This window comes from Arcobacter sp. CECT 8989 (assembly GCF_004116715.1).
Classification (GTDB): domain Bacteria; phylum Campylobacterota; class Campylobacteria; order Campylobacterales; family Arcobacteraceae; genus Halarcobacter.
In genome coordinates, this window is sequence record NZ_PDKE01000010.1 from 1 (window position 1) to 57,671 (window position 57,671).

Annotated in this window: 59 protein-coding genes and 1 pseudogene (1 of these 60 running past the window's edge); 37 read left to right on the plus strand and 23 right to left on the minus strand. The window is 29.5% G+C overall.

Translation table 11 applies throughout. From position 1 onward, the window contains the following. The 12 genes and pseudogenes from glyA to CRV02_RS10030 form a co-directional block, all read left to right on the plus strand. Positions 1–143 (plus strand): annotated as a pseudogene (gene glyA, locus CRV02_RS09975) (serine hydroxymethyltransferase); the annotation flags it as partial. A gap of 36 nt (positions 144–179) precedes the next feature. Further along, positions 180–1,142, plus strand: coding sequence for an SPOR domain-containing protein (locus CRV02_RS09980; RefSeq protein WP_129090212.1), 963 nt, complete (start codon positions 180–182; stop codon positions 1,140–1,142). Between the two features lie 15 nt (positions 1,143–1,157). Beyond that, positions 1,158–2,570, plus strand: coding sequence for an anthranilate synthase component I family protein (locus tag CRV02_RS09985; protein WP_129085610.1), 1,413 nt, complete (start codon positions 1,158–1,160; stop codon positions 2,568–2,570). An 11-nt stretch (positions 2,571–2,581) separates the two neighbouring features. Next, positions 2,582–3,358, plus strand: a complete 777-nt coding sequence (locus CRV02_RS09990; RefSeq protein ID WP_129090213.1) for a pyridoxine 5'-phosphate synthase — start codon at positions 2,582–2,584, stop codon at positions 3,356–3,358. Continuing rightward, complete coding sequence (pdxA, locus tag CRV02_RS09995) at positions 3,355–4,290, plus strand: 4-hydroxythreonine-4-phosphate dehydrogenase (protein ID WP_129090214.1); 936 nt, start codon at positions 3,355–3,357, stop codon at positions 4,288–4,290. Before CRV02_RS09990 ends, pdxA begins: the two co-directional genes overlap by 4 nt. Then, positions 4,287–5,354, plus strand: a complete 1,068-nt coding sequence (locus CRV02_RS10000; protein ID WP_129090215.1) for an ATP-binding protein — start codon at positions 4,287–4,289, stop codon at positions 5,352–5,354. The genes pdxA and CRV02_RS10000 overlap by 4 nt, the downstream gene beginning before the upstream one ends. A 60-nt stretch (positions 5,355–5,414) precedes the next feature. Next, positions 5,415–6,122, plus strand: coding sequence for a UMP kinase (pyrH, locus tag CRV02_RS10005; protein ID WP_129090216.1), 708 nt, complete (start codon positions 5,415–5,417; stop codon positions 6,120–6,122). Positions 6,123–6,131: 9 nt separating this feature from the next. Beyond that, positions 6,132–6,347, plus strand: a complete 216-nt coding sequence (locus CRV02_RS10010; protein ID WP_129007978.1) for a DNA-directed RNA polymerase subunit omega — start codon at positions 6,132–6,134, stop codon at positions 6,345–6,347. 41 nt (positions 6,348–6,388) lie between these two features. Continuing rightward, positions 6,389–8,527, plus strand: a complete 2,139-nt coding sequence (locus CRV02_RS10015) for a bifunctional (p)ppGpp synthetase/guanosine-3',5'-bis(diphosphate) 3'-pyrophosphohydrolase (RefSeq protein WP_129085615.1) — start codon at positions 6,389–6,391, stop codon at positions 8,525–8,527. A 20-nt stretch (positions 8,528–8,547) separates the two neighbouring features. Beyond that, complete coding sequence (gene tyrS / locus CRV02_RS10020) at positions 8,548–9,756, plus strand: tyrosine--tRNA ligase (protein ID WP_129090217.1); 1,209 nt, start codon at positions 8,548–8,550, stop codon at positions 9,754–9,756. A 12-nt stretch (positions 9,757–9,768) separates the two neighbouring features. Continuing rightward, entirely contained in the window at positions 9,769–10,851 is a 1,083-nt protein-coding gene (locus CRV02_RS10025) for a nitronate monooxygenase (protein ID WP_129090218.1), read from the plus strand. A gap of 97 nt (positions 10,852–10,948) precedes the next feature. After that, positions 10,949–12,268 carry an N-acetylmuramoyl-L-alanine amidase gene (locus tag CRV02_RS10030; protein WP_129090219.1) on the plus strand — a complete coding sequence of 440 codons (1,320 nt, stop codon included), beginning with the start codon at positions 10,949–10,951 and terminating at the stop codon, positions 12,266–12,268. Here CRV02_RS10030 and CRV02_RS10035 read toward each other — a convergent pair. The 5 genes from CRV02_RS10035 to CRV02_RS10055 all read right to left on the minus strand — a co-directional run bounded on the left by CRV02_RS10035 (position 12,231) and on the right by CRV02_RS10055 (position 15,279). Then, positions 12,231–12,674 (minus strand): NUDIX domain-containing protein, encoded by a 444-nt coding sequence (locus CRV02_RS10035; RefSeq protein WP_129090220.1) that lies wholly within the window; start codon positions 12,672–12,674, stop codon positions 12,231–12,233. The two genes, CRV02_RS10030 and CRV02_RS10035, sit on opposite strands and share 38 nt — an antisense overlap. Then, positions 12,667–13,737, minus strand: coding sequence for an LptF/LptG family permease (locus tag CRV02_RS10040; RefSeq protein WP_129090221.1), 1,071 nt, complete (start codon positions 13,735–13,737; stop codon positions 12,667–12,669). Before CRV02_RS10040 ends, CRV02_RS10035 begins: the two co-directional genes overlap by 8 nt. Positions 13,738–13,741: 4 nt before the next feature. Beyond that, positions 13,742–14,293, minus strand: coding sequence for an aminoacyl-tRNA hydrolase (gene pth, locus CRV02_RS10045; protein WP_129090222.1), 552 nt, complete (start codon positions 14,291–14,293; stop codon positions 13,742–13,744). A gap of 13 nt (positions 14,294–14,306) precedes the next feature. Beyond that, positions 14,307–14,843 carry a 50S ribosomal protein L25/general stress protein Ctc gene (locus CRV02_RS10050; RefSeq protein ID WP_129090223.1) on the minus strand — a complete coding sequence of 179 codons (537 nt, stop codon included), beginning with the start codon at positions 14,841–14,843 and terminating at the stop codon, positions 14,307–14,309. Positions 14,844–14,913: 70 nt separating this feature from the next. After that, positions 14,914–15,279 (minus strand): c-type cytochrome, encoded by a 366-nt coding sequence (locus CRV02_RS10055; protein ID WP_258239099.1) that lies wholly within the window; start codon positions 15,277–15,279, stop codon positions 14,914–14,916. Between the two features lie 87 nt (positions 15,280–15,366). Between CRV02_RS10055 and folD the strand changes: the two genes are divergently transcribed. From folD to doeB2, 8 genes are all read left to right on the plus strand, one after another. Continuing rightward, on the plus strand, positions 15,367–16,227 hold the full coding sequence (folD, locus tag CRV02_RS10060) for a bifunctional methylenetetrahydrofolate dehydrogenase/methenyltetrahydrofolate cyclohydrolase FolD (RefSeq protein WP_129090224.1): 861 nt from the start codon (positions 15,367–15,369) through the stop codon (positions 16,225–16,227). Beyond that, complete coding sequence (lepB, locus tag CRV02_RS10065) at positions 16,227–17,012, plus strand: signal peptidase I (RefSeq protein WP_129090225.1); 786 nt, start codon at positions 16,227–16,229, stop codon at positions 17,010–17,012. The genes folD and lepB overlap by 1 nt, the downstream gene beginning before the upstream one ends. Then, positions 17,013–17,462, plus strand: a complete 450-nt coding sequence (gene rpiB / locus CRV02_RS10070) for a ribose 5-phosphate isomerase B (RefSeq protein ID WP_129085625.1) — start codon at positions 17,013–17,015, stop codon at positions 17,460–17,462. A 116-nt stretch (positions 17,463–17,578) separates the two neighbouring features. Further along, positions 17,579–18,808, plus strand: a complete 1,230-nt coding sequence (locus CRV02_RS10075; protein ID WP_129090226.1) for an HD domain-containing protein — start codon at positions 17,579–17,581, stop codon at positions 18,806–18,808. A 375-nt stretch (positions 18,809–19,183) separates the two neighbouring features. After that, on the plus strand, positions 19,184–20,428 hold the full coding sequence (locus CRV02_RS10080; RefSeq protein WP_129090227.1) for a diaminobutyrate--2-oxoglutarate transaminase: 1,245 nt from the start codon (positions 19,184–19,186) through the stop codon (positions 20,426–20,428). A 121-nt stretch (positions 20,429–20,549) separates the two neighbouring features. Then, positions 20,550–21,944: an NAD-dependent succinate-semialdehyde dehydrogenase gene (locus CRV02_RS10085; protein WP_129090228.1), complete on the plus strand. Its 1,395-nt coding sequence runs from the start codon at positions 20,550–20,552 to the stop codon at positions 21,942–21,944. A gap of 22 nt (positions 21,945–21,966) precedes the next feature. After that, positions 21,967–23,151, plus strand: a complete 1,185-nt coding sequence (locus CRV02_RS10090) for a M24 family metallopeptidase (protein ID WP_129085629.1) — start codon at positions 21,967–21,969, stop codon at positions 23,149–23,151. Between the two features lie 30 nt (positions 23,152–23,181). After that, the gene (gene doeB2 / locus CRV02_RS10095; RefSeq protein ID WP_129090229.1) at positions 23,182–24,339 is read left to right on the plus strand and encodes a N(2)-acetyl-L-2,4-diaminobutanoate deacetylase DoeB2; all 1,158 of its coding nucleotides are present in this window, start codon (positions 23,182–23,184) and stop codon (positions 24,337–24,339) included. Between the two features lie 23 nt (positions 24,340–24,362). Here doeB2 and CRV02_RS10100 read toward each other — a convergent pair whose 3' ends face one another. Next, positions 24,363–26,315 carry a TonB-dependent receptor gene (locus CRV02_RS10100; protein WP_129090230.1) on the minus strand — a complete coding sequence of 651 codons (1,953 nt, stop codon included), beginning with the start codon at positions 26,313–26,315 and terminating at the stop codon, positions 24,363–24,365. A gap of 132 nt (positions 26,316–26,447) precedes the next feature. On the opposite strand from CRV02_RS10100, the gene CRV02_RS10105 reads away from it, so the two are divergent. Genes CRV02_RS10105 through CRV02_RS10115 form a run of 3 tightly spaced genes read left to right on the plus strand, consistent with a single transcriptional unit; the run spans position 26,448 to position 28,057 of the window. Further along, positions 26,448–26,669: a hypothetical protein gene (locus CRV02_RS10105; protein WP_129090231.1), complete on the plus strand. Its 222-nt coding sequence runs from the start codon at positions 26,448–26,450 to the stop codon at positions 26,667–26,669. A 2-nt stretch (positions 26,670–26,671) separates the two neighbouring features. Next, positions 26,672–27,082 carry a hypothetical protein gene (locus CRV02_RS10110; RefSeq protein ID WP_129090232.1) on the plus strand — a complete coding sequence of 137 codons (411 nt, stop codon included), beginning with the start codon at positions 26,672–26,674 and terminating at the stop codon, positions 27,080–27,082. A gap of 3 nt (positions 27,083–27,085) precedes the next feature. Further along, positions 27,086–28,057: a hypothetical protein gene (locus CRV02_RS10115; protein ID WP_129090233.1), complete on the plus strand. Its 972-nt coding sequence runs from the start codon at positions 27,086–27,088 to the stop codon at positions 28,055–28,057. A gap of 7 nt (positions 28,058–28,064) precedes the next feature. Here the strand turns inward: CRV02_RS10115 and CRV02_RS10120 are convergent, their stop codons facing one another. From CRV02_RS10120 to greA, 8 genes are all read right to left on the minus strand, one after another. After that, entirely contained in the window at positions 28,065–28,349 is a 285-nt protein-coding gene (locus CRV02_RS10120) for a hypothetical protein (RefSeq protein WP_129090234.1), read from the minus strand. Positions 28,350–28,434: 85 nt separating this feature from the next. Then, positions 28,435–29,088, minus strand: coding sequence for an endonuclease III (gene nth / locus CRV02_RS10125; RefSeq protein WP_129090235.1), 654 nt, complete (start codon positions 29,086–29,088; stop codon positions 28,435–28,437). A 12-nt stretch (positions 29,089–29,100) separates the two neighbouring features. Continuing rightward, the gene (locus CRV02_RS10130; RefSeq protein ID WP_129090236.1) at positions 29,101–29,676 is read right to left on the minus strand and encodes a DJ-1/PfpI family protein; all 576 of its coding nucleotides are present in this window, start codon (positions 29,674–29,676) and stop codon (positions 29,101–29,103) included. Position 29,677: 1 nt separating this feature from the next. Further along, positions 29,678–31,651 (minus strand): excinuclease ABC subunit UvrB, encoded by a 1,974-nt coding sequence (uvrB, locus tag CRV02_RS10135; RefSeq protein WP_129090237.1) that lies wholly within the window; start codon positions 31,649–31,651, stop codon positions 29,678–29,680. 11 nt (positions 31,652–31,662) lie between these two features. Beyond that, positions 31,663–32,232: a hypothetical protein gene (locus CRV02_RS10140; RefSeq protein ID WP_129090238.1), complete on the minus strand. Its 570-nt coding sequence runs from the start codon at positions 32,230–32,232 to the stop codon at positions 31,663–31,665. Then, positions 32,229–32,924, minus strand: coding sequence for a UDP-2,3-diacylglucosamine diphosphatase (locus CRV02_RS10145; protein ID WP_129090239.1), 696 nt, complete (start codon positions 32,922–32,924; stop codon positions 32,229–32,231). The genes CRV02_RS10140 and CRV02_RS10145 overlap by 4 nt, the downstream gene beginning before the upstream one ends. Further along, on the minus strand, positions 32,914–33,918 hold the full coding sequence (argC, locus tag CRV02_RS10150; protein ID WP_129090240.1) for an N-acetyl-gamma-glutamyl-phosphate reductase: 1,005 nt from the start codon (positions 33,916–33,918) through the stop codon (positions 32,914–32,916). The genes CRV02_RS10145 and argC overlap by 11 nt, the downstream gene beginning before the upstream one ends. Then, the gene (greA, locus tag CRV02_RS10155) at positions 33,918–34,403 is read right to left on the minus strand and encodes a transcription elongation factor GreA (RefSeq protein WP_129090241.1); all 486 of its coding nucleotides are present in this window, start codon (positions 34,401–34,403) and stop codon (positions 33,918–33,920) included. The genes argC and greA overlap by 1 nt, the downstream gene beginning before the upstream one ends. Before the next feature lie 78 nt (positions 34,404–34,481). Between greA and CRV02_RS10160 the strand changes: the two genes are divergently transcribed. Both CRV02_RS10160 and CRV02_RS10165 read left to right on the plus strand, forming a co-directional pair. Beyond that, positions 34,482–35,132 carry a ThiF family adenylyltransferase gene (locus tag CRV02_RS10160; protein WP_129085643.1) on the plus strand — a complete coding sequence of 217 codons (651 nt, stop codon included), beginning with the start codon at positions 34,482–34,484 and terminating at the stop codon, positions 35,130–35,132. 81 nt (positions 35,133–35,213) lie between these two features. Continuing rightward, the gene (locus CRV02_RS10165; RefSeq protein WP_129090242.1) at positions 35,214–36,119 is read left to right on the plus strand and encodes a chemotaxis protein CheV; all 906 of its coding nucleotides are present in this window, start codon (positions 35,214–35,216) and stop codon (positions 36,117–36,119) included. 45 nt (positions 36,120–36,164) lie between these two features. On the opposite strand, the gene argH is transcribed toward CRV02_RS10165, so the two are convergent. Then, entirely contained in the window at positions 36,165–37,562 is a 1,398-nt protein-coding gene (gene argH, locus CRV02_RS10170) for an argininosuccinate lyase (RefSeq protein ID WP_129090243.1), read from the minus strand. A gap of 74 nt (positions 37,563–37,636) precedes the next feature. Here argH and CRV02_RS10175 point away from each other — a divergent pair, with 74 nt between their 5' ends. Then, the gene (locus CRV02_RS10175; protein ID WP_129090244.1) at positions 37,637–37,921 is read left to right on the plus strand and encodes a hypothetical protein; all 285 of its coding nucleotides are present in this window, start codon (positions 37,637–37,639) and stop codon (positions 37,919–37,921) included. Positions 37,922–37,936: 15 nt separating this feature from the next. Here CRV02_RS10175 and CRV02_RS10180 read toward each other — a convergent pair whose 3' ends face one another. From CRV02_RS10180 to CRV02_RS10190, 3 genes are all read right to left on the minus strand, one after another. Continuing rightward, positions 37,937–38,797, minus strand: coding sequence for a DMT family transporter (locus CRV02_RS10180; RefSeq protein ID WP_129090245.1), 861 nt, complete (start codon positions 38,795–38,797; stop codon positions 37,937–37,939). Between the two features lie 142 nt (positions 38,798–38,939). After that, positions 38,940–39,920 carry an iron-sulfur cluster assembly scaffold protein gene (locus CRV02_RS10185; protein WP_129085648.1) on the minus strand — a complete coding sequence of 327 codons (981 nt, stop codon included), beginning with the start codon at positions 39,918–39,920 and terminating at the stop codon, positions 38,940–38,942. A 136-nt stretch (positions 39,921–40,056) separates the two neighbouring features. Beyond that, a complete protein-coding gene (locus CRV02_RS10190; RefSeq protein ID WP_129085649.1) occupies positions 40,057–41,253 on the minus strand; it encodes a NifS family cysteine desulfurase in 1,197 nt (398 codons plus the stop codon). 238 nt (positions 41,254–41,491) lie between these two features. On the opposite strand from CRV02_RS10190, the gene CRV02_RS10195 reads away from it, so the two are divergent. Together CRV02_RS10195 and CRV02_RS10200 are read left to right on the plus strand one after the other, a co-directional pair. Beyond that, positions 41,492–42,259: a transporter substrate-binding domain-containing protein gene (locus CRV02_RS10195; RefSeq protein ID WP_164968994.1), complete on the plus strand. Its 768-nt coding sequence runs from the start codon at positions 41,492–41,494 to the stop codon at positions 42,257–42,259. 132 nt (positions 42,260–42,391) lie between these two features. Beyond that, positions 42,392–43,060: an amino acid ABC transporter permease gene (locus tag CRV02_RS10200; protein ID WP_164968990.1), complete on the plus strand. Its 669-nt coding sequence runs from the start codon at positions 42,392–42,394 to the stop codon at positions 43,058–43,060. A 14-nt stretch (positions 43,061–43,074) separates the two neighbouring features. On the opposite strand, the gene CRV02_RS10205 is transcribed toward CRV02_RS10200, so the two are convergent. Next, positions 43,075–43,608, minus strand: a complete 534-nt coding sequence (locus CRV02_RS10205; protein WP_129090248.1) for a GNAT family N-acetyltransferase — start codon at positions 43,606–43,608, stop codon at positions 43,075–43,077. Positions 43,609–43,793: 185 nt separating this feature from the next. Here CRV02_RS10205 and sufB point away from each other — a divergent pair, with 185 nt between their 5' ends. The 7 genes from sufB to CRV02_RS10240 are packed head-to-tail and all read left to right on the plus strand — an operon-like array spanning position 43,794 to position 50,145. Continuing rightward, positions 43,794–45,230, plus strand: a complete 1,437-nt coding sequence (sufB, locus tag CRV02_RS10210) for a Fe-S cluster assembly protein SufB (RefSeq protein ID WP_129090249.1) — start codon at positions 43,794–43,796, stop codon at positions 45,228–45,230. A 33-nt stretch (positions 45,231–45,263) separates the two neighbouring features. After that, positions 45,264–46,004 (plus strand): Fe-S cluster assembly ATPase SufC, encoded by a 741-nt coding sequence (gene sufC, locus CRV02_RS10215; protein ID WP_129085654.1) that lies wholly within the window; start codon positions 45,264–45,266, stop codon positions 46,002–46,004. 2 nt (positions 46,005–46,006) lie between these two features. Next, complete coding sequence (locus CRV02_RS10220) at positions 46,007–47,038, plus strand: SufD family Fe-S cluster assembly protein (RefSeq protein ID WP_129090250.1); 1,032 nt, start codon at positions 46,007–46,009, stop codon at positions 47,036–47,038. Then, positions 47,031–48,212 (plus strand): aminotransferase class V-fold PLP-dependent enzyme, encoded by a 1,182-nt coding sequence (locus CRV02_RS10225; protein ID WP_129090251.1) that lies wholly within the window; start codon positions 47,031–47,033, stop codon positions 48,210–48,212. The genes CRV02_RS10220 and CRV02_RS10225 overlap by 8 nt, the downstream gene beginning before the upstream one ends. 8 nt (positions 48,213–48,220) lie before the next feature. Continuing rightward, positions 48,221–48,634: a SufE family protein gene (locus CRV02_RS10230; RefSeq protein WP_129090252.1), complete on the plus strand. Its 414-nt coding sequence runs from the start codon at positions 48,221–48,223 to the stop codon at positions 48,632–48,634. 18 nt (positions 48,635–48,652) lie between these two features. Continuing rightward, positions 48,653–48,997, plus strand: coding sequence for a metal-sulfur cluster assembly factor (locus CRV02_RS10235; protein ID WP_129090253.1), 345 nt, complete (start codon positions 48,653–48,655; stop codon positions 48,995–48,997). A 2-nt stretch (positions 48,998–48,999) separates the two neighbouring features. Next, entirely contained in the window at positions 49,000–50,145 is a 1,146-nt protein-coding gene (locus CRV02_RS10240) for an MFS transporter (protein WP_129085659.1), read from the plus strand. Here the strand turns inward: CRV02_RS10240 and CRV02_RS10245 are convergent. Next, positions 50,138–52,408, minus strand: a complete 2,271-nt coding sequence (locus CRV02_RS10245; RefSeq protein WP_129090254.1) for an EAL domain-containing protein — start codon at positions 52,406–52,408, stop codon at positions 50,138–50,140. The genes CRV02_RS10240 and CRV02_RS10245 overlap by 8 nt on opposite strands. Positions 52,409–52,543: 135 nt before the next feature. On the opposite strand from CRV02_RS10245, the gene CRV02_RS10250 reads away from it, so the two are divergent. After that, entirely contained in the window at positions 52,544–52,846 is a 303-nt protein-coding gene (locus tag CRV02_RS10250; RefSeq protein ID WP_129090255.1) for a hypothetical protein, read from the plus strand. Positions 52,847–52,858: 12 nt separating this feature from the next. Further along, entirely contained in the window at positions 52,859–53,023 is a 165-nt protein-coding gene (locus CRV02_RS14835; RefSeq protein WP_164968991.1) for a hypothetical protein, read from the plus strand. A 6-nt stretch (positions 53,024–53,029) separates the two neighbouring features. Here the strand turns inward: CRV02_RS14835 and CRV02_RS10255 are convergent, their stop codons facing one another. The 3 genes in view from CRV02_RS10255 to CRV02_RS10265 are tightly spaced (at most 11 nt apart) and all read right to left on the minus strand, a layout consistent with a single transcriptional unit that may run on beyond the window. Further along, complete coding sequence (locus tag CRV02_RS10255; RefSeq protein WP_129090256.1) at positions 53,030–54,274, minus strand: TolC family protein; 1,245 nt, start codon at positions 54,272–54,274, stop codon at positions 53,030–53,032. A gap of 10 nt (positions 54,275–54,284) precedes the next feature. Further along, entirely contained in the window at positions 54,285–57,416 is a 3,132-nt protein-coding gene (locus CRV02_RS10260) for an efflux RND transporter permease subunit (RefSeq protein WP_129090257.1), read from the minus strand. Positions 57,417–57,427: 11 nt separating this feature from the next. Continuing rightward, positions 57,428–57,671, minus strand: the 3' end of a protein-coding gene (locus tag CRV02_RS10265; protein ID WP_129085597.1) for an efflux RND transporter periplasmic adaptor subunit. 752 nt of this gene lie beyond the right edge of the window; the window shows 244 of its 996 coding nt (coding positions 753–996); the start codon falls outside the window, past its right edge; its stop codon occupies positions 57,428–57,430.

Below are 57,671 nucleotides of genomic sequence, written 5' to 3' on the forward strand. Positions count from 1 at the left end.
AAGAGAAAGAGTTTGAATTCATTGCTAATAAGATTGCTGATATTTTAGATGATATTAATAATACTGATTTACAAGAACAAATCAAGGGTGAGCTTAAAGATTTAGCTAACAACTTTGTTATCTACAATCAATCGACGTACTAATAACTGGAGTCAAACCGAAAGTAATAAGGATCAATTATGGAAATTAAAGGCGAAGATTTTATTAAGAAAGTTCAATTAAAGCAAGAAGAGACTGAAATTGAACAAAGACTAAGTGAAATTAAAAATGCTCAGTCTGCTTATGAAGAACAACAAAATCATCAGGAACAACCACAACCAAGGTTAAACCCTGATTTAGATAGAGAAGTTAGAATGCAAGAAGAACAAGAGTATAGCGACATTATGCTAGGAAAAACTCCCTCTTCTGCAGGAAAAAATAGTGATAACAAAAAGAAATATCTAGTTTTAGGTTTAATTCTTGTTATTCTATTTTTATTAACAATTATTATTATTCGCCTTTTAACTAATGATTCAACTGAGGATGAATCTTTTTCTAAAACAACAGCTGATAAAGAAAATACTCAAACTATCTTAGCAGATGAAAACATTGAAGAACAATATCAAAAGATAATCAATGAAAAACTAAAAAACATTAAAGAAGAGAACAACAAAGAAGCAACTACTTTAAAAGAAGCGACTACAAATCTTGACCTTGAAAAAATAGAAGAGAAAGAAAAAGTTGTAAAAGAAGAGCCTGTTGTTAAAACAAAACCAAATGTTTTTGATGTAAAAGAAACAGTAAAACCTGAGCCTAAACCTGTTGTTAAAAAACCTGAACCAAAACCAGTTGTGAAAAAAGTAGAGCCTAAACCTGTTGTTAAAAAGACACCAGTAAAAACAGCAGCTAGTTCAACTATTACAACAAAACCTTCTGGTACATTTGTTCAAGTTGGTGCATTTTCAAAAATGCCAAATGACAAATATCTTGATACTATTACTAAAAAAGGTTTTAAATACAAAATTTATAAAGTTTCTATAAACAATAAAATGTTCCATAAAGTTTTAATTGGACCATATAACTCAAGAGGACAAGCAAAACTTGCTATAGACAATATTAAAAAACAACTTAATATTTCTGGAGCATTTATTTTAACATTCTAAAAGGCTATTTATATAATGCAATTTTACTCTAAAGTGCTTTTTCTAGATCAGTTCACTCCGGTGTCGATCTACGAAAAAGTTAAAGAACTATACTCAAACGAACTAACATTTCTTTTCGAAAGTACTATCAACTCAAGTGATGGGAACTACTCATTTATTTTTATTGGACAAAGAGAAAGAGTTTGGCATGAAAACAATCAAACTTTTTTTAGAAATGAAGCGGGAGAAACTAAAGAGGTTGATTCAAACCCATTAAAATTTTTACAAAAATACTATAAACAGTTTGATAAAGCTATTTACAAAGAAAAAGCAAGAGAGTTAGGAATTGGTCTTGTTGATGGATTTATTGGAAATGTTGGTTATGATATTGGAAAAGAGTTTGAACCAAAACTAAAAAAATCAATGGATAATTTAGTTGACCAACTTAATATCCCTGATTTAGACCTAGTTAGACCAAAAATTATTTTAGGTTTCTCTCACAAAACATCTAAACTTGTAATGGTTACTTCATTAGAAGAAAAAAAAGATGATTTAGAAAAGATTGAGGAGAAACTTTATACTCCATACTCTTATCAACCACTAAAAAAAGCTGAGCTTTTAGATGAAGGTAAATTCAACTACTCAAAAGAAGAGTTCTTTGAAATGGTTGCAAAATCTAAAGAAATGATTAAAAGTGGTGATGTATTCCAAATTCTTATGTCAAACAGATTTATTCAAAAAGCAAAAGTAGACCACTTAAGTTTCTATAGAGCATTAAGAAGTAAGAACCCTAGCCCCTATCTATTTTTCTTAGAGTATGAAAACTTTTGTATTGCAGGAAGTTCTCCTGAAGTAATGATTAGACTTGTTGATGGACATATTCTTTTAAGACCAATTGCAGGAACTAGAAAAAGAGGGAAAAACCTAGATAGAGATTTAGAGTTAGAACAAGAACTATTAGGTGATGAAAAAGAGAGAGCTGAACATATCATGCTTATTGACTTAGGAAGAAATGATGTGGGAAGAGTTGCAAAAAAAGGAACAGTAAAAGTAACTGACCTTATGAGAGTTGAAAGATATTCTCATGTTATGCATATTGTTTCAGATGTTGAAGCTTTAATTGATGATGAAAAATATGATATGTTTGACTTATTTGCTGCGACATTTACAGCAGGAACTATGACTGGAGCACCAAAAATTAGAGCAATGGAATTAATTGCTCAATTTGAAGGTATAAAAAGAAACTTCTACTCTGGAAGTATTGCTTACTTTGGTTTTGATGGAAATATGGACTCAGCAATTACTATTAGAACAACTATGCTTACAGAAGATAAAGTTATCTTCCAAGCAGGAGCTGGTGTAGTAGCTGACTCTAAACCAGAGTTAGAATACTTAGAAGTTCACAATAAACTTGCAGCTAATATTGCAACACTAAAAGATTTATCATAAAAAGGAAAACTATGTTACTTGGAGTAAATATTGATCATATTGCTGTGTTAAGAGAAGCAAGACAAATAAATGACCCTAATCCGCTAGATGCTTTAGGAATTTGTAAACTTGCTGGTGCTGACCAAATCACAATTCACTTAAGAGAAGATAGAAGGCACATCCATGATAATGATGCAAAAGCTATCATTCAACAATCTTCACTTCCAGTTAACTTAGAGTGTGCTATTGATGAAGAAATCATTGATATAGTTTGTAAACTAAAACCTTCTAGAGCAACACTAGTTCCTGAAAAAAGAGAAGAAGTTACAACAGAAGGTGGATTGAATTTAGATACATACTATACTAAAATCAAAAAAGCCGTTAAAAAACTACATGATAATGAAATTGAAGTTTCACTATTTATTGACCCAACAAAAGAGATGATTGAATTAAGTTCAAAACTAAAAGTTGAGTGGGTAGAGCTTCATACGGGAACATTTGCAAATATCTATGCGATGTTATATAGTAACTTAAGTCAAACTCACCACTCTATTGAAGAGTTTGAACTACCTAAAAAAGTTTTAAAAGATTTACTTCATAAAAGTAGAAAAGATATTAAAAAATCTGCTGCTTTAGCTCAACAATTGAACCTAAAAGTTGCTGCAGGGCATGGATTAAACTACCAAAATGTAGGATTAATCTCATCTATTAAAACAATAGAAGAGTTAAATATTGGACAAAGTATTATTGCTAGGTCTGTATTTACAGGACTTGAAAAAGCTATAAAAGATATGAAAGACTTAGTATGAGTAAAAAACCTAAAATTGCTATTTCTATAGGTGATTTAAATGGTATTGGTATAGAAATAGCTCTTAGTGCTCATGAAAAGATATCTGCTTATTGTGAACCTATTTACTGCATAAATAAACCTATGCTAAAAAGTGCTTCAAAACTTTTAGGAATAGATATTCCAAAAGGTTTTAAGACACATAATGTAAAAGCAGACTTTGAGATAAAACCTGGACAAGTTACAAAAAAAAGTGGTAAATTTTCATATGATTCATTTTGTGAAGCAATTAATCTAGCAAAAGACAAAAAAGTTACTTCTATTGTAACTCTTCCAGTAAATAAAGAGTCTTGGAATAAAGCTGGTATAAAATATAAAGGTCATACAGAAGTACTAAGGGACTTTTTTGGTAAAAATGCAATTATGATGCTTGGATGTAAAAAGATGTTTGTAGGTCTTTTTACTGAGCACTGTGCCCTAAAAAAAGTTCCTAAAAAAATAAATGAAAAAGATTTAACAACTTTTCTTTTAGATTTCCAAGAAAGTGTAAATGCTAAAAAAATAGGTGTTTTAGGGCTTAATCCCCATGCAAGTGATAACGGGGTTTTAGGTGATGAAGAAGTAGAAATATTTAAAGCTATTAAAAAAGCAAATAAAGAGTTAGGTAAAGAACTTTTTAAAGGACCATTAGTTCCAGATACTGCTTTTTCTCCTATGTCTAGAAAAAACTACAAATACTTTGTAGCAATGTACCATGACCAAGGTTTAGCACCATTAAAAGCTTTATATTTTGACCAAAGTATAAATGTAAGTTTGAATCTTCCTATTATTAGAACTTCAGTTGACCATGGAACAGCTTTTGATATAGCCTATAAAAAGAATAGACAACTAAATACAAAAAGCTACATAAATGCAGTAAAAGAAGCTGTACTACTTCACGAAAAAAGAAAATGAATACTTTAGAGTATTGTCATGAGTTTGAACTTTCTAAAATAAACTTTATTGAAAGAAAGACACGAATAACTCATCCTAAGACAATACTCTCTGGACCAATAGGCTCAGGAAAGACCTTTTTAATTTTTGACTATCTATCAAATTTTGAAACAAAAGACTATTTATATATCGATTTTAATGATATTAGAAACTCAAAAGAAGTAATAAAAGAAAACCTTGAAGAGTATGTTTTTAGAAACAATATTAAAGTGATTGTATTAGAGAACTTTGATTTTTCTTTTAAGATTCCATATTGCGATAGTGTAATAATTTCTACTTATGAAAAAAAAGAGTTAAAAGGGTATAAAAACCTATTTTTAAGCCCTTTGGATTTTGAAGAGTATTTACTTCATGAAAGTAAACATCAAAATATTACCCAAAGCTTTAATACCTTTTTAAAACATGGAAACCTTCCTCAGTCAGTAAACTTAGCTGAATACAAAGTTTATTCACAGTTACAAGAGATGCTTAAACTTTTTACAAAAGATGAAACTAGTGAAAAGATATTAAAAGTACTTTTTGAAAATATTGATGAAAAGAAGTCTTTAAATCAACTTTTTTTAACCCTTAAACAAGATATTAAAATTTCAAAAGATAAATTCTATGCAAAATGTAAAGAGTACGAAGACAAGAAAATTATATATTTTATAAAAAAGTATAATCAAGATAAAGCTACAAAAAAAATATACTCTTATAACTCTGCTTTTTTAAATGCGATTAGTCATAAAAAGAAGTTTAAAAATGAACTTACAAACATCATTTTTCAGGAGCTAATAAATAAAAAACAAGAAATTTTTTATTTAGATTATATTGATTTTTTCTTACCAAAAGAGAATATTGCTATTTGCTCTATTCCTTTTTTCAACTCGATGCTTATGGCTGCACAACTTAAAAAAATCATCAAATCAGCCAATGAATATAATATTAAAGAAATTTACATAATTACTGTATCAAACAATGAAACTATAAGAAAAGAAAATAATATTGTAAATGTTTTACCATTTTATGAGTGGGCATTAAGTTAATCTTATTAACTTTTTTTTTAGAATTTTTAGGTATAATCCCGTAATTATTAAAGGAACAGAATGAACAAAAGAGTACTTGTAAAGTTTTCAGGTGAAGCACTTGCTGGTGCTGACGGGTATGGTATCGACACTCAGATTTTAGACTATATTGCTAATGAAATCAAAGAGTTAGTTGATAATAATATCGCAGTTGGGATAGTTATTGGTGGTGGAAACATCATTAGAGGTGTTACTGCTGCTGCTGATGGTGTTATAAAAAGAACAAGTGCTGACTATATGGGTATGTTAGCAACTGTTATCAATGGTGTTGCAATGCAAGAAGCATTAGAACACAAAGGTTTAAGTGCAAGACTTTCAACTGCAATCAAAATGGAACAAATTGCTGAGCCATTTATTGTTAGAAAAGCACAAAGACACTTAGAAAAAGGTAGAGTTGTAATTTTCTCTGCTGGAACTGGAAACCCATACTTCACAACAGATACTGCTGCTACATTAAGAGCAACAGAAATTGATGCTTCAATGTTAATTAAAGCAACAAAAGTTGATGGTGTATATGATAAAGACCCAATGAAGTATGATGATGCAGTAAAACTTGATACAATCTCTTATGATAGAGCTTTAGAAGACCATATCAAAGTTATGGATGATACAGCTATTGCATTAGCTAAAGATAATAAACTTCCAATTGTAGTTGCAAATATGAACGAAAAAGGTAATCTTTTAAAAATTGTTCAAGGTGACTATACGAAATGTTCAATTGTTAAATAAAGGAAAAAAATGAGACTAGAAGAAAGAATGGCAAAAGCCTTAGAAAGAGTAAACAACGATAGATATATTTTATCAATTGCAGTTGGTCAAAGAGCAGATGAGCTAAGTAAAGGTGCTAAGCCATTATTAGAAAAAAACACTCAAAATATGAAATATACTGATATTGCAATTGATGAGATTGCAGATGGCCTACTTGTGATAGAAGGTTTAGTAGATAAAAATTAATTATAAAAGCTTAGGCTTTTATAGTTAATTAAAAGATCATTATGGATCCATTTATTGAAAAAATAGAGAGTATAAATACTCTTGACGACGCTATCCACCTACTTCACTCTGAAGCAAAAATCACTCCGAAACTTCAAGAAATTATTGACTTTGTTATTGAGGCTCACAAAGGACAATATAGAAAAAGTGGTGAACCATATTCTGTGCACCCTCTTTTGGTTGCATCAATTGCTTCACACTTTTCAAAAGAAGAAGATGTAATTGCTACAGCTTTGCTTCATGATGTAGTAGAAGATACAAAATATGACATCAATTTCATTAGAAGTAACTGGGGTGATGAAGTTGCTCATATGGTTGATGGACTTACAAAAATTGATGAAATAAGAGAGCATGAATTAGCACCATCTGATTCTGATAAAAAGCTTATTGCTTCTGCTCTTACATTTAGAAAAATGTTAATTGCATCAATTGATGATGTTAGAGTTTTAGTTGTTAAACTTTGTGACAGGCTACACAATATGTTAACACTAGATGCACTACCTCACAAAAAACAGCTAAGAATTGCAGAAGAGACTCTTGTTGTATATGTTCCTATTGCTCATAGACTTGGTATTTCAACTATTAAAAATACTTTAGAAGATTTAGCATTTTTTTATATCTACCCACAAGAGTACAAAAAAATTGATGACTTTATAAAAGAGCATCAACATGCAATCCAATTAACTTTTAATAAGTTTATCTCTTCAACAAAAAAATTGTTAGAAAAGAATGGATATGATTTAAGTAAAATTCATATTTATAGTAGAATTAAACACCACTACTCTATTTATCTAAAAATGCAAAGAAAAGGTGTAAGTATAGATGAAGTACTTGACCTACTTGCTATTAGAATTTTAGTTGAAGATGATATTGACTGTTATAAAATCCTTGGATTCTTACATTTAGAGTATAAACCTTTAATCTCAAGATTTAAAGACTATATCTCTACACCTAAAGAGAATGGTTATAGAACTATTCATACAACTGTATTTTACAACTCTAAAATATATGAAGTTCAAATTAGAACTTTTGAAATGAATAAAATTGCAGAGTATGGTATTGCTGCACACTGGAAATATAAAAGTGGTGCAAAACAAGGACCAAATTTAAATTGGCTAAAATCATTAGAATACTCAACTGAAAATATTGAAGAGTTCTATCAAGATACAAAAGATGATTTATTTTCAGAAGATATTGTTGTTTATTCACCACAAGGTGATACATTCAACTTACCTCGTGGTTCAACTGCACTTGATTATGCTTATGCTGTACATACAGATGTAGGAAGAAATGCTGTTGAGTGTTTTATAAATAAAGTTAAAAAACCACTTTTAACAGAGCTGAAAAGTTCAGACATCGTTTCAATTAAAACAGTTGATTATGCAATTCCAAGATGTTCATGGACTGATTTAGTTAAAACTACAAGGGCTAAAAAACAAATCAAGTTTTTATGCTCTCAAAGATTAAAAGAGATAGATGAGTTAACAGGAAGAAATATATTAAACTCTTTCTTCTCTAAGTATTTTGACAGTATTACATCTTTTGTAAAAAAAGAGCCTTTACAAAAAGTACCACATAATCTTGATTACTTTAAACACTTAAAACATGAAATTGAGAAAAAAGTAATAGAAAAACAAGGTTTTGTAGCTAGATTTAAAATGTATACTAGTAAAATCAAAAAATTTAAATTTGATAATATACTTATATATTCAAATTTTAGTATTAATTCTGTATCATTTGACCACTGTTGTCACCCTAAATTTGCCGATGAAATCGTTGCATTTAAAGAAGGGAACAAAGCACTTATTCATCATAAAATGTGTGATAAAGCATATAAGAAAATCATGAGTAATGATGAGATGTTATTTTGCAAATGGACAAAAGATACACTTTACCAATACAGAATGGTAGTTAGTTTACCAAATACAAAAGGTGAATTAGCAAGACTTCTTATGTATATGACTCAATTTGAAGGTTATATATTATCTGTTGAGTATGGAAGAGAAAAACACTCATATAGACAATATTGCGATATTGAGTTTGAAGTAAACAAATCAAATATTGAAGAAGTTAGAAAATTAATTGAAAAAAAAGCAAAAGTTATAGAGTTTTTCTCAAAAAAAGACGCATATAACAAATAAGTTTTAAAAAAAGAGGATTTATGGAAGAACAAATTAAAGAAGCTTTAGCAGAAATTCAAAGAGGAACTGCAGAAATAATAGATATTGAAAGAATTGAAAAACTTATTAGAAACTATTATGAAAACGGTGAGAATTTTAATGTAAAAGCTGGATTTGATCCAACTGCTCCTGATTTACACTTAGGACATACAGTACTTATTCAAAAAATGGCAACATTTCAGAAACATGGTGGAATTATTCAGTTTTTAATTGGAGACTTCACTGCTACAATTGGTGACCCAACGGGGAAAAGTGAAACAAGAAAAGTTTTAAGTGCACAACAAGTTTTAGACAATGCAGAAACATATAAAGAACAAGTATTTAAAATTTTAGACCCAGAAAAAACAAAAGTTATGTTTAACTCACAATGGTTAAATGAACTAGGAACTGCAGGACTTATTAACTTAGCATCAAACTTAACAGTAGCAAGAATGTTAGAAAGAGATGACTTCTCAAAAAGATATGCATCAAATACTCCTATTGCAGTAAGTGAGTTTACTTACCCTCTACTTCAAGGATATGATTCAGTTGCAATGGATACTGATATCGAAATGGGAGGAACTGACCAAAAGTTTAACTTACTTATGGGAAGAACTTTACAAAAAGCATATGAGTGTAAAAAACAACAAGCTGTTTTAATGATGCCTATTTTAGAAGGTTTAGATGGTGTTCAAAAGATGTCTAAATCTTTAGGTAACTATATTGGTGTTACTGATGAAGCAAACGATATGTTCGGTAAAGTATTATCAATTTCTGATGAATTAATGTGGAGATATTTTGAATTATTATCTTCAAAATCATTAAAAGAGATTGAACAAATGGAAAAAGATGTAAAAGATGGTTCTTTACATCCTAAAAAAGTGAAAGAAAACTTAGCTATGGAAATTGTTGAAAGATACCATGGTGCAGGTTCTGGTGAGAAAGCAAAAGAAGAATTTGAAAAAGTTTTCGCTAAAAAAGATATTCCAACTGATATGCCAGAGTTTGAATTAGAAGCTGGTACTTGGATTTGTCAAGCTTTAGTTGATGCACAATTAGTTAAATCTACTTCTCAAGCAAGAAGAGATATTAAAGCAAATGCTGTTTCATTAAATCAAGAAAAAGTTAGTGATGAAAAACTAAATTTAGAAGCGGGAGAATATATTTTACAAAAAGGTAAAAAAAGTTTCGCTAAGATAATAATAAAATAAAGAAGGTCAGATTTGAAAATAGGGAAATATGAGATAAAGCACCCGATTATCCAAGGGGGAATGGGTGTCGGAATTAGCTGGGATCAATTAGCAGGAAATGTAAGTAAAGAAGGTGGCCTTGGAGTTATTTCATCTGTAGGTACTGGTTATTACAAAGATGCAAGTGAAAATGTAAATATTGTATATAGAAAAGATAAACCAAAAGATGTGATGAACTTCTACTCAAGAGATGCTTTTTTTGAAATTGTAGAAAATGCAAGAAAAATTTGTGGAGATGCTCCATTAGCTTGTAATATTTTATATGCATGTAATGACTATGGTAGAATGGTAAAAGATGCTTGTGAAGCAGGTATTAATATCATCATCACTGGTGCTGGTCTTCCTACAAATATGCCTGAATTCACACAAGACTATCCAGATGTAGCACTAGTTCCTATTGTAAGTTCTGCAAGAGCCTTAAAACTTATTTGTAAAAAATGGAAAAAATACAACAAAGTTCCAGATGCAATTATCGTTGAAGGTCCTTTAAGTGGAGGACACCAAGGATTTAAATATGAAGATTGCTTTAAAGAAGAGTTCCAATTAGAAAATATTGTTGGCCCAGTTATTGAAGAAGCAAAAAATTGGGGAGAAGATATTCCAATTATTGCTGCTGGTGGAATTTGGGATAAAAATGATATTGATAAATTTATTGCTATGGGATGTACTGGTGTACAAATGGCAACAAGATTTATTGGTACTTACGAATGTGATGCCTCACCTATTCTTAAAGATGTATTATTAAATGCAAAAGAAGAAGATATTAAATTAGGAAAGTCTCCTGTTGGATTACCAGCTAGAAGAGTTGTTACTAAATTACAAGAGACAATTGAAGATGGTACTGCTCCAAAAGTAGTATGTATTTCTAACTGTGTTGCTCCTTGTCACAGAGGTGTAGAAGCAAGAGCAGTAGGATATTGTATTGCTGATAGACTTGGTGCTGCATATCAAGGTGATTTAGATACAGGACTATTCTTTACAGGTTCTAATGGATATAAACTTAATAAAATTATATCTGTACATGAATTAATGGAAAAGCTAACTAAAGGGGAATAAAATTTTAAAGAAATTTATTCTTCTAACTTTTTTCATATTAACACTAACTACAAGTTCCATTTTTGCTAGTACTTTAGAAGAGTACAACGATGCAAGAATGGATTATCTAAAAGCTGTACTTAACAGTGATAAAGATAAAGAAATAAAAAATCTAAAAATACTTATTGACACTGGTAAAAAATTAAATAAAGATACTAGTAAGTATCAAAGTGAATTAAATAAATACAATAAACAAACAAAAAAACATATCAAAATTGAACCTATTAAAGTTGAAAAACCTAAGAAAATAGAAAAACCAAAAAATATTACAAAAGCAAAAATTTCAAAAAAAATACAAGAAAAAACAGAAAACTTCAAATACACAATTAAATCTGTTGAATCAAAAAACAATATGGTTATTATTGATTTTAAAACAAAAGTTTCAAAAAGCTATATTAAATTTTTCGAACAAAAAGTAAAATCAGGATTCCAAGACGTATATGATATAAAAGGTAGTTTTAAAGATGCCTACCCTACTAAACTAAGTATAAATGGTGTAAAACAAATTGTTATTAAACAAGAAACGTCAAATACACTTAGAATATTATTTGAAGATAAATACAATTTAAAAACAGTTTACTTTTTTGTAAATGATAAAAGATTAATTTTAAAAGTACTAGACACAAAAAATAAAGCTAATACAAGTACTGCAAAAACTATTGCGAAAAAACCTAAGAAAGTACAATATAGACCAGGTCTTAACAAAGTAGTTGTAATTGATGCGGGACATGGGGGAAAAGATCCAGGTGGAATTGGTCCTAAAAAAAGATATGAAAAAGTTGTAGTATTCAAAGTAGCAAAATACTTAGAATCTCACTTGAAAAAAAGAGGATATAAAGTATATCTTACAAGAAATACAGACAAATATCTAAAGGTTAGAAATAGAACTGTCTTAGCAAATAAAAAGAAAGCTGATATCTTTATTTCTATTCATGCAAACGCAATAGGAAAAGCAAAAGCAAATAAACTAGAAGGAATAGAAACCTTTTTCTTAAGTCCAGCAAGAAGTGAAAGAGCAAAAAGAGTTGCAGCAAAAGAGAATGGTTCAGATGTTAGAAAGATGAGTGGTTCGACAAAAAGAGCCTTCTTAGAATCACTAAATAGACCAAGAATTACTGCTTCACATAAACTATCAATAGATATTCAAAGAAATATGCTATTTAATGCAAGAAAAGTCTATAAAAAAGTTGTTGATGGTGGAGTTAGAGAAGGACCATTTTGGGTTCTTGTTGGAGCACAAATGCCATCTGTTTTAATTGAGCTTGGATATATTACTCATCCAGAAGAATCAAGAAGACTATATCAAACTAAATATCAAAAAGCACTAGCAAATGGTATTGCTAATGGTGTTGATTCATATTTTCTAAAAAACCCTTAATCTTAGAGATTAATTGAGATTGTTTTTTCTTTATCTTAGGAAGTTCACTTATATCAAAGAACTTAACCTTTGAGTTTTCCCAAGAAAGATAACTCTCTATGAGTTTATCTTTTGTAAAGTATGAGTCAATATTATCTATCTTATTAGCATTTACAATCCAAATACCAATATCTTTTTCATCATTTTCTTGAGAGAAGTATTTTTCAAAAAGATAAGTTTGGACATTTATCCCACACTCTTCTTTAAACTCTCTTTTTGCACACTCTTTTGCATTTTCACCTTTTAAGATAACACCCTTTAAGCACCCCCATCTATCAAGGCTCTTTACTGACTTACAAAGTAGAACTTTTATACTCTTATTTTCTATTTTATATAATAAAATTCCATATGCTTTAATTTTACCCATTCTTCTTTCTCTTCTTATAAATAATATATGTACTACTAAACCACAAGAATAAAGGTAATAACAACGATAATTCTGGCTTAATTACACCACTATTTGAGAATTTATATAGCATAAAAAAGAATCCCCAAATAACTAATGTACCAAATATTGTTAATGATGTATAACTGCCCACATTAAAAAATCTTCGATTTAAAGAAGTATATATAAATATTATCATAATTAAAGGTAAAATAAAAAATGGTATAAATAGTTCATAATAAATTGCTGCTCTGATTTTATCAGTATTTACACCTTGTTTTTCTAATAAAGAAAGAGCTGAAACTGCATCCATAATAGAGAAGTTTGATTTCTCTTCATATACATTGTCAAGAATCTTAGGCTTAAACCCTTCTAGAGTATTTAAAAACTTCTCATATCTAACTTCTAATTTTGAAGTTTCAAAGTTCATCTCTTTTGGTTTTTTAACTATTTTTGCATCAACTACATACCATTTATTATTTTGGAAATATGCTTTTTTTGCAATAATTGTTTCTACTAAATCTCTATCTTCAACTTTATAAATATGAATATCTTCTGCTTCTTTTCTTAAAGGATGAAGCTTTTTAAAGTAGATAAAATTGTTGTCATATTTTAAGAAAATATCTGATTTTGTACTTGAGAAATAGTTTCCATCAAGTATCTTTTTCTTTTGTTCATAAGAATATGCTAGAGGAGTTGTTTGAATAGCAATTAAAATAGTTAATAAAATAAAAGAGATTATAACTACAGGTAAATAGATATTAACTCTTTTTGCTCCTAAAGATGAAAAAGCAACTAATTCATTGTTTCTAACAAAGATTACTAAAGTAACAATCCACCCAAATACTAAAGAGAGTGGTAAAGTTAATGTTAGTGTAAAAAAACTATTATACATAAGATATAAAAGTTGCAAGTTGGCAGAATCAGGTAAGTCTTTTGAATTTTGTAAAAAGTCCATTCCCACAAAAAATAGTTGTAGGGACATTAGTACAATAATAAAATTAATTAGGTATTTTCTTAGAATATATTTTGTTATTATGCTCATATTATTATTTCAATGTAAATTTAGATTTTACTTCGTCAATTTCTTCACTTTTTAGTGCTTCAATTGCCTTAATAGTATGAGTGATTATACCTTCTAATTTATTTAATTCCTCTTTTGAAAAGTTCGATAATACATAATTTGCAACTTGAGATTTATCTTCTGGTTTTCCTATACCAATTCTTACTCGAATATAGTCTTTACCAATATGTGAATCTAATGACCTTAATCCATTGTGTCCACCATGACCACCACCTACTTTGAACTTTACAGTTCCAAATGGTAAATCTAAATCATCATGAATAACAATTATGTCTTCCATATCAATTTTATAATAATCTTTGATAGCAACAACTGCTTGTCCAGAGTTGTTCATATAAGTTGTTGGTTTAACATATAAGTTATAACCAGCTTTTAAAACATCAGCTTTGAAGTTTGATTTATTTATATTTGAAGATTGTAGGTTTTTAGTTATTTCATCAATAACTAAAAAACCTACATTGTGCCTAGTTAATTGGTATTGTTCACCAATATTGCCAAGACCTACTATTAAATGCATTATTAACCTAAGATTACTTAGCTTTAATTACACCTACAACTGGTACTCTTGGATCTAAGAAACATTGAACACCTTCTGGTAATACTAAGTCTCTAACTAGAATGTTATCACCAGTATCAAGATCAGAAATTTCTAAATGGAAAGACTCTGGTAAGTTTTCAATTGTAGATTTAACTGGAACTCTTTTCTTGTGATAAATGAATAGACCTTTGTTTTTAAGACCTTTTGGTGTACCTTCTACAGTTACTGGAACTTTATAAGTAGTTTTAACACCTGGTTGTGCAACCATTAAATCAACATGTAATAAATCAGAAGTGATTGGACATTTTTGATATTCTTGTACTACAACTTTGATTTGATTTCCACCAACGTTTACATCAAATGCAAGTGTTGATTTATTTCTTAAAAATTTAATGAATTCATTCTTTTTGAATGCTGCATTAACGTTTTCTAAACCTTTTCCGTAGATATTTGCAATTAAGAAACCATCTCTTCTTAAAGTTTTAGTTGCTTGTTTTGTCATACTATCTCTTACGATACCCTCTAACATAACATTTCCTTTGTTTTAAATTTTGAACGCGAATTCTACTTAAAATTATATTAAGATTTGTTTAAGAAGCTTATTTTATATTTTTTATGTAGTAGTATAATGATTTTAACTCTTCATTTGTCATAAAATATGTTGGCATAACTTTTGATTCTGTTTTATCAGATCTTAATTTATCTAAAAAAACTTCAAAGCTTACATTATTTATAGCAGGCGCTACAATTTTTTTCTCAACTAGTTTTTTTGTTTTCTTATCGAACTCTTTATATTTTGCTATTACAACTGGTTTGTTTCCTTTTCCATGACATTTTATACACCCTACTCCCCTAGGATTTTCGTATAACATCGCTCCATATTCAAACCTAGTTATAAATGAATTATCTAAACCATTTGCAAAGATAAAACTTGTCATAACTAAAACAAAAGATATAAACTTCAATATAAGCCTTTATTATGTAATTCTATATTAAAAAGATTTTAGATATTATACTAGCTTAAAATTAAATAGATATGAGGCTATAACCCAATGACACTACTTGATGGAAAAGCATTATCAAATAAAATCAAAGAAGAAGTAAGAGTTGAAGTTGAAAAACTTAAAAATGAACAAAATATCACTCCAGGACTAGCTGTAGTTCTAGTTGGTGATGACGCGGCAAGTGCAACTTATGTAAATAGTAAGCATAAATCATGTGAAGCTGCTGGTATTTATTCAGAAGTTCATACAAGAGATTCTTCAACAACTCAAGAAGAGTTACTAGAATTAATTGAAAAAATGAACAATGACCCAAAACTTGATGGTATTTTAGTTCAATTACCATTACCAAAACATATTGACACTACAACTGTTTTAGAAGCGATTAATCCTTTAAAAGACGTAGATGGATTCCACCCATACAATGTAGGAAGAATGGTTTCAAACTTAGATTCATTTTTACCTGCAACACCATTTGGTGTAATGAGAATGTTCGAAGAGTATGGTATTGAACTATCTGGAAAAAATGCAGTTGTGATTGGTTCATCTGATATTGTTGGAAAACCAATGGCATCACTTTTAATCAATGCAAAAGCTACAGTTACAGTTTGTAACTCTAGAACAAAAGACTTAAGCGCTCATACAAAAGCTGCTGATATTGTAATTATTGCTGTTGGTGTTCCTCACTTACTAAAAGGTGATATGTTAAAAGAAGGCGCAGTTGTTATTGATGTAGGTATCAATAGACTTGACACTGGTAAACTAACTGGTGATGCTGACTTTGAAGATTGTAAAGAAAAATGTACACATATTACTCCTGTTCCAGGTGGAGTTGGACCAATGACTATTGGTATGCTTCTAAAAAACACACTTAAAGCTGCATACCAAAGAGACAAAAGAGAAAGTAAATAATGCTAAGAAAACTATATAACTGGTCCTCTTCTTGGACTGGTACAATTGTAATTGTATTAACAATTATATTTTTTGTTGCACAAGCATTTGTTATTCCAAGTGGAAGTATGAAAAATACTCTTCTTATTGGTGATATGCTTTTTGTTAAAAAGTTTTCTTATGGTATTCCAGTTCCAAGAATTCCTTGGATTGAAGTACAAGTATTACCTGATTTTAAAGGAAATGGTCACTTAATTGAAGGTGATAGACCTAAAAGAGGTGATATTGTTGTATTTAGATACCCAAATAATGATAACATTCACTATGTAAAAAGAGCAGTTGCTCTTCCTGGTGATATTATTGCACTAAAAGAAAAACATCTATTTTTACACCCCAGAGAAGGTAATGATTTCGTAAGGGAAAACTATCCAAAAGAAAAAATTATTGAAACTGGTGGAAAACTTTTTGTAGTAGATCCATATAGAGAAGAACACCCAGGGATTCATAATGACCCAAGTGTAAAAAGAGACGGATTACAACCCTATCAACTATTTGATATGATGCCTATTAAAATCCCAGAAGATGAGTTCTTCATGATGGGTGATAATAGAGACCACTCAAATGACTCTAGATTTTGGGGAACTGTTAACTATAAATTTATAGTAGGAAAACCTTGGTTTATCTATTTTTCTTGGGATGAAAACAAAGAAGTTAGATGGGACAGAGTATTTAGAACAGTAGAGTCTTTAGAAGAAGACATGCATGGAAAAGAGTTAGAAATTAATCACGAAAAAGGAATATACTAAATGAAATACTTTATTGCAGCAGATCACGCAGGTATTGATTTTAAAGCTTATGTAAAAGAGCTATTTGAAGCAAGAGGACACGAAGTAATTGACTTAGGACCAAATACAAAAGATAGAGTTGATTATCCAGACTTTGCAGCAAAACTATGTAAAGAAGTATTAGCAAATGAAAATAGCAAAGGTGTTTTAATTTGTGGTTCAGGAATTGGAATGTCAATGGCAGCAAATAAATTTGATGGAATTAGAGCTGCACTTTGTCACAATGAATACTCTGCAAAAATGGCAAGAGAGCACAATGATGCAAATGTACTTTGTTTAGGTGAGAGAGTTTCAGGTCCTGGAATGATTGAATCAATTATTGATGCATGGAATTCATCTTCTTTTGAAGGTGGAAGACATGAAGGTAGAGTTGAAAAAATAAACAACCTATTTGGTTCTTGTAGAGTATAAAAAATGCATGAGCCTTGGGTAGCCTATGTTGTCGTCGGTGTGGTCGTCGCACTGATGATGCTAGGAAAAAAAATGATCTTCTTTGGCGATGACTCAAAAAACAAAAAGGATGATTGATGATAAATCCAAAAATAATTGATTATATCTTCTCTTCTGCATCTATTCAAAGATGGAACGACTACCCAAGAATGGTTGAGCTTGTAGAGCTTGACAAACAAGCCCACAAATTTATTATCGCTTACTTTATCGCAAAATTTGAAAAAGACATAAATTATACTCACTTAATAGAAGCTGGTGTTTTTGAATTCCTTAGACGTGTTGTTGTTACAGATATAAGACCTGATGTTTTTAGAAATGCTTTACAAAAAAGAGCAAAAGAGATTAACTCTTGGGTAATTGCAAATTTAAAAGACTCTTTACAAAATATAGATAATGGTATTTTTCTTCAAAAATTTGAAGACTATTTAAACAACCCTAATATGTATAAAAAAGAGAGATTTATATTAAAAGCAGCATCATACCTTTCTACTAAGTGGGAGTTTTCTATTGTATATCAAACTTCACAATTTCTTTCAGATATTGAAGATGTTAAAAAAAGTGTAGAAGAAGAGATTGAGGACTATTATGAATTAATTGGTGTTAGAAAAATTGCACTAAATAAAAAGCTTGCAAAAATAGTTGACTTAAGTGGAAGACTAAGGTTTCAAAAAAGATGGGCACAAACTCCAAGGGTTCCAGAAACTTCTGTATTAGGTCATATGCTTACTGTTGCTATTTTTTCTTACTTTTACTCACTTGAAGTAAATGCTTGTGACAAAAGATTAGAAAACAACTTCTTCGTTTCTCTTTTCCATGATTTACCAGAAGCCTTAACTAGAGATATAATTACTCCTGTAAAATATTCTGTTGATGATTTATCAGATATTATTGCTGAGTATGAAATCAAAAAAATCAATGATGAAATTTTACCAAATATTCCAGACTCTATTCATGATGAATTTTGCTACATACTTGGAATGTTTGAAGAACATAAAGATGAGTTTGAAAATAGAATCTATGAAGATGGAAAATCAAAACTTGTTGATGATGTATCAAAATATAATATGGATAAATACAATGCAATTGATGGAGTTGCACTTAAGCAGTGTGATAAACTTTCTGCCTTTGTTGAAGCATCTCTTTCTATCTCCCATGGTATTAAATCAAAAGAGCTAGTAAATGGTAAAAAGCAGATAATGAAATCCTTCAAAAAAGTTCAAGGTGTAGACTTTGAAACAATTGCTAAAAAAATTGATGAAGAGTTCTGTACAACAGGACAAACACAAGTAAGAATGGATTTTGATTAATTTTTATACAAAATTTTTCTAAAAATGATTGACTCTTTTAAAAATATTAGTTACCATCTAATATAAACTTTTTAAAGGAGCTTTCAAATGAGTTTTTTTAACTTCTTTATTTTAAAAATCAACCATACAATTTGTTTCGCTCTTAAAAACTTATATAAAACTATTTATATAAGTAATCACCCTATTAAATTTATTCAAAACTTACTAGTTCAAGAAAAAAGCCTTATTATTATCGCCAGATAGACCCTTCCTACAATTGATTACAATAAAAAAATTAATTGTCTAATGGAATAACTAATTTGCATATTAATTATCAAATTAGAATGGGTCTTTTCAAATACTATAAAACAAATCAAAATTAAAAAAGGATCTAGTATGGCAAATGAAACAATAACTTTTGAAAAAAATGAATCAGAGATTAGAGCATATTGTAGAGCAGTTCCAACTGTATTTAAAAAGTCAAAAAATGCTGTTATGACAGATGAAAATGACAAAGAGTTTGTTGACTTCTTTGCAGGTGCTGGGGTTTTAAACTTTGGGCACAATAATCCTAAAATGCAAGAAGCAATTATAGATTTTATTCAAAGAGATGGAGTAGTTCACTCTTTAGATATGTTTACAGATGTAAAAAGAGAATTCATAGATACTTTTGTTGAAACAATTTTAAAACCGCGGGGTTGGGAAGATAGAAAACTTCAATTTACAGGACCAACAGGAACAAATGCAGTTGAAGGAGCATTGAAACTAGCTAGAAAAGTTACAGGAAGAACAGAAATTGTTGCTTTTAATAGAGGATTTCATGGAATGACACTTGGAGCTTTAGCTTGTACAGCAAATAACGCTTTTAGAAGTAGCTCTGGTGTTCCTTTAACACATGTTATTAGAGATACTTTTAATGATATGGAAGCCTTAGAAAACTTAAGACAAAAAATGTTTGATTTAGCATCAGGAATGCTTCCTCCCGCAGCATTTATTGTGGAGCCTGTTCAAGCAGAAGGTGGTGTTAGAGTTGCTACAAAAGAGTGGTTACAAGGTGTTCAAAAACTAGCAAATGACACAGGTGCACTATTTATTCTTGATAGTATTCAATGTGGTAGTGGAAGATGTGGTAGTTACTTTAGTTTTGATGACCTTGACATTGACCCAGATATTATTATTTTAGCAAAAGGTCTTGGTGGTCTTGGAACTCCTATTGGTATGCTAATTAATAAGCCAGAAGTTGATAAAGCTTGGAGTCCGGGACAACATACTGGAACATTTAGAGGGCAAGGACTATCATTTGTTGCTGGTAAAGTAGGACTTGAATACTTTAAAGATGAAGAGTTTAACAATGAAACAAAAAGAAAAGGAAATATTATTAGAGAAGTTTTAGATGAACTAAACTCTAAATACTCAAAAGTAGTTGATGTAAGACAAAAAGGGATGATGCTTGCAATTGAGTTTGATAGTGCTGATACAGTTAAGGAAATAACTGCAAACTGCTATAAAAATGGCTTAATCATTGCAGCTTGCTCAACGGGAGAGATTATTAAATTTATTCCACCTTTAACAATTGAAGATGATGTTTTAAATGAGGGTCTAAATAGATTTGTTGCTTCAGTAGAAGCAGTTTTAGGATAAAAGCAACTCGTTGCTTCCTTTAGAATTTGTTTCTTTAGATGAGATTTATTCTCATTGCTAAAAGAAAATATAAATAAATTTAGGTCCCTTAAAAACTGGGACATTTTTTAAGGATAGAAAAATGGGATACAGCAATACACACTTTAAATCAATCAATCCATATACACAAGAGACTGTATATGAAATAAAAAAGCATACGCAAGAAGAAGCAAGAGAAATATTAGAAAAAGCCCAAGCTGTTTTTGAAACAACTTGGGAAGATACAAGTTATGAAAAAAGAGCAGAACTTTTAAATGCTGTAGCAAAAGATATGAAAGAAAACCTTGACTACTATGCACTTCCTATGACAGAAGAGATGGGAAAACCTATCAATGAAGCGAGAGGTGAAGTAAACAAAGCTGCATGGGCAGCAGAACACTATGCACAATTTGGTGAGGACTATTTAAAGACTGAATTTTTAGAATCTGATGCAACTGAGAGTTATGTTCAATATCTACCATTAGGTGTAACTTTAGGTATTTTACCGTGGAATGCACCATTTTGGTTAGCATTTAGATATTTAGCACCTGCACTTATGTCTGGAAATGCTTGCGTTATGAAACATGATTCCCACACTCCACTTTGTGCAGTTAGAATCATTGAGGCCTTTGAAAAAGCAGGTGCTCCTAAAAATCTAGTTCAAAACTTAGTAGTAGGACATCAAAGCTTAGAGTCTGTTATTAGAAACCCTATTGTAAAAGGAGTATCTTTAACTGGTTCATCAAAAGCAGGTGCAAGTGTTGGTGCTATAGCAGGAAGTGAAATAAAACCAGTAGTTTTAGAATTAGGTGGAAGTGACCCAGCTATTGTATTAGCTGACACAAGTGATTTAGAAAAAGCTGCTGATACTATTGTTCTTTCTAGATATATTAATGCAGGACAGTCTTGTATTGCAGCAAAAAGAATTATAGTAGAAGAGCCAATCTATGAAGAGTTTATAGAACTTTTAAAAACAAGATTTGAGAAACTTAAACTAGGTGATCCAAAAGATGAATCAACTACTATTGGACCTATTGCAAGGAAAGAGTTAGTTGATGAAATGCACAATCAAGTAGATAGATCTATACAAGCTGGGGCTAGACTTGTTTTAGGAGGACAAAGACATGAAGGTCAAGGCTTCTTCTTCCCTGTAACAATGCTTGTAGATGTGAACCCTGGAATGGTAGTATCATGCCAAGAAACATTTGGACCAATTGCAGCAGTAATAAAAGCAAAAGATGAAAAAGAGGCAATAAAAATAGCAAATGATACAGAGTATGGTCTTGGTGGTTCAATCTGGACAGGAGATGTTGAAAAAGGGAAAAAACTAGCAGGGAAAATTGTTACAGGACAAGTTTCTGTAAATGGCATTGTTAAATCAGACCCTAGACTTCCAAGTGGAGGGGTAAAAAAATCAGGTCTAGGAAAAGAGTTAGGACCACATGGTATTAAGATGTTTGTAAATACTCAACAAGTATGGGTAGGTCCAGTCAAATAGACTTATAATAAAAGGAAAAACTATGCAAGCAAAATTACCTTTTACTAAAAAAGAGTATATTCAAAGAATCAGAAAAGTAAAAGCAATGATGCAACAAAGAAGAATTGATGTTTTACTTGCTACTGACCCAGGGAATATGAACTGGCTTACAGGATATGATGGATGGTCTTTTTATGTTCATCAAGGAGTAATAATCTCCCTTGATGAAGAAGAGCCTATTTGGTTTGGAAGACTTATGGATAGAAATGCAGCCTTAATAAAATGTTATATGAAAGAAGATAATTTATATGGTTATCCTGAAAAATATGTACAAAACCTAGATGAGCACCCAATGACTTGGATTGGAGAAAATATTATCAATAAAAAAGGTTGGGGAAAAGTAAATATTGCTACAGAAAGAGACAACTATTACTATTCAGCAGAAGCACACTTTAGATTAATGGCAACTCTTCCAAATGCAAACTTTATAAATGCAAACAATCTAGTAAATTGGGCAAGGGGCAAAAAGAGTAAAAAAGAGATTGAGTATATGAAAATTGCAGGAAGAATCACTCAAAAAATACATCAAAGAGTTCTTGATATTGTAAGAGTTGGTATTCCTAAAAGTCATGTTGTATCACAAATCTATGAAACAGCAATTGAAGGAGTTGATGGTTTTGGAGGAGACTACCCTTCTATCGTTCCCCTACTTCCATCAGGGCCAGATGCATCAGCTTCTCATATTACATGGGATGATAGACCTTTTAAAAGAAAAGAAGCAACATTTTTTGAGATATCAGGTTGTTATAAAAGGTATCATGCACCAATGTCAAGAACAATTTTTATGGGAAAACCTGAACAAAAGTTTCTTGATGCCCAAAATGCTTTACAAGAAGCTATTCATGCTGGATTAGAAGAAGCAAAGCCAGGAAATAGAACTTGTGACATAGCAAATGCTGTAGACAAGGTAATGAAAAAATTTGGAATAGATAGAAATGGTGCAAGATGTGGCTATCCAATTGGAGTTAGTTATCCACCAGATTGGGGTGAGAGAACTTGCAGTTTAAGAGCTTCAGATTTAACAGTTTTAGAAGCAGGTATGACCTTTCACTTTATGCCAGGAATTTGGCAAGACGATTGGGGAATGGAGATTACGGAGAGTATTCTAATTACAGATGATGGAGTAGAAACACTATGTGATTTTCCAAGAAAGCTATTTATAAAATGATATAATTGGATTAATAAAAAAGGAGTTATTATGTATAAAAATTTTGATGAAGTAATAGATTATGCAATAAATTTTAGACATAATTTACATAAAAACCCTGAATTAAAATGGGAAGAAACCAATACAGCAAAAAATATTAGAGAAGTTTTAGAACAACATGGAATTCCTTTTAAAACCTATGCAACTACAGGAACTGTTGGTTTACTAGCTCAAGATAAAAAAGGACCTCATATTGCTTTAAGAGGAGATATTGATGCCTTGCCTTTAGAAGAGAAAACTGATGTATCTTATAAATCACAAAAGCCTCAATGTATGCATGCTTGTGGACATGATGGACATACAGCTACATTAATAGCTGCTGCAATATGGCTAAAACAAAATGAAGACAAACTTCCAAACCCTGTTTCATTAGTTTTCCAGCCTGCTGAAGAAGGAGGACATGGAGCTAAAAAGATGATTGAAGAAGGTTGTTTAGAAGGTGTTGATATGATATTTGGTTGGCATAATTGGCCAGCTATAAAGTTTGGTCAAGCAGTTTGCCCAGATGGTACAGTTATGGCAGGAAATGGAACTTTTCATATTGATGTAAAAGGAAAAGGTGGACACTCTTCTCAACCTGAAATTTGTAAAGACCCAGTTTTAGCTTCAAGTGCTATAACTATGGCTTTACAACAAATTGTTGCAAGACAAATTGCTCCTCAAGATAGTGTAGTAGTTTCAGTGACATCAATTGACGCAAGAAGTGAGCTTACTACCATTCCTGATAATGCAAAAATAGAAGGAAGTATTAGAGTTCCTACAATTGAGCTAAAACAGTTTGTTTTTGAACAAATAGAAAAAATTACAAAAGATGTAGCAAAATCTTATAATGTAGAAGTTGAAATTGAATTAAGAGATAGATATCAAGCAACAATAAATCATGAAATACAAGCTTCCATGATGAGAGAAGATTTAAAGAAAACTCTTGGTGAAAACTGGCAAAGTAACATCCCTACTCCAATTATGGCGAGTGAAGACTTTAGTTACTACTTAAATACAATCCCTGGTGCTTTTGCACTTATTGGAAGTGATGATGGAGTAGAGAAACATCAAAAACCTTGTCACAATGTATATTATGACTTTAATGATAAGCTTATAAAACCAGCTAGTACTACACTTATGAGACTAGCTAATTTTGATATTAATTAAACTAAGAAGTAAAGCTTCTTAGTTTAAAAAGAGTATTTTAAATTTACGTAAAAATATCTTCCTGGGTCATTAATAAGAGTTTGTTCTCCTGCTGTAGGAATATATTTTATATCTTGGTAAGTATTTGTTGAAGCATATGTTTTGTCAAATAAGTTATCAACACCAAGAGTTAAATTAAAGTTTTTATTTAATTCTCTATCATACTTCATATTTACAACTGCATAACCATCTAAGTTCTGTTCATTTGCTGAACTATCATATTCATTCCAGTTATCAACCGCAATAAGCTCTGTAGTAAACTTAGATACATCTTTTTGATATGTTAAACTTAAGTTCATTTTTAATGGTGGGATTTCTGCTAAATCTTTATCAGCATAATTACCATCTTTTTTACCTCTTTGATAAGCTAATCCATAATCTAAAATAAACTCATCATTTAATAAATAGTACCCATTTACACTTGTACCATAAATTTTTGCATCAATATTTTCAAAAACTCCTGCTCCCATATTATAAATATAGTCATCAAGTTTTGAATAGAATAGTTTAGTTTTTACATTAAAATCACCAATAGTTTTTTCAAATCCTAAATCTATTTCATAGTTTTTTGTAGCTTCTAAATCATGATTTGTTGAACCATAATATAACTCTCTTGCATCTGGAACCCTTGAAGATTTACCAATACCTGCAAAGATTTTAGTATCTTTATCAAGATTATAAATAGAGAAAATATGTCCATTTAATTCATTATAGTCTCTATCTGTTTTAGACGAATCAGTAACATCAATTTCAGTATCATCGTATCTTGCACCTACTTCTAAATCAAGTGCTCCAAATGATTTTTTGAAAGAAGAGAACATTGCAATATTTCTTGTATCAGTTGATGATAGTGAAGTACTATCCATAGTACCTGTAGAGTTATACATTCTACCTCTCCAGTTTCTTGTACTTGTATCAAGTCCAACTAATAATTCACCATTTGCAATATCTAACTTATTTTTTAGTTTTGTTCCCCAAATTGAAGATTTCATATGATTAGTCATAATTGCCATAGGAGGCATCATTCCACTTGTTCTATTTCTTAAAGCTGTACTCATTGGGTGGTCAACTTTTGAGTAGTAGTATTCTAAGTTTAACTCTTTTGAATATTCTCCTAGATTTCTTTTCGTATAATCAAATGTATAAATATCTGAATCATCATAATCTGCATCCATTGGAGTATTTGGATATAAAACATTATCACTTCTATTTGCAGTGTATGATACTGTTATCTCAGAAGAATCATCAATATTAAAAATTGCTTTTGTAAGAATAGTCTCTTTCTCATAAGCTTCAATATCATCACTTTTATATCTATTTGCAACAGGAACATTTTTTTCAATTTGTTGCTCTAAAAAGTCATTACCATCACCATCTTTATATTGGTCTGATTCTTCTTTTGAAGCTGACAATAAAAGTTTTACATGTTCATTTCCACCACTAACAGTAAATGAACCTTTTTTATAACCATAACTTCCTAGGTTTAGATTAACTTCACCACTTAGCTTTTCACTTGGTTCTTTTGTTTTAACTTTAACTAAACCACTTAATGTTCCAAAGTTTTCAATATCATAAGGACCTTCAATTACTTCTACAGTTTCTATATTATTTGTTAGTACATGAGAAGTTGCAGGGTCCATTCTATTTGGACATGCTCCATAAATCTTACTATCATCAATTAGTATATTGATATTATCTTTTTTTGCACCTCTTAAAATAATATCATTTGCAATACCACTTCTTCTTACTAAACTTATAGAAGGAACTTTTTTTGTAAGTGTTTCTGCTAAGTCAGCAGATTTTATTTGTTCACTACTAATATTATTTACAACCTTTTTATTAACTTTTTCAGAAACTTCAACTAAAGGTAGGTCAATAGTTTCATTAGCAAGTAAAGATAATGTACAAGCCATAGATAAAGAAATAATCTTTTTCATTTAACGTCCTTGAATTTTTTTATTATTCTAATCTGCCTGTGTTAATTAATTGTTAAACTTTATATAGTTTTAAGAAAAGACTTAAAAACTTTTTTTATTTTTTTTTATGATATACTTCCACAAAGGATTTTTATGGCTAAAATTACACTTGATATTGATGAAAAAAATGTAAAAACTGTAATGAATATTTTAGATAATTTAAAAGATGGACTTATAAATAATATCTCGACAAATAGACAATATAATACTGCAAAACCAGTATCTAGCTCTATTGATAAAACATCGAAGAAAGCACCCTCACCAAATAAATATTTAAGTCCTAGTGAATTTAAAAACAGACTAAAAGGAAACTAATTATGCAAATAATGTTAATAGCAATTTTATTTATTGTTTTAGTAGCTTATGTAATCTATAAAGTAAATGGAAAATTTGAAGGAAAAGAGTTCGGTATTCTAATTGCTGTTTTAGTTTTAAGTGGTATTCTAACTTATGCTTTAATAGAAGACAAAAAACAAGAAGTTCCAGAAGTTTTTAAAACAAAATATGAAAAAACACATGAGGTTAAAATCTCTAAGTTTTCATATGAAAGATTAAATAATAAAATGGTTTCTTCAAAAACTAACTTTATATATGATTTTGACTTTATTACTTTAAAAGACGGCAAAGAGTACCTTTGTAGTGTAAAAAATGTTAAAGTAGTAAAAATAGAAGATGAATTTGTATTTGAAAACTTTGACAAACTAGATGAAAAGTGTACAAAGAAATAGTAAATGTCACTAGAAAAAAAGTTTTTAAATAATATTAAAAAAACAACTTCTCAATTAAAAACTATTCCTTCACATAAAATGGATAGTGACTATAAAGCCTTGAAAAAAGCTTTTGATATTGCTTATGAAAATGAGCTTTTCTCTTTTCATAAATATCCTAGCCATAGCCCTGAACTACTAAAGTTCAGACTATTTAGAAAAATCACACCCTACTCTGGTTCTTTATCTTTTTTAGCTATTCAAATACTTGCAGCAAATGCAATTATGACAAAAAATAATTTTAAAAGAAAAGAACACTTCTTTAAAAAGAAATGTGGTATTTCTATAAACCACTTAAGAGATAATAAAACTGTTGTAAGTGCAAAGAAATGTCAAGGTGGATATAAATTAAATGGTAAGCTCACATGGGCAAGTGGATACAAAATATTTGATAAACTGCTAATTGGTTTTCATTATGATAATAAAGAGTATGAAGTTCTTGCAAAATTCAAAAAGAAAAAGGGGTTTAATATAGTTGAAGCCCCTGAGACTTTTGTAGGCTACTCTTTAAATACGGTAAATATAGAATTAAAAGACTTTTTCGTAAAAGAAGAAAATATAGTTTCATCTCATGAAATAGGACACTATACAAAAAATAAATCTCTATCAAAAACTGTTCATTATGCTCTTTATGGAGTTGCGTTAGGTGCTATTGAAAATATTGAAAATGAAAAATTGAAAAAAGAGTCTAAAAAAAGAATAAATAAACTAAAAGATGCTTTTATTGAAACACAAAATGGAGCCTATTTAGACCAAATTAGAATTGATTTATTTAACACAATTCAAGATATCATTACAACAGCTATGATTTTAAATGGTGGGAAGTCTATTTTAATAGAAAAGAATCTTCAAAGATTTTATAGAGAGATTATAATGTTTAATTCAAATGGATTAAACTCACATATCAAAAATCTATTTTTAGAGAAGTTCATCTAAAAATAGATTACTGACCTCCTCCAACATCTGCTGCTAACTCATCATGTAAATCTTCTGTTTTAGGATTTGTGTCAAACTTCTCTTTTACTTTTGTTAAAGTATTGATAATACTATCAATATTTTCATAGGGAACTTCAACTTGTCCAGTTATTCTATCATTCTCTAAAATTTCAATCTTAACAATAGAGTCACTAAACTCACCATAAGGTTTTTCCACATAATAAAGATTAATTGAATCTTTTTTAAAATGGTGTGCTAATCTAATAGAATCTAATTTTGTAACTGTTTTCATAATCAACTCCTTTTTTGGAATTAATTAATAATAACAGTTATAATAAAATTTGTAAATAAAATAAAAAAACTAATTTTTTCTTTTATTATTGTGGTTTAAAAGACTTTGTTGTTTTGCATACATGGGGAAATAAACAATTATCGCAATCAGGACTTAATGCTTTACATGTATATCTTCCAAATAAAACCATTGCCTGATGAAAAATATGTAAATCATCTTTTAATTTCTTTACTAAATCAGCTTCTGTTTTCTCAACTGTTTTTTCATATGAAAGTCCAAGTCTATGAGAAACTCTAAATACATGAGTATCTACAGCCATTAAATTTGCACCCTCAAACTCAATCATAAACACATTAGCAGTTTTATTTCCTACACCAGCAAGTTTGATAAGCTCTTTTTGATTATGTGGAATATCTCCATCATAATCAGCAATAACACTTTGTGCCATTTTTATGATATTTTTTGCTTTATTATTAAAAAAAGAACAAGTTTTAAGTAACTCCTTTACATCATCTAAAGAAGCTGCAGCTAGAGAAAAAACATCAGGATACTTTTCAAATAAAGCTGGAGTAATAATATTTACTCTTTTATCAGTACATTGTGCTGAAAGAATAATAGCTATTAATAACTCATAGTCATTTTTATATTCTAACTCAGTAACAGCACCTGAATATTTTTCTTGGAATGCTTCTTTAATAATTTGTATCTCTTCTTTTGTTGCTTTTTTAAGTCTTGGCAATTTTTTCTTCCTTTAGTTTTTTGTCCAGTCAAACTGCATTTGTTTTGCAGTTTTTAAAGCTAAGTCTTCATTATAAAGTTTTGAAATCAAATGTAAACTCATATCAATACCAGCAGATATTCCAGCAGAGCTTACAATATTTCCTTCATCTACCCATCTAACATCATCTTTTACATCTAAGCTAGGAAAACTATTTTTTAAATCTTCAATATCTTCCCAGTGAGTAGTTACTTTATGGTTTGTTACAATATTTGCTTTTGCTAATAAAAAAACTCCTGTGCATACAGAAGCTATAAGTTTACAAGTTTTTGCTTGTTTTGTAAGCCAATTAATAACATTTTGTTTTTCTAGTTCCTCAGTATGAACTCCACCAACAACTATTAAAACATCAAGTTTAGGATGAGTTTCAATTGTAAAATCACTTAAAACCTTATACTCACCTCTTGCTTTTATTACTTCTTCTTTTTCAGAAATAAAAAATAGATTATGCTTTTCTTCTAAAAATCTATTTGCTACAGAAAAAACTTCATAAGGTCCAGAAAAATCTAAAACCTCAGCATTATCATAAATATAAATTCCAATATTCATTTTACGCCTTTTTTAATTTCTCAATCTCATCACGTAATCTAATTGCTTCTTCAAAGTTTAAGTCTTTTGCAGCTTTTTGCATCTGTTTATTTAACTCAATTAAGATTTTCTTTCTCTCTGCTGCTGGCATTTTTTGTAACTTCTCTTTTTTCCAAGCTACATCATCGTACTCTTCAAGTTTTAGATTTTCATCTATTGATCTTTTTGTTGTTTTAGGAGTTATCCCATGCTTCTTATTAAACTCTTCTTGTATAGCTCTTCTTTCATTTGTTAAATCAATTGCATACTTCATAGAATCAGTAATTTTCTTTGCAAAAAGGATTACTCTACCATTTTGATTTCTTGCAGCCCTTCCCATTGTTTGAACAAGTGAAGTTCTACTTCTTAAGAAACCTTCTTTATCTGCATCTAAAATAGCTACAAGTGATGTTTCTGGAATATCAAGTCCCTCTCTAAGTAAATTGATTCCAACAAGAACATCAAACTCACCTACTCTAAGCTCTCGAATAATTTGATTTCTCTCAATTGCATCAATATCAGAGTGCATATATTTAACTTTAATTCCTAAATCAGAATAATAAGAAGTTAACTCTTCTGCCATTTTTTTAGTTAATACAGTTACTAAAACTCTTTCATTCTTTTCAACCGTTTTTTTAATCTCATCATGTAGTTTTTCTACTTGATATTCACTATCTTCTATTTGAATAATTGGGTCTAAAAGCCCCGTTGGTCTAATAATCTGTTTTGCTACCACATCACTTTTTTCAATTTCAAGCTCAGCAGGTGTTGCAGATACAAAAAGATATGAAGGAGCTTTATTTATAAACTCATCAAATTTTAATGGTCTATTATCTAATGCACTTGGTAATCTAAATCCATAATCAACAAGTACTTCTTTTCTACTTCTATCTGCTGCATGCATTCCTCTAAATTGAGGTAAAGAAACATGTGATTCATCAACAATTAGTAAAAAGTCTTTTCCTATTTGTTCAAAATAATCCATAAGTGAATAAGGAGTTTGTCCAGGCTTTAGTCCAGTTAAGTGACGTGCATAGTTTTCAATTCCTTTACACATACCAGTACCTTCTATCATCTCTAAATCAAACTCAACTCTTTGTTTTAATCGTTGGTACTCAACTAGCTTGTCTTCTTTTGTAAAGTAATCAAGCCTTTCATCAAGCTCTTCTTCTATTTCTTTTACGGCCTTACCTAAGTTTTCACTTGTAACAACAAAAGGATTTACAGAGTAAATAATAGCTTCCTCTAAAGACTTTGTTTTTTCATTTGTTAAGTATTCATGTTTTGTGATTGATTCTACTTCATCACCAAAGAACTCAACACGTATATACTCATCTTCAAAGTAAGCAGGATAAATATCAATAACATCACCATTTACTCTAAAATCAGCCCTATCAAAAAATGAATCATTTCTTTTATATCCCATCTCAACAAGTTTAAGTAAAAACTCTCTTTGAGAATATTCAAAGCCTACTTCAATTCTTTGAACCATTGCTTTATATTCATTTGGATTACCTAAACCATAGTTAGCTGAAACTGAAGCAATAACAATAACATCATCAAAGCTAAGTAATGATGCTGTTGCACTAAGTCTTAATCTTTCTAACTCACTATTAATAGATGAATCTTTTTCTATAAAAAGGTCAGTTCTTGGAATATATGCTTCTGGTTGATAATAATCATAATAAGAGATAAAATATTCTACGTGATTGTTAGGAAAAAACTGTCTAAACTCAGAATATAACTGTGCAGCTAAAGTTTTATTATGAGTCATAATTAATGTTGGCTTTTGAGTTTTCTCAATTACCTTTGCCATAGTATAAGTTTTACCAGAACCAGTAACACCTTCTAATGTTGTATATCTATTTCCATCTAAAATTGATTTACTAATTGCATCAATTGCTACAGGCTGATCACCTGCTGGTTCATATTCACTATTAACTTTAAATTGTGCGATAATATATCCTTTTAATAGTTTTTATAATTTGCCAAGAAGTAAAAAAGTATTGAGATATCTTTATTTGACCATAAATACTCTTTACATAAAGAGTCTTTATCTAAAGAAGTATCTACGTGATTTTCATATTTTTTTATTAAACCCTTTACAAAGCTTTTCATATCATTTGCTGATGCTTTAATTAAAAATGGATGAAAAATTGCATCTTGATTTGGAATAAAAAACTCTTGGTCTTGTTTATACATCATAAATAAAAAAGAAACTTGCCAAGTATGCCACTCTTTTTTATCTAATTCATTCAAGTCCATTTTTTTATAGTCAAAGATTTTATAAGACTCATATACTTTTTTAGTAATTCCTAAAACTTCTTTTTTAGACATTTTTTCAATTGCATTTGGTAAATAAAGTTTCATTGTATTTGGCATATTTACTTTATGATAAGAAGTGCTCATCTTATGCCTCTTTTTACTTTTTTTACCACCTTTATTTTGCATTATCAACATAATGATAATAACTAATAAAACTACAATGATTACAGATATAACCATAAGAAAAGTCATAATTGTACTTTCATTAATCATATATTTACTCCTGCAAATTCACCATCAAATAATACATACTGTTTAGAACAACATAATGATGGAATATTTATATAAGTTTGTTTTTCACTTTTGAAAGTTTTACCTTGATGAAAATGTCCTTCAACAACTAAATCTGTATCATAATTAGAAAGTCTTTTTTTAGCAAAAGAGTCAAAATCATCAATCACACCACAAATATTTTTTTTAAGTAAAGAACTCTCTATTTTTTTAGAGATTGCATTAGCAAAATCTATTAAATTTAAAAATACAAGTAAAGGTTTATTTCTAATAATTGAGCAATACAGATTATAGTGCCACGGAGTGAAAATATCTCCATGGGACATAGCTATTGTTTTATCTTCAAAGCTAAAGTTAACTGGTTGATTTTCTCTTTTAAATACTTTTACATTCGGAAATATACTTTGAAGGTTGTAGTCATGATTTCCCTCTAAATAAAAAACCTCAATACTATTTGAGATTTGATTTATTAAATCAACAACTTTTTTATTTGTTTTTATAAAGTATTTACTTTCACCAGAAATAAAATCAATAATATCCCCCATCAAAAAAAGTTGTGATGGGTTCAATTGTTTATTTGCAATTTTTTCTAAAAGTATTAATAGCTCTTGATTCTTCTCGTTAAAATGAGAATCAGCTATAAAAATTGAATCTTTTTTTATACTATGGAACATAAGCTATTTTTGGAATTCCTTCTTCTTCATCTAATCCACACATTAAGTTTGCATTTACAACTGCTTGAGATGAAGCACCTCTTAATAGATTATCAATAGAAGAGTTTACAAATAGTGCTTTTCCATTTGTTTCTACAAAGATATCACAGAAGTTTGTTCCTGCTGTTGATTTTAAATCAACAGGAGTATTTCTAACTCTAACAAAAGGAGAATCTTTATAAGCTTCTTCTAAAACTTTGTTTACATCAACATCTTCTTTTAATGTTGCAAATACAGAAACTAACATTCCTCTTGTAATAGGTAGTAAATGTGGCACAAAATTAATTTGACAATCAACACCTTTTACTAGTTTTACTTTCTCTTGAATTTCTGGCATATGTCTATGTTTAAAAGGATTATAAGCATGGCAATTTTCATTTAAATGACCAAAGTGAGTAACCTCTTTTAAACCTTTTCCTGCTCCACTCATTCCTGTTTTTGCATCAATGAAGATTTGTGCAGTTGTATCAATATAATCAATAAAAGGGAAAAGCGCTAAAAGTGCTGCTGTTGGGAAACATCCTGGATTAGCAACTAGTTTTGAAGATTTCAACTCTTCTTTATAGTATTCAGGAAGTCCATAAACTGCATCTTTTATATGTTCTTTATCTTCATGTGGACAATAGTGTTCTTCATATGTTTCAAGCTCTAATCTATAATCAGCAGATAAATCAACTACCTTTACTCCAAGGTCTAAAAGCTCTTTTGCAAAAGACATAGAAGTTTTATGAGGAAGTGCTAAAAATGCTAAATCTGCAACTTTCGCTACCTCACTTGCATCTGCTTTTGAAACTTCAACATCAATAATATCTTTTAAACAAGGGTGTAATTCTTGAACATTTTGTTCCCCTGTAGAGTTTGCAATATAAGAGATATTAAATGTTGGATGATTAATAAGAATCTTAATTAACTCTAGTCCTGTATAACCACTTGCTCCAATAATTGCTACATTCATTATAGTTCTAGCTCCTTATATCCTACACTTAAAATTTCAAAAGATGTTTCACCACCTGGTAAAGTAGCAGTAAGTTCATCACCTTCTTGTTTTCCTAAAAGCTGTTTTGCTAATGGAGAGTTAAAAGAGATTAAACCTTTTTCGGCATTTGACTCTACTCCACCAACAATTGCATATGTAAACTCTTCATCTGTTTCTACATCTACTAATTCAACTGTTGAACCAAAACTCACTCTATCATGAGGTAAAGTTTCTGGGTCAATAATTACAGCCTTAGAGATAATTGAACCTAATTCACCAATTTGAGAATCTATAATTGCTAATTTATCTTTTGCAGCATGATATTCTGCATTTTCTTTTAGGTCACCTAGTTGTCTTGCCTCATCTAATGCAATCACTGTTTCAGGTCTTTCTTTATTTTTTAAAAAATCTAATTCACCTGTAATTTTTTCATATCCAACTCTTGTCATTGGCTCTTTATCCATGATAAGGCTCCTATTATATTATTGTTTTATTTTCATATTAATTTGATATAATATCGAAATTTTTATAAAAGAGTAGATATGCAAGAATACGATAGAACCATAAAATTATTTGGTGAAGAAAATTTTGAAAAAATTAAAAATGCGAAAGTTATTTTATTAGGTGTAGGAGGAGTTGGAAGCTTTGCTTTAGACTCACTATATAACACAGGTTTAACAAACATCACAATTGTTGATTTTGATACTTATGAAGAATCAAATATGAATAGACAATTAGGAAGTCATGGTAATGTTGGAAGAGTAAAAGTTGATGCTTTAAAAGAGAGATATCCAAAGGTTGAAGCAATTCATGCAAAAATAACTCCTGAGTGGATAGACAATTTTGACTTCTCATCTTATGACTACATTTTAGATGCAATTGATGATGTTGCTCCAAAAGTTCATTTAATTCAAAGATACTTTACAAAAATTATTAGTACAAGTGGTGGTGCAAAAAGATTTGATCCAAGTAAGATTGAATACAAATCAATTTGGGATACTTACAATGACCCATTTATTAGAAAAATTAGAACAGAACTTAAAAAAAGAGGTTTCAAAAAGAAGTTTAAAGTTGTTTTCTCAGGAGAAAATCCAAACTGTATAGAGAAAGGTAGCTTTGAAGCAGTTACTGGTTCATTTGGCTTTATGATGGCTGCAATTACCATAAATAAGTTACTAAGCAGGGACAAGTAAAGTACTATTTTAGTAATATTCTAAAGTTTATTGTAAGAAAAAAACGTATATAATCTAGTATATTAGTCAAAAAGGGCATACATGAGTGGTATCAATAGTGTTGAACAAATGACACAAGGACATTTAAGAAATGTACAGCAACTAGCTGTTTTCTATACTGGTCATAATAATATTTACGCAATTAATATTGCAAAAGTTAAAGCATTTGTTATTGCAGAAGAAGTAACTATCAACGATACTCCTGCAGATAGTGATGTTGTTGCTGGTATTGCGACAATTAGAGGGGAACCTGTTACATTAATCAACCTTGATGCTTGGCTTGGTATTCCAAAGTTAAAGCAAGAAGAATACAAGTTAATTATCTATTGTGAATTCAATCACAAAAAAGTAGGTTTCTTAATTAAAGACATGCTGGATATTGTTGAAAAAACAACTGATGAATTAAGACATACAGAAGAAACGAACTCTAAAGTAACATATACAACTTATGTAAAAGTACATGAGAAAGATGAATTATGTACTGTATTTAATGCTGAACAATTATTACAAGACTTAGGTTGGGTTGAAGATGGAGAAGATACATTAAATAAATATGTAGAATCTAAATTCAATACAAATAAAATTGTACTAGCAGCAGAAGATTCAGGTGTTGCAAGAGAAGTATTAACTAAATTCTTCAAAAAAGCAGGAATTAATTATGAGATTTATAATAATGGTGCACTACTATTAGACAGACTTGAAGAGATTGATCCTTCATCAGTTGCACTTATTATTACTGATATTGAGATGCCTGAAACAGATGGTTTCCAAGTTGCATCATTTGTAAAACAAAACAGTAAATATGCTGAGATTCCAATTATCGTAAACTCATCTATGACTACAGATGCAGTAAAAAACAAAATGAATAGTATTGGAGTTGATGGATTTATTGGTAAAACTGATATCCAAGCTCTATATGAAGCAGCAAAGAAGCACTTATCTTTCTAAATAAAAAAGACTAAATTTAGTCTTTTTTATTCTCTTTTCTTTTAATTATTTTCCTTGGCTTTCTAGCCAATTTTTAAAATCATCAATTTGATTCTGAGTTTGTTTTGTTGATGTTCCACCTAATGAAGTTCTAGCATTCATAGAGTTTCTTAAATCTAAATACATAATAATCTCTTCATTAATATCTTTTAACTCTTCACTTGAACTTCTAATTTCATCAATTGTAAGTTCAGAAATATCTTTATTTAATGAGTTTGCTTTTGCCACCACATCTTTTGTAATATAATAAGCTGTTCTAAATGGCATATCTTGTTTTTGTACTAAATAATCAGCTAAATCTGTAGCACTTAAGTGCCCTATTTTACAAGCACCTTCCATTTTATCTACATTTACAATCATAGTTTTGATAACTTCATTTAAAATAGATATTGAAATCTCAACTGTTTTAACAGAATCAAAAACACCCTCTTTATCTTCTTGTGTATCTTTGTTATAGGCTAATGGTAAACCTTTCATAACTGTTAAAAGTGAAATTAGATTTCCATATACACGTCCAGTTTTACCTCTTAAAAGTTCTGGTACATCTGGGTTTTTCTTTTGAGGCATAATAGATGAAGTTGTAGCATACTCATCACTCATTCTTACAAATTGGAACTCATAAGAAGACCAAGTAATTAACTCTTCAGAGATTCTTGAAATATGCATCATACAAGTAGAGATATTAAATAGAATCTCTAATGCAAAATCTCTATCTGAAACTGTATCCATTGCATGAGAAGTTGGAGCAGTAAATCCCAACTTTTCACAAGTTGAGTTTCTATCAATATTATGTGGTGTTCCAGCTAATGCAGCACTTCCTAATGGAGAATAGTTGTTTCTTTCATATGAACTTTCAAATCTTTGAAAATCTCTTTTAAACATATTTGCATAAGCAAGCATATGATAACCAAAATTAAGTGGTTGTGCATGTTGTAAGTGTGTCATTCCAGGAATTAAAGTTTCAGTATGTTTGTTTGCAACATTTACAAAAGTATCAACTAATTCTTTTAGTTGAGCTTTAATTGAAAGAGATTTTTCTTGAACATAAAGTCTAAAGTCAGTTGCAACTTGGTCATTTCTACTTCTTGCTGTATGAAGTTTTTTCCCTGGTTCACCTATGATTTCAGTAAGTCTTGACTCAACTGCCATATGAATATCTTCTGTTGCAAGTGTAAATTCAAAATCACCTGACTCAATTTCTTTTTTTACTTGAAGTAAACCTTGCTCAATTGCTTCTTGCTCTTCTTTTGTTAAAACACCTTGTTCACAAAGCATTTGTGAGTGAGCAATACTTCCTCTAATATCTTGAGAATATAACTCTTTATCAAACATGATTGAAGCATTAAACTCATCTAAAATTTGTGCATTTGTATTTTTTAGTATTTGATTATTTTGATTTGACATTTATACAATTCCCTATTTTTAACTATTAAATTGGATTATATCAAAATTAGGATATATTTGGCTAAAGGACATTATTGAATACACTTGAATTAATAAAAAAATTATCTGTCTGGGAACATGAGTTAGAAAAATATAAAAAATGCTTTGAAATGAATGAAGACTTTGAAAATAGCAAAGAAGTAAACAAGTTATTAAAAACTATTGATGAATTTATCTCTTATTATGAATTAAATAAAGATGATGATGAAACCTATGCATATGCCTTAGAGTACTGGATAAACTTCAATGAAAAATATTTACAACTTCTAAAAAACTTATACTTTGCATACAAAAATAAAAATAGTTTACTTGATAGTTAAAACAAAGTTTAACTATCAATAATTACTTAAATAAACCCCAAGGGCAACTATTGCAATTCCTAGTATTGTAATAAGCTCAAAAGTCTCACCATAAATAAAATATCCACTTATTGCTGCACTTACAGGTATTAGATAAAAAATAGAAGCTACTTTACTAACCTCTGCTCGTCTAATCATTATGTATAATAAACTTAAAGCTCCAATAGAAACCCCAATTGTCATAAACAATAAAGCATAAATAAACTCACTTGTCCAAACAACTTCATATGAGTCAAACATTAACATTAAAATAAGACAAACAAAACCTGAAGCTATTGATTGAATGGCTCCACCAGAAAAGATATTCATATTTTCACAAAATTTCTTTTGATACAAATTTCCAAGGGAAAGTCCTAGTAAACCCAAAACAGATAAAGCTATTGAGTATAAACCTGCTGTTGTAATATCCATATTATTTACTAAAACTAATATTACACCTACAAGCCCAACAAGTAAGCCAAAGGCTTGTATAATTCCAGTATCTTCACTTAGAAAACTTTTTGCCAATACTGCTACTAAAATAGGTTGTAAAGCAATAATCATAGCACTAAGAGCAGGTGAAAGACCCATATCAATAGATATAAAAATCCCGATTGAAAATACTGCTACAGTTAGAATTCCAGCAATACTTATATGAAAAATATCTTTTATACTTGGTAAATTTACTTTCATATATTTCATTATAAATAGTAAAATTAAACCAGCTAGAAAAAACCTTAAAGTCAAAAAACTTAAAGGAGTAGAATATGGTAAACCATATTTTGCACCAACAAAACCACTTCCATATAATGATACAAACAAAAAAGGAAAACCCAAATGTTTAATTTTCTCAATCATAATTATCTTTTCCCCATTAATAATATTTATTGATGTTAAAAAGTATAGCAATATTTGACTAGCTAGTCAAATAAAAAAAGCTATAAAAAAAAGGCCAATGTCAAAAGACACTGACCTTTTTAAAGCATTTTATTATTTTAAATTAAATTGGTAATACTCTAATGTTTTCATCAACTTTTTGCTTAAGTACAGACTCAATTGCATATAATGTTCCAGTATCTCCTGAAGCACATCCTGAACATGCACCTAAGTATCTAATATATAAGTCATAGAATGGCATATTTTCTTTAATATCAATGATTTCCATGTTACCACCATCCATCATTAACATTGGTCTAATATCAGCATCTAATACTTCATCAATTGTTTTAATTCTTTGAACAATAGTCATTTTATCAAAAGTTGAAGAACCAGCAGCACTTGCATCAGCAGCTTCTTTTAATTTTTCTTGTTCCATTTCAGCTCTAACATCATTTAAGATATCAACTAAATAGATGTCTTTTTCTTCATGTCCACCTGGTTTAATACATGATTTACAAAAAGCCCCTGCTTTTGTATAATCAGTAATCTCTTCAACAGTTTTTAAATCATTTAATCTAACAACTTCTTGAATTGTTCCTAAAGTTACCCTTGCACACTCACAAATAATTACTTCAGTCTCAAAAGATTCCATATCTACACCTTTATATGTAGCAGCAGCTTTTTTGATAACATCATAAGCCATTACAGAACAGTGCATTTTTTGAGGTGGAACAGCAGGAACATCTGGATGGTCTCTTAATGCTTTTTCAACATCAATATTTGTAATTTTAACAGCTTCATCAACTGTTTTACCTTCACATAACTCAGCCATAGCGTCACTTGAAGCAATTGCAGTACCACAACCAAAAGATTTGAATTTTGATTCTAAAATTTTATTTGTACCTTCTTCAATACACCAGTAAAGTCTTACTGCATCACCACAAGATTCTGCACCAAAGTCAGCAATGATTAGTTTTCCACCTAACTCTTTTGCTCTTTCTTCAGTAATTTCACCTTGGTGAGTTGGGTCATCCATTCTTCTAATAACTTGATTTGAGTATTCGTCCCAAATTGATCCACTAATTAAATCATTTTTTGCCATATTTAAAATATCCTTTTTAAATGTCCCATTAAAAAAGGGACCTTATTATTATATTTTTTCTTTTTTTCAAAGGGAATAAATCCCTTTTAAAAGAAACAAAACTCTAAAGAAGGCAACGAGTTGCCTTTATTTCTTCTTACAACTCTGATACGTGATTTTTTGGAGTGTATGCATAAGAACTAGAGATTCCTCTTAGTCTTGCAATAGCACCTTTAATAACATTGATTGCATAATCAATCTCTTCTTCTGTATTAAACCTACTTAAGGAGAATCTAACACCTGTATGAGCTAGCTCACTATCACTTCCAAATGCATTCATTACTGGGTTTGCTTCTAAATCTTCACTAGCACATGCTGAACCAGTTGATGCACCGATTGTTTTTTGATTCATATCCCATAGCATTGATTCACCCTCAACACCTCTGATAGAAATAAGTGTAGTATTTGGTGTTCTATTATCTTTTCCACCAATTACAATTGTTTCTGGGATTTCTAAAATTGCATTCTCTAATTTATCTCTTAATCTTCTAACTTCAGTATTTTCATACGCTAATGCCTCTGGTGAAGTTGCAAGTTTCATAGCAACTCCCATTCCAATCATAGATGCAACATCAACAGTACCTGCTCTGTGTCCACCCATTTGCTCACCACCATGTAATAATGGAGTTAATTCAAAACCTTTTTGAATATATAATCCACCAATACCTTTTGGTCCGTGGAATTTATGAGCTGATAATGATAAGTAGTTTACATTACACTCTTGAACATCAACTGGAACTTTACCAATTGCTTGAGTTGCATCTGTATGGAAAGGTACTCCTGCATCTTTACAGATTTGACCAATCTCTTTTACTGGGAAAAGTTTTCCAGTTTCATTATTTGCCCACATAATTGTAACTAGTGCTGTATCTTCTTTAATATAATCTGCAACTTGTTGTGCTTCTAATACACCCTCTTCATTTACTGGAAGATATGTAACGCTTACACCTTGAGATTCTAAGAATTTACATGTTGCAGTAATTGCTGGGTGCTCTACTTCACTTGTAATAATATGGTTTTTATTTCCATTTAAAATTTTATCTACCCAAATACCTTTAATAACAGTATTATTACTCTCAGTTGCATTTCCAGTTATGATAAAATCATCTTCATCTGCTGCATTAATTCCAGAGTATAAGTAATCTAAAGCTTCAACCATTTTTGGATGTGTTCCTGCTCCAAACTTGTGTAAAGAGTTAGGATTTCCATAAATATGACAGAAAAAAGGTTCCATCGCTTTAAAAACTTGTGGATCAACCTTAGTTGTGGCATTATTGTCTAAGTATACTTCCATTCTTATTCCTATTTTTATTTACATTTTAACACGATATTATTCCATAATTATGTGTTATTTCTAATTAAATCGCGTAATTATATTTTAAATAGGATAAAAACAGTCTTAATTAAAAAATGTAGATATTTTTAATTAATTCTAATAAAAAAATAAGCTTCTTATGACATAATATAAAAAACTTTAAAGGTTATTATTTATGTTAAAAAAATTACTATTAACACTTATCGTACCGTTTCTAATGGTATTTATTTCTGGTTGTAATGATGATTCTTCTCAAACAAAAGAAGAGAAGAAAGTATTAAAAGTTGGGATGGAGCTTGCTTATCCACCTTTTGAAATGAGTGAAAAAGATGGAACACCTTCTGGAGTATCTGTTGATTTTGCAAAAGCTTTAGGAAAAGAGCTAGGACGTGAAGTTGTTATTGAAAATATCGCTTGGGATGGTCTTATTCCTTCACTTAAAACAGGAAAAATTGATTTAATCATCTCTTCTATGACAATTACTGAAGAGAGAAAAAAGTCAATTGACTTTTCAATTCCTTATGCTCAATCTTCACTAGCTATCTTAGCAAACAAAAACTCTGCTATTACTTCAATTAATGATTTAAATCAAGCTGGTAAAAAAGTTGCTGTAAAAAAAGGTTCAACAGGACATGTTTATGCAAAAGACAATTTACCAAATGCAGAAATTTTAGTATTTGATAAAGAAGCTGCTTGTGTTTTAGAAGTAGTTCAAGGTAAAGCAGATGGGTTTTTATATGATCAATTAACTATTTATAAAAACTATGCAAAAAACAAAGATACAACTGTAGCACTTCTTCAATCTTTCCAAGAAGACTTTGAATACTGGGGAGTTGCACTAAAAAAAGATAGCCCACTTAAAAAAGATGTTGATGCATTTATTAAAAAAGCAAAAGCAGATGGAACATTTGACTCTTTTGCAAATAAATACCTAACTGATGCTAAAAAAACATTTGATGACCTTGGCATTCCATTTTTCTTCTAGGACTTAAAAATTAAACTAAAAAATCTATTTATTAATGAATTAGGATTTAAAAAAGGTAAAAAGCTTTCAAAAGCTGCTTACCTTTTTAACTTTGTTCTTCTTATTGCTATTGTTTTTATTACATTTTATTTTATGTTTAAAAACATCTCTTATAACTTCAATTGGACAAGTGTTTATGAATATAAACAAAAGTTTATTGATGGTTTTTTAATGACTATTGTTATTTCATTTTTTGCTCTTATTCTAAGTTTTATTATTGGTCTGTTTTTTGCTTATGGGCAAAACTCAAAGTTTATACTACTTAGATTTTTTTCAAGATTTTATATCGAACTAATAAGAGGAACTCCTCTTTTAGTACAAATACTTATTTTCTTTTATGTATTTGCAAATAATTTAGGCTTTGAAAATAGGTATGTCGTAGGAACAGTTATTTTAGCTCTTTTTGCAGGAGCTTATGTAAGTGAAATTATAAGAGGTGCTATTCAATCAGTTGAAGTAGAACAGTTTGAAACAAGTCTAAGTTTAGGAATGACAAACTATCAAATGTACAGATATGTGATTTTCCCTCAAGCTTTTAGAAGAATGTTACCTGCTTTAACAGGACAGTTTGCAAGTATAATTAAAGACTCTTCTTTACTTTCAATTATCTCTATTAGTGAATTTACAATGAATGCCCAAGAGGTAAATGCATATACTTACTCTACACTGGAAAGTTATATTCCCCTTGCAATTGGATATTTACTTCTAACCTACCCAATTTCATACTATACAAATAAATTAGAAGCAAAAATAAAAATCTAAAATTATGAGGTGTGTTAAAATCTTTTAAGAGATTTTTTCATACTCTCATAAAGCTTTTTATACTCTTGCTGTGAAAGAGTTTTTTTTTGGCTCATTAACACTAACTTTAATTCTTGTACATCATTTCTAAAGGGTATTTGTAAGTGTTCGTAAGAATTTACAACAAAATCAAACCTTTCATAAAAGTTTAGTCTTTTTTGTGTGATTTCATCTACTATTGGTTCTATTTCTAAAACTATATTCTTATTATCAATTATAAATTTTTCTAAAATTTTAGAGCCATATGATTGCCCCCTTAATTCGCTATTTACAGCAAAATGTTCTAAAAAAGTATATACTTTATTTTTTGTATTAATTTTCCAAAAAAAGACAATAGAGATTAAAACCTCATCTTCCACATAACAAGTCATTTTAAAATTTTTATCAGTTAAAATCTCTTCTTGCTCTTCTAATGTTCTTCTTTCAACTTCAGGAAAAGAGTCTAAATATAATTTCCATGCTTTATCAAAGTACTTATTATCTTTACTTTCAATAAATACAAGTTCCATAATATCTCCTATTATAAAATTAAAAGCAGTAATCTACTCAAAACTACTTGTAAAGAACTTGAAATAAAGTTAAAATTTTATTTAAAGTAAAATATTAGTTAAACATTTATACTATTATTTAATGAACATATGTTAAATTTCTCTAAATAGGACAATTTTAGTCCTAATTAGAAAAAGGCTTTAAAATGAGTGAAAACAAACATTTAAAAGAGATTTTAAAACAAGACTACAAACTAGGTTTTGAAACACTTGTAGAGAGTGATACATTTCCTAAAGGCTTAAATGAAGATGTGATAAAAGCCATCTCAAAAAAGAAAGAAGAGCCAGAGTGGTTACTTGACTTTAGATTAAAAGCATATAAGATTTGGCTAAAGATGGAAGAGCCAGATTGGGCACATCTAAACTATCCAAAAATAGATTATCAAGATATTTCATACTATAGTGCACCTAAAAAAGCATTGGATTCTTTAGATGAAGTTGACCCAGAGATTTTAAAAACATATGAAAAACTTGGTATTCCATTAGAAGAGCAAAAGATGCTTGCTGGTGTTGCAGTTGATGCTGTATTTGATTCAGTTTCTGTTAAAACTACTTATCAAGAAGAGTTAGAGAAATTAGGTATTATCTTCTGTTCTATTTCAGAAGCAGCCCATTCTCATCCAGAAATTCTAAAAAAATATTTAGCCTCAGTTGTAAGTAAAAATGACAACTACTTTGCAACACTAAATAGTGCAGTATTTACAGATGGAAGTTTTGTATATATTCCACCAAATACTAGATGTCCAATGGAATTATCAACTTACTTTAGAATAAATGCTTTAAATACAGGACAGTTTGAAAGAACACTTATTATTTGTGATGAAAACTCTTATGTTTCATATAATGAAGGTTGTTCAGCTCCAATGAGAGATGAAAGACAACTTCACGCAGCCGTTGTTGAATTAGTAGCCCTAGAAAATGCACAAATAAAATATTCTACTATTCAAAACTGGTACCCAGGTGATGAGCAAGGTAAAGGTGGTATTTTAAACTTTGTTACTAAAAGAGGTTTATGTAAAGGTGATAACTCAAAAATCTCTTGGACACAAGTTGAAACAGGTTCTAGTTTAACTTGGAAATACCCTTCATGTGTTTTAAAAGGAAATAACTCCGTTGGAGAATTCTACTCTGTAGCAATTTCAAGCAAAGCCCAACAAGCAGATACTGGTAGTAAAATGATTCACTTAGGTGAAAATACAAAATCTACTATTATCTCAAAAGGTATCTCTGCTATGACTGGTGTAAATGCCTATAGAGGATTAGTTAGTGTAGGTAAAAATGCAAAAAATGCAAGAAATATTTCAGAGTGTGACTCACTGTTAATTGGACATAAATGTAAAGCACATACATATCCATACCATGAGATTAAAAACTCAAGTGCACATATTGAACATGAAGCAACAACTTCAAAGATATCTGAAGAACAACTATTTTATTTATCTCAAAGAGGTATTGATGAAGAAGATGCTATTGCTATGATTGTAAATGGATTCTGTAAAGAGGTATTAAAAGAGTTACCTATGGAGTTTGCAGCGGAAGCTAAAGAGTTATTAAATATCTCTTTAGAAGGAAGTGTGGGATAAAAATAAAGAAGAACATTTTTAAAGGAATAAATTATGCTAAATATTAAAGATTTAAAAGTAAATATAGAAAATAAAGAGATTTTAAAAGGTTTAAACCTTGAGATTAAACCAGGTGAAATTCATGTACTTATGGGACAAAATGGTGCAGGAAAATCAACTTTAGTAAAAACTATTAGTGACCATTATGACTGTGAAGTTACTGGTGGTGAAATAAGTTATAAGAAGAAAGACCTTTTAGATTTAGATGTATCTGAACGTGCTAAAGAAGGAATCTTCCTAAGTTTTCAAAACCCAGTTGAAGTTCCAGGAGTAAACAATAGCTATTTTCTAAAGACTATTGTAAATGAAAAAAGAAAATACCACAATGAAGAAGAACTAGATGCAATGGATTTTCTAAAATACTCAAAAGGTGAACTAGAAAAATTTGATATTGATAAATCACTTTTAAAAAGGGATTTAAATGATGGTTTCTCTGGTGGTGAGAAAAAAAGAAATGAGTTGATTCAACTTTTACTTTTAAAACCTGATTTAATCATGCTTGATGAGATAGACTCAGGACTTGATGTAGATGCAATTAAAACTGTTGCAAATGTTATAAATAGTCTATTAGAAGATAAAAGTAGATCACTACTTATGATTACACACTATGACAAGCTATTAAATCTTGTAAAACCTGACTTTGTTCATATTTTAAAAGATGGAAAGATAGTTAAAACGGGAGATTATAAATTAGCTCAACAACTTGACAGTGTTGGGTTTCAAGGATTGGAGTAATTATGAAACTAATTGATTTAAAAGATATAAAATTTCCAACAAAAAAAGATGAAGATTTTAGAAAAATAAATTTAAACCCTATATTAGAAAAAGAGTTTGAATTTTTCAATGAATACAAATTAAATATAGAAGTTCAAGAAGGTAGTGAACTTATTAGCGCTACAAATGAACTGATTAAAATAAACGAAAGATTAGAAACTAAGAATTATGAACTAAATATAAATGAAGATACAAAAGAGCCAATTGTGATTGTACACAAACTAGAAAAGGAAAATAGTATAAACACAAACTCTTTAAAAATAAATGTATCAAAAGATATAAAAGCTTCAGTAATTGAAGTATTTATAAATGAAAAAGAGAATAACTTTTATAATGTAGTTAGAGAGTTTAATATAAATGAAAATGCCCATTTAGAGTATCTAAAAATACAAGATATGAGTGAAAAAACATTTTTGATATTAAACTATATAAACAACTTAGAAGATGAAGCATCTATAAATCATACAAACTTTGAGATAGGAAAAGGTTTTGCCCTTAATATCTATGATTCAAATTTAGAAAAAGAGAATACTAAACTAAATATAAATGGCTATGTAAATCTTTTTGAAAAGGCTAACTCTTCTTCTATATTTAATACAAATCATATAGAAAAAAACAATGCAAGTCATATAAAATACAAACATATTTTACATGATAATTCAAAAGCAGTATTTGAAGCTATGTCAAAGGTAAATGAAAAAGCTCTATACTCAAAGGTTCATCAAAATACTGACACTATTTTATTAAGTGATGATGCAACTATTTTTGCAAAACCTCACTTAGAGATAAATATTGATGAATTAGAAGCTAGTCATGGGGCTACAACAGGTTCTTTAGACCAAGATCAACTTTTATATCTACAATCAAGGGGTATAGATGAAGCGTTGGCTAAAAAGATGCTTTTAAAAGCCATAGAAAATGAGATTTTAGATACTATTTTAGACGAAAAAGTAAAAGATTTTATAATAGATTATGAAAGGAGCAGTTATGTTTAAAAAGGATTTTCCCTATTTTTCAAATAGTGATATTGTCTATTTAGATAATGCTGCTACAACACAAAAAACAAAAGAAGTTATAAGCTCACAAGTTGAGTATTATGAAAAATATTGTGCAAATACGCATAGAAGCTCTTTTGGTGATGCAAATAAAGCAACTTTAAACTATGAAAATGCAAGAAAAACTTTACAAGAGTTTATCAATGCTCCAAGCAAAGAGCAAATAATATTTACAAAAGGTGTAACAGAGTCAATTAACTTTATTGCATCTTCATTTGCAAAAAAGTTTAAAAAAGTAATCATATCTTCACTTGAACACCACTCAAATATTGTTCCATGGCATATGCAAGAAAGAACACTTGGGGATGGACTTGAAGTAGTTTCTTGTAATGAAAACTTAGATTTTGATTTTGTAGATTATGAAAATATATTAAAAGCTAACCCAAACTCATTTGTAAGTGTTACTCATATTTCAAATGCCTTTGGAAAAATACATGACATAAAAGCAATTATAAAACTAGCACACAAATATGATAGTGTAGTTATGATTGATGGAGCCCAAAGTTTAGCCCATATGAGCGTTGATATGCAAGAACTTGATGTGGACTTTTTTGCTATTTCAGCACACAAAACATTTGGACCAACTGGGGTTGGAGCTATTTACATAAAAGAAAAATATTTAAAAGAAGTAGATGTTTATCAAACAGGTGGAGCAACTATAGACCAAGTTGATTTTTCAAGTTCAACTATGCTTGACGCCCCTTATAAGTTTGAAGCTGGAACTCAAAATATCGCAGGTGTAATTGGTTTTGCTAAAGCTTTAGATTATATAAGTGAAGTTGGTTATGATGTAATTATGAAACAAGAGCATGAAGTTTATGAGTATTTGACTGATCAGTTAAGCAAACTACCAAATATAATCTTCTATAATAATTTAGAAGACTCAATTGGAAGTAAAAGTTTTAACTTTAAAAATATCATGCACGATGATATTGGAATTTTACTTGACAAAATGAAAATCGCTTTAAGAGTGGGTCACCACTGCGCTCAACCAATTATGAAACAACTAAATATCAAAGGTACTATAAGAGTTTCTATTGCCTTTTATAATACAAAAGAAGATGTTGATAAACTTATAACTGCTTTGAAAAAAGCTCTTGATATGCTAAGTTAAGGAGTGATATGAATACTATTGAAAAAAGAGTTCAAGATATAAAAGAGGATTTAGACTTTTTTGATGATGAACTACAAAAATATGAATATATTATTGATTTAGGAAAAAAACTTCCTGAACTTGAAGAGAAACATAAAGTTCCTGAAAATATTGTACATGGTTGTACTTCGCAAGTATGGCTTATTGTAGAAAAAAAAGATGACAAACTTTATTTCAAAGGAACTTCAGACGCAGTTATTGTAAAAGGTTTAGTTTATATTATTCTAAATATCTTCTCTGATTCTACTATTGAAGAATTAAAAGAAGTGGATATGGATATAGTTTATGAACTAGGTCTTAGTGAGGTTATTACTCCAAACAGACAAAGTGGAGTAATTGGCATGATTAAAAAAATTAAAGAGTATGCTCTAAGTATCAACTAGAGTCAAAAAGGATTATATATGTCAATTATTGAAAGCAAAGAAGCTTTAAAAGAAGATGTAATTAAAAGATTAAAATCAGTATATGACCCAGAAATACCAGTAAATATTTATGATTTAGGGTTAATATATAAAATAGATTTTGAAGAAAAAAACAACTATGTTTATGCAAATGTTGAGATGACTTTAACTTCTCCTGCTTGTCCAGTTGCAGAAAGCTTAGTTGAACAAGTTAAATATGTAACACAAACAGCTGATATCATAGATGAGGCTTATGTACAGTTAGTTTTTGATCCACCTTGGGATCCTTCAATGATTAGTGATGATGGAAAGGATATTATGGCAGCTTCTGGAGCTCACATCTAAAAATGAAAAGAAACGAGCTATTAATTATTATATATACAATTACTGTTTTATTATCAGTAATGTACGCAACACAACCTATTCAACCATTATTAGCAAAAGAGTTTGACGTATCAGTTGTAAAAGCTTCATCTTTTACAGCTGTTATCATGCTTTTCTTAGCAATATCACCTATTATTTATGGATATATTTTAGAGTCAGTAAAAACTAAAACTGTTTTAACAGTTGCTTCAATTACACTATTTGTAACAAATTTAGCACTTAGTTTTTCAAACTCTTATGAAGTTTTCTTAACTATTAGAACCATTGAAGCTATGATAGTTCCAGCTATTTTAACAGCCTGTATGACAATTTTAGCAAATGATAAAGAGAATACTAAAGTAAATATGTCTATTTATGTGGCTGCAACCGTTTTTGGTGGTCTTGTAGGAAGGGTTTTCTCAGGATTCATTGCTACAGAGTTTGGATGGAGAACTGTATTTTTCTCACTATCATTAGCTCTTTTATTTGGTTTACTTTTAATTAGAAAACTATCTTTTGAAGGTGATACTGAATTAGCTAAGCCAAAACTAGCTGATATAGCAAATATTCTTAAAGACAAAAGGTTTGTTGTAATATATTCATTAATGTTCGTTATCTTCTTTATTTTTGGAGGAATATTAAATATTCTACCATTTAGAATTAAAGAGCAAGTTCCAGATATAACAGAAACACAAATTGGTTTATTATATCTTGGATATGGAGTTGGAATTGTAGTTTCTCTTACTATTCATAAAATTATTGCCCTATTTAAAACAGAACTGCCAACTGTTTTAGCAGGTATAGGAATATTCTTTATTGCAACAGTAGGATTCTTTAGCTCAAATGCCCTATTCTTATTCTCTTTAGTGTTTTTATTCTGCTTAGGAATGTTTATCATTCATACCGTTGCAACAAGAATTGCAAACTCTTTAAAACAGAATCAAAAAGCACTTACTTCAGGTATGTATCTTAGTTTCTATTACCTAGGTGGAGCGATTGGTTCTTTTGCTCCATCTTTTGTATATGCAAACTTTGGTTGGAATATCACAATGCTAGTATTTATTTCAATGCTAGTAGGAATTTTCCTATTTGTATTTTTAAATAGAGGTCTTTTTAAAAACTTTAACTAACCTCTATATTATCAATAATCTCTTCATGGGGCTTACCTATATAGTAGCCTTGTGAATAGTTTATTCCCATTGATTTTACATATTCAAATATCTCTTCATTTTCTATGTACTCAGCAATTGTTTTAATACCTAAGTTATCACATAAAAATTTAAGTGTCCCAACTAACAATTGTGTTTTTCTATTTGTATGAATATCTCTTATTAAAGTTCCATCTATTTTAAGATAATCAATATACTCATTTAGATTAATAATATACTGATAATTTGAATAACCACTTCCAAAATCATCAATTGCAATCTTACAACCTAAAGATTTAACATCTTTAATAAACTTCAAAAACTCATCATAATTTTCAATTGCCTCGGACTCTACAATCTCAATTACAAGCTTATCTCCAACCTTATACTCAGTTATCATTTTATAGATATAGTTTATCATCTCTTTAGAAGAGATATCTTCTGCACTAAGATTTATAGAGAACTCTGAATCAAGATGCTCAAAATATTCAAAAGATTTTTTTACTATTGCTTTTGTAACTTTTTTATATTTTTTTATATCTTTAGAAATAGATAAAAAACTATTTGGATAGATAATCTCATCTTCATATTTTAATCTAGCCAAAGTCTCATACTTTTCAATTTTTTTTGTTTTGTTATTATAAATTGGTTGAAAATAAACAAGAACATCATCATTTTCAATAGCTTTTTTTACTTTTGTAGCCAATCTAATATTATCTTTGTTTAGTTCTGCTCTTCTGTCATTTTTATTATAAATATAAATATCACTTCTTTTATAATGTGCTGTTTCTAAAGCAATTTCTGCTTCTTCAAGTTTTCTCGAGATATTAGTTGATGGCTCAATACTACTTGAAGAGACAGTACATTCAACTAGAATTTTAAAATTATTTCTAATAACATACTCTTCATTCTCAACATCTTTATATAATCTCTCTAAATCTTTTTTTAGAAGACTTCTATTTTCAAAACTATAAATAAAAGCAAAAGAGTCTCTATCTAGTTTATAAAGTTCTAAAAATCTATTTCGATACTGGTACTCTTCTAAAAATTTTGTAATCGATTTCAATAACTGATTTGCTACTTTATAACCATAGGCATTTGCAACTTTCAAGAAGTTATCTATTTGTACAACAATTACTATTTTATCAAGGCTTTTATTATTTTGATACTCATAAAGTAAACCCTCTTTATTTGAAAGGTTTGTCAAGTTGTCCGTTATCATCTGAGTTTTTAGTTTATTTTTTAAATTGTCAGGTGCTTTTGAAAAATATATAATCAATGGTAAAAGTAATAATACCAATAAAATAAAGATTAAATATGTTAAATCTCTATCTTTCTCTTTTGAAGAAGCTAATTCATGATATTTTAAACCTAGTACCAGTCTTAAATCTTGACCATTTGTTAATTGCTTTAACTTCTTAGAATAAAAAGTATCAGAAGAGTACTCATCATATCTTAAAGCTAAAGAAGTATTCTCATTTGCAAAGGCATCTTTAAATAAAAAAGTATCAAAAGTATTAGAAAGTATTCCATACTTTTTATTTGAATGTAAAATAAATTTACCCTTTTTATCTATAAGCATTACATCATATAAAACATTTTTTTCAAACTCTTCAAAGAACTCAGTCATATTTATATTTATAATCAAAATAGCACTCTTTCTACCTTGATTATCATTTACTACTGTACCTAGTCTTAATGATGTTTGTTTAGGTATTACTATTTTCTCTTGTTCTATTTCTAAATCAATTTTAGAGAAACCAACTTCATATGCTTCTAAGTCTTTAAACTTATGAAAATAATCTCTATTTGATTTATCTTGAAGCTCATTAGAAGGAACTATCTGAGAAAAGTTTTTCTCTTTTAGTCTTCCTAAAGAGACTCTATTTACACGTATTTTTTCCATACCTTCCATATCTAGTACTCTAATTTGTATTGCTTCAGGAAGTGTTCTTTGTATAGTTACAAGCAGTTGCTCTAGGGCTTCTTTTTTCTCACTTTTACTTATATACTCTTTTAAAAAACTGTTATGAGAAATAGCCTCTAAAGTTGAGATATAACTATCTATTTTCGATAAAAACTCTTTCTCTTTTATGAACATTTTTTCTTTAATACTATTTGAGGATAAAGTATTAATATCATTTTCATTTGAGATTTTAAAAGAAAAGATTAATAATGCTAATAAAGTAAACACCATCAAAAAAAATAGTGTTAAAAAAGTATATTTATAATTTATTTTCTCCATCTTCAGTCCTACGTGAAATCATGTAATTTTATAATAGAAGGGTATCAAAATAGTGTCAAAAAAGTTTTATAGTTTAAAACTATTAGTTGTAATAAAAAAAGTTGCTTTAATAATTTTTATGTAATAATGACTATTATGGCAAAAGAATATAAAGTACAAAAAAAGAAAACAGTTGCAACAACTGTATCACAGACAGTGTTTAAAATCTTAGTTACAATTGCAATTATAATTTTTGCATTTCTAATTTATGATAAGATGAACTTCGGTAAAGGCGGTTTTGACTTTAGTTCTACAGATAAGAACAAAGAGATAAAACGTACACCAGAACAGCTAAAATGGTTTGATGAATTCAAGGGAGTAGAAAATGTTCCTACTAAAAAACAGCTTGAAGAGAAAAATGAAAAGAAAGGTAATTTCTTAGGATTTGGTTCAAATTAATAGGAGAATAACATGGAAATAATTTTTATTATCTTCTCTATATTTCTATTTATTTTTGTAATCTTTGCCCTTTTTCAAAGTTTCAAGTATTTTAAAACAATGAAAAAATATAAAAAAAGAAAAGAAGAAAGGGCAACAAAAGAAGAACTTGAAAAAGAGTTCAAGTTCTTCGATTAAATAAATCTATCTTTCAGCTATTCTGTCTAAAGAAGCTTTGGCTAAAAATCTATCATAAAAGGCATTATCAAAACTCTGTTTTGCTTGTGTTAATAAAAAGTTTGCATTTATTAAATCTGTACTTGTAGATAAACCTTCATTAAATCTATTATTTACTATTTTATAGTTCTCTTTTGATTGCTCTAAAGATATCTTTGCAGTTTCATAGTTTAATTTAGAAACATCAAACTCTTCAACTGCATTTTCGTATTGTAGTTTTATATTTAATTTTAACTCTTCTAAGTCTTCTTTTACTTGTAAAGACTTTTTTCTTAAAATAACAGTTTGAGCATAATCTGCTCCACCATTATATAAATTCCACTTTACATTTACAGTAGCTGTTGACTGCTCATCATAAGTTAACTCATCAGAGTTTAAAGAAGCATCTTGTCCATACTTTGTATGTGCAAGATTCAAAGAAACCGATGGCAAAGCTGTACCATATGCATTTGCGTTTTTTTGACTACTTAAGGCTTCAACCGTTTTCTTTAATGCTTTAATTTCACTTCTTGAAAAGATCTCTTCCTCTTTATAATCAAAAGCAAAAACTGCATTTTTATTTAGGTCTTCTATTTTCTCACTTTTTTCTAAACTACCACCTAAAATATTTTTTAGGCTATACCAAGCAACTTTTGAATCAGCTTTTGCCCGTGCAAGATTTTGTTTAGCTTGAAGCATTTGTGCATTAACTTGAAGTAAATCATTTCTAGCTAATAAACCTTGTTCAAATCTATTTTCAGAATCTTTATATTGCTTTTGTAATAATTTATATGCATTATCTAAAGTCTCAATATTCTTTAGACTTTTTAAATAAGATATATACTTTACTTTTGTTTCATATACTAAATCATATCTTGCAGCTTCTAAACTATATTTAGACGCAAACTTATTACTTTTTGCTGCATCTAAATTATAGTAATCACTTAAACCACTAAAAAGATTGTATGACAAAACTGCACTTGCATTTGCGTTGTCTTTCCCTTCTCCAATATCATACTTATTTGCATTGTATGTATAAGAAGTATCTAATTTAGGTAAAAATCCTGCTTGGTTTTTAGTCACATTAGCTTTTGCTTCATCATAAATATATTGTTGTTTTATATAGCTGTTGTTATTTGTTAATGCTTTATCTATAGCTTCATTTATATCTAAAGCATATAGATTTGCCCCTAAAAATGTTAGGGGCAAAAGTTTTAGTATTTTTTTATTCATCTACTACTCCTTATGCTTTACTTACGTCAACTGGTTCTTTACTATCTTTACTTTTAACTCTTTGCTCTAATTTAATGAAGAACATTAAAAGTGCAGGAGTTACAAAAATAGTAAAGATAGTTGAGAATGCTAATCCACCTGTAATTACAGAACCTAATCCTCTATAGAATTCACTTCCTGGTCCTGGAATTAAAACCAATGGTAACATACCAAAAACAGATGTCATAGATGACATATAAATAGGTCTTACCCTTGTTTTTGTTGCTGCAATTACTGCTTGCTTATGTTCCATTCCTTTGTTTCTAATATAATTTAAACTTTGATGAACTATTAAAATTGCATTGTTTACAACAATACCAACTAAAATAATAAACCCAAGCATAGTTAAAATATCCAAAGTCTGTGGAGCAATAAAGGTATTTGTTAATGCAAGTCCAATAAATCCACCCGCTGTTGCTAAAGGAACTGTAAACATAATAACTATTGGATACAAGAAGTTTCCAAATAGTGAAGCCATAAGTAAATAAACAATAACAAGAGCTAAAATAAAGTTTCCAAGAAGTAAACCTATTGTCTCTGTAAGTTTATCAGCTGTTCCCGACATACCAACTTCTACTGTAGGAGGAATCATTCCTTTTGCTTTCATTCCTTCAAGCATACCACCAATAATTTTCATTGTCTCTTCTATAGTCATTCCTTGTGGAGGAGTAACTTGAAGAGTAATTGTTCTTTTTCCATCTAAGTGTCTAATCTCAGAAATACCAGTTGTAAACTCAGTTGTTGCTAAAGACGAAACAGGCACTAAAGAAGCATTTGGTAAAGCAATTTGTGAAGCCAAAATATCCTCAGGAGAACTTATTTGGCTCTCATTGGCTTTTAATACTAAATCAATTTTCTTTTTACCCTCTTGCTCAAAGTCACCAATTTTTCTTCCATCCATTAAAACATCAACTGTTACACCTAAATCTCTTGAACTAAGTCCTAATGCTCTTAAAGCATCTTGATTTGGTCTAAGTCTTACTTCTGGATAAAGAAGCTCAACAGATGGTACAGGTCTAACTTGTGCACCTTGTACTGATTGCATTGTTGCACCAAATAGTTGAGAACCTACATTTGCGATATCTTCAATCTTTTCACCAGAAATATCAATGTTTACAACATTTCCTTCACCAATTCCATCTTCAAAAACACCTGATTGAATTGATACACCAAATACTGATGGCATAGAGTTTACAAGAGGAGCAAACATTGGAATTAAATCTCTTGCTCTATCTTCATGAACAGAAGTTCCACCAAATAAGTTAAAGTCTCCAAATGAAACAAAGAAGGCTCTATTTAACCCAGGAATATCTCCAACATCTTTATTTACATGAGGTTCAATACCTTTCATTAAATATGCACCCATTTCATATCTTTCTTCGTAAGATAATCCAGGAGGAGCAATTAAGATATTAAAAATCAAGTTCTTATTTCCTTGAGGTAAATAATCAAGTTTAGGAAATAGTGTATAAATAATACCTACAGATAAAATAGCCAATGATAAAATTGTAATCACTTTTGATTTTACATCTTTAAGTGACAGCTTTACAATAGACATGATAAACTCAACTGCCTTATGTCCAAATTGAGCTATCTTTCCTGCATCTTTTGGTTCTTTTTTAGAGAAAGATGCAAACTTTTTCCAAAGCATTGGAATAACCGCAATTGAAACAAATAATGAGAATGTTACTGCTGATGTTACAGCAATTGCAATATCTTTAAATAGTTGTCCCGCTTCATCTTCTAAGAAAATAATTGGTAAGAATACAGCAATAGTAGTTAATGCTGAAGCAATCAATGCTCCCCAAACTTCACTTGCACCTTTATAAGCAGCTTCAGATATAGACTCCCCTGCTTTTCTATGTCTATCAATATTTTCTAATACAACAATGGCGGCATCAACTAACATACCAACGGCAAAGGAGATACCTGCTAATGAAATAGTATTTAAACTTCTTCCCATAACTGATAGAATAATAAATGTACCAATAATAGAAATTGGAATAGCAACTGATACAACAGCTGTTGGAGATAAACTTCTTAAGAAGATTATTAAAATAATAACGGCTAAGATACCACCAATGATAATATTCTTTTGAACTAAATCAACCGAACCAACAATATATGGTCTCTCATCATAAATCCAGTGAATTTTTAAACCTTGTTCTTTTAAAATTCCTGCATTTAAATCATTTACTACTTTTTCAACATCATTTGTAAGTTTTACAACATTTACTTCAGAACTTGGCTGAACACCTAAGAAAATACCATCTTTTCCTAGGAACATTGCAACTGTACTTGGAGTTTCATATCCAAAGTTCACCTTTGCAATATCTTTTACTCTAACTCTTTGTTCTCTATTTGAGATAAGAATAACTTCTTCAATATCTTTTATTGATTTAAACTTATGAACTGTTCTAATTCTATAAGAACGTCTTTCTAAATTTTGAAGTCCTGCAGAAACATCCACATTTTCATTTTGTAAAATATTTATAACCTGAGAGATAGTAAGACCATAAGATGCAAGTTTGTTAACATCAAACTCAATTTGCATCTCTTGTTCTCTTCCACCACCACCCATAGTTCCAGAAACACCCTCCACTCTTCTAATTGCAGGTTTTATTTCATCTTCAAAGAATGTTTTATATTCATCAACATGTCTTGGGTTATTATCTAATGTTTGAAGCATCATCCAAATAACTGGACTAGCTGTTGCTGTTTCAATTACTGGTTCTTCTACATTGTTTGGATAAGAGCTTACTTCATTTAATTTATTTGATACATCTTGTAATGCAGCTCTTAAATCTGTTCCTAATTTAAAAGTTAAAGTAACTTCACCATAATCATCTTTTGAACTAGATTCGTACTCAATTAAGTTATTTAAACTTTTTAAAGTATCTTCTTGTTCTTCAATTATCTCTCTCTCAATTTCATAGGGAGTTGCACCAGGCCATACTGTTGTGATTTTAATCTCTGGCTTAGTAACAGTTGGAGTTAATTGATAAGGAAGTTTTGATAATGATAAAAAACCAAAAAGAACAACAATAAGTACTGAAACTATTATTGTAACGGGGTTTTTTATTGAAAACCTAATTAAATCCATTATTTACCTTATTATTTATTTAATACTTTTACTGGTGAGTTAGGGAATACTCTTTCATTTCCTTTGCTAACTACATCCATACCTTCACTTAAGCCTTGTGCTGAAATTGCTATTTTATCTCCAAGATATCCTATAATTTGTACAGGCATCATTTGAGCAGTCATCTTATCTGTAATTGTAAATACAACGTTCTGTCCAAATCTTTTAATAACTGCATCTCTTGGTACAACTAAAGCTTCTGTTTTTCCATTTTTT

Coding starts and splice junctions, on each gene's coding strand:
- CRV02_RS09980 (WP_129090212.1), top strand. CDS start 180: ATGGAAATTAAAGGCGAAGATTTTATTAAGAAAGTTCAATTAAAGCAA.
- CRV02_RS09985 (WP_129085610.1), top strand. CDS start 1,158: ATGCAATTTTACTCTAAAGTGCTTTTTCTAGATCAGTTCACTCCGGTG.
- CRV02_RS09990 (WP_129090213.1), top strand. CDS start 2,582: ATGTTACTTGGAGTAAATATTGATCATATTGCTGTGTTAAGAGAAGCA.
- pdxA (WP_129090214.1), top strand. CDS start 3,355: ATGAGTAAAAAACCTAAAATTGCTATTTCTATAGGTGATTTAAATGGT.
- CRV02_RS10000 (WP_129090215.1), top strand. CDS start 4,287: ATGAATACTTTAGAGTATTGTCATGAGTTTGAACTTTCTAAAATAAAC.
- pyrH (WP_129090216.1), top strand. CDS start 5,415: ATGAACAAAAGAGTACTTGTAAAGTTTTCAGGTGAAGCACTTGCTGGT.
- CRV02_RS10010 (WP_129007978.1), top strand. CDS start 6,132: ATGAGACTAGAAGAAAGAATGGCAAAAGCCTTAGAAAGAGTAAACAAC.
- CRV02_RS10015 (WP_129085615.1), top strand. CDS start 6,389: ATGGATCCATTTATTGAAAAAATAGAGAGTATAAATACTCTTGACGAC.
- tyrS (WP_129090217.1), top strand. CDS start 8,548: ATGGAAGAACAAATTAAAGAAGCTTTAGCAGAAATTCAAAGAGGAACT.
- CRV02_RS10030 (WP_129090219.1), top strand. CDS start 10,949: ATGGATTATCTAAAAGCTGTACTTAACAGTGATAAAGATAAAGAAATA.
- CRV02_RS10035 (WP_129090220.1), bottom strand. CDS start 12,674: ATGGGTAAAATTAAAGCATATGGAATTTTATTATATAAAATAGAAAAT.
- CRV02_RS10040 (WP_129090221.1), bottom strand. CDS start 13,737: ATGAGCATAATAACAAAATATATTCTAAGAAAATACCTAATTAATTTT.
- pth (WP_129090222.1), bottom strand. CDS start 14,293: ATGCATTTAATAGTAGGTCTTGGCAATATTGGTGAACAATACCAATTA.
- CRV02_RS10050 (WP_129090223.1), bottom strand. CDS start 14,843: ATGTTAGAGGGTATCGTAAGAGATAGTATGACAAAACAAGCAACTAAA.
- folD (WP_129090224.1), top strand. CDS start 15,367: ATGACACTACTTGATGGAAAAGCATTATCAAATAAAATCAAAGAAGAA.
- lepB (WP_129090225.1), top strand. CDS start 16,227: ATGCTAAGAAAACTATATAACTGGTCCTCTTCTTGGACTGGTACAATT.
- rpiB (WP_129085625.1), top strand. CDS start 17,013: ATGAAATACTTTATTGCAGCAGATCACGCAGGTATTGATTTTAAAGCT.
- CRV02_RS10075 (WP_129090226.1), top strand. CDS start 17,579: ATGATAAATCCAAAAATAATTGATTATATCTTCTCTTCTGCATCTATT.
- CRV02_RS10080 (WP_129090227.1), top strand. CDS start 19,184: ATGGCAAATGAAACAATAACTTTTGAAAAAAATGAATCAGAGATTAGA.
- CRV02_RS10085 (WP_129090228.1), top strand. CDS start 20,550: ATGGGATACAGCAATACACACTTTAAATCAATCAATCCATATACACAA.
- CRV02_RS10090 (WP_129085629.1), top strand. CDS start 21,967: ATGCAAGCAAAATTACCTTTTACTAAAAAAGAGTATATTCAAAGAATC.
- doeB2 (WP_129090229.1), top strand. CDS start 23,182: ATGTATAAAAATTTTGATGAAGTAATAGATTATGCAATAAATTTTAGA.
- CRV02_RS10100 (WP_129090230.1), bottom strand. CDS start 26,315: ATGAAAAAGATTATTTCTTTATCTATGGCTTGTACATTATCTTTACTT.
- CRV02_RS10105 (WP_129090231.1), top strand. CDS start 26,448: ATGGCTAAAATTACACTTGATATTGATGAAAAAAATGTAAAAACTGTA.
- CRV02_RS10110 (WP_129090232.1), top strand. CDS start 26,672: ATGCAAATAATGTTAATAGCAATTTTATTTATTGTTTTAGTAGCTTAT.
- CRV02_RS10115 (WP_129090233.1), top strand. CDS start 27,086: ATGTCACTAGAAAAAAAGTTTTTAAATAATATTAAAAAAACAACTTCT.
- CRV02_RS10120 (WP_129090234.1), bottom strand. CDS start 28,349: ATGAAAACAGTTACAAAATTAGATTCTATTAGATTAGCACACCATTTT.
- CRV02_RS10130 (WP_129090236.1), bottom strand. CDS start 29,676: ATGAATATTGGAATTTATATTTATGATAATGCTGAGGTTTTAGATTTT.
- CRV02_RS10140 (WP_129090238.1), bottom strand. CDS start 32,232: ATGATTAATGAAAGTACAATTATGACTTTTCTTATGGTTATATCTGTA.
- CRV02_RS10145 (WP_129090239.1), bottom strand. CDS start 32,924: ATGTTCCATAGTATAAAAAAAGATTCAATTTTTATAGCTGATTCTCAT.
- argC (WP_129090240.1), bottom strand. CDS start 33,918: ATGAATGTAGCAATTATTGGAGCAAGTGGTTATACAGGACTAGAGTTA.
- greA (WP_129090241.1), bottom strand. CDS start 34,403: ATGGATAAAGAGCCAATGACAAGAGTTGGATATGAAAAAATTACAGGT.
- CRV02_RS10160 (WP_129085643.1), top strand. CDS start 34,482: ATGCAAGAATACGATAGAACCATAAAATTATTTGGTGAAGAAAATTTT.
- CRV02_RS10165 (WP_129090242.1), top strand. CDS start 35,214: ATGAGTGGTATCAATAGTGTTGAACAAATGACACAAGGACATTTAAGA.
- argH (WP_129090243.1), bottom strand. CDS start 37,562: ATGTCAAATCAAAATAATCAAATACTAAAAAATACAAATGCACAAATT.
- CRV02_RS10180 (WP_129090245.1), bottom strand. CDS start 38,797: ATGATTGAGAAAATTAAACATTTGGGTTTTCCTTTTTTGTTTGTATCA.
- CRV02_RS10185 (WP_129085648.1), bottom strand. CDS start 39,920: ATGGCAAAAAATGATTTAATTAGTGGATCAATTTGGGACGAATACTCA.
- CRV02_RS10190 (WP_129085649.1), bottom strand. CDS start 41,253: ATGGAAGTATACTTAGACAATAATGCCACAACTAAGGTTGATCCACAA.
- CRV02_RS10195 (WP_164968994.1), top strand. CDS start 41,492: ATGGTATTTATTTCTGGTTGTAATGATGATTCTTCTCAAACAAAAGAA.
- CRV02_RS10200 (WP_164968990.1), top strand. CDS start 42,392: ATGTTTAAAAACATCTCTTATAACTTCAATTGGACAAGTGTTTATGAA.
- CRV02_RS10205 (WP_129090248.1), bottom strand. CDS start 43,608: ATGGAACTTGTATTTATTGAAAGTAAAGATAATAAGTACTTTGATAAA.
- sufB (WP_129090249.1), top strand. CDS start 43,794: ATGAGTGAAAACAAACATTTAAAAGAGATTTTAAAACAAGACTACAAA.
- sufC (WP_129085654.1), top strand. CDS start 45,264: ATGCTAAATATTAAAGATTTAAAAGTAAATATAGAAAATAAAGAGATT.
- CRV02_RS10220 (WP_129090250.1), top strand. CDS start 46,007: ATGAAACTAATTGATTTAAAAGATATAAAATTTCCAACAAAAAAAGAT.
- CRV02_RS10225 (WP_129090251.1), top strand. CDS start 47,031: ATGTTTAAAAAGGATTTTCCCTATTTTTCAAATAGTGATATTGTCTAT.
- CRV02_RS10230 (WP_129090252.1), top strand. CDS start 48,221: ATGAATACTATTGAAAAAAGAGTTCAAGATATAAAAGAGGATTTAGAC.
- CRV02_RS10235 (WP_129090253.1), top strand. CDS start 48,653: ATGTCAATTATTGAAAGCAAAGAAGCTTTAAAAGAAGATGTAATTAAA.
- CRV02_RS10240 (WP_129085659.1), top strand. CDS start 49,000: ATGAAAAGAAACGAGCTATTAATTATTATATATACAATTACTGTTTTA.
- CRV02_RS10245 (WP_129090254.1), bottom strand. CDS start 52,408: ATGGAGAAAATAAATTATAAATATACTTTTTTAACACTATTTTTTTTG.
- CRV02_RS10250 (WP_129090255.1), top strand. CDS start 52,544: ATGGCAAAAGAATATAAAGTACAAAAAAAGAAAACAGTTGCAACAACT.
- CRV02_RS14835 (WP_164968991.1), top strand. CDS start 52,859: ATGGAAATAATTTTTATTATCTTCTCTATATTTCTATTTATTTTTGTA.
- CRV02_RS10255 (WP_129090256.1), bottom strand. CDS start 54,274: ATGAATAAAAAAATACTAAAACTTTTGCCCCTAACATTTTTAGGGGCA.
- CRV02_RS10260 (WP_129090257.1), bottom strand. CDS start 57,416: ATGGATTTAATTAGGTTTTCAATAAAAAACCCCGTTACAATAATAGTT.